Origin of the sequence: Ralstonia sp. R-29, assembly GCF_049913345.1 — a bacterium.
Lineage (GTDB): Bacteria > Pseudomonadota > Gammaproteobacteria > Burkholderiales > Burkholderiaceae > Ralstonia.
On sequence record NZ_CP184378.1, the window covers coordinates 338480 to 396150 of the forward strand.

Sequence of the window (57671 nt, forward strand, 5' to 3'; positions counted from 1 at the left end):
CTTCTCGAAGCCACGCGCCAGGGCCTGCTGCTGGTGCTGCTGGTCTCGTTGCCGGTGGTGGCGGTGGCGACGGTGTCGGCGTTGCTGATTGCGATCGCGCAGGCGGTGACGCAGATTCAGGATCAGAGCATCGGGCTTTCCGTGCGGCTGATTGCAGTGATGGTGACCATCGTGGTGCTGGCGGGGTGGGGCGGACGCGAAGTGCTGCGTTTTGCCCGCATGGCACTCGATCAGGTGTTTTACGGCGGTGTGGCGCCTTTCTGAGCCAATGAAACACGGCGCCAGCAAACAACAACATAACCGAGCGAGAACACGCGTGAACAAACGCTATCGATTCCTGCGGTGGAGTGCATCGGCGGCCTGCCTGTGGCTGCTGACGACGGCGGCCCTGGTGCAGGCGGCCGAGCTGCGCTGGCGCAACCGGTCGTACACGCTGGTGGCCGAGGGCAAAAAGGTGGGCGATTTCATTCGGGAACTGGCGGCATCTCAGGGAGTAACGGCCGTGGTGGACCCGAAGGTGGAAGGCACCATCAACGGCAAGTTCTCTGGCCCGCCGGCCAGCACGCTCAACACCGTGTGCGCCACCTACGGGCTCACGTGGTACTACGACGGCTCGCTCATCTACGTGGACCGCGCGGACGATTCGCAAACGCAGGTCTTCCCGATTCCGAAGGGCAGCGGCCCGGAGCTGGCGCAGATCCTGCGCGCCATGCAGATCACCGATCAACGCTTTCCGCTGGTGGTGAGCGACAAGGAAAACACCGTCTACGCCTCCGGCCCCAAGCGCTATGTGGAACTCGTGCGCCAAGCCATTGCATCGATTGCCGATCCGGCACGCGGCAATGATCGGGCGGAGATCCGCGCCTTTCCGCTCAAATACGCCTGGGCGGGCGATGTGGAGATCAACCGTTCCGGCAAGCCGGTGACGATTCCCGGCATTGCCACCATGATGCGTCGCCTGCTGGGTGCGCCCAACCCTGGGGCCAGCAGCCCCGGCATGTCGCCCACGCGCGCGATGCGGCTCACGGGCCCGACGCGGCAGATGAAGCTCAGCTCGGGTGACAGCATCAACGTGCCGCGCATTGAGATTCCGCTGGCAGGCGGCGGGCAAGGCGATTCGGGTTACGGCGCGCAGGCGCCCGCAGCATCGGCAGGTGGTGCGCCGTCCGACCTGCCGCGCATCGAAGCGGATGCGGGCATCAACGCCGTGCTGATCCGCGATGTGCCCGAACACATGGCGCAGTACGAACGGCTGATCGCGTCGCTCGACACCAAGCCGCGGCTGGTGGAGATCAACCTCACCATCATCGACATCAGCACCGATTCGCTCGACAGCCTGGGTGTGGATTGGCGCCTGCACACCACGCACGGCGACTTCCAATCCGGCAATGGCAACAACCCGCCGCTCACCTTCAACTTGGGCACCACCGAAGACGGCCAGACCGGCGCCACCACGCCGATCGGCATGGCGCTCACGGCGTCGATTGGCGGCAGCCTGCGCAACTACCTGCTGGCGCGCATCAATGCGCTCACGCAGAGCGGCAACGCGCAATTGCAGGCCAAGCCCAAGGTGCTGGCGCTGGACAACACCGAAGCCATTCTCGAGAACCTGATCCACTTCTACGTGCCGGTGTCGGGCTTTCAAGATGCGTCGCTGTACGGCATCACAACGGGTACGAGCGTGAAGGTCACGCCGCTCATCGTCAACGAGGCGGGGCAGATGAGCGTGATGATGTCGATCGACATTGACGACGGCAACCTCACCAACGACCGCGTCTCGCAACTGCCGGTGGTGCAGGAGCGCTCCATCGTCACCAAGGCGATGATCGAAGAGGGCAAGAGTCTGCTGATTGCCGGCTTCAACTCCGACAGCCTGAACAACACCAAGTCGGGCATTCCGTTTCTGTCGGATGTGCCCTTCATCGGCAACCTGTTCAAGTACACCAACAAGACCGGTCAGCACATGGAGCGCTTCTATCTGCTGACCCCACGCGTCCTGACCGCCGCCAGCACCAACCCGAACGACGTGCCCGCCGTGTCGATTCCGGGTGTCGGCATGCCGGTGCCGGGTGCGACCGATTGGAAACCGGGTCCGTCGCCTATCGCTCCTGCGCCTGCCGCGCCCGGCACGTTGCCCACGCCGCCTGTATCTCGATTGCATGAACCAGCCAGCCGTTCAACCCTCGCCGCACGCTGACAAGTCGCCCTGGAAGCTGTGCTTCCTGAGCGGGCCGCTGTACGGCAGATCGATGCCGCTGCGGATGGGTGCCAACGTGGTGGGCGCTGCGCCCACCTGCGAAATCATCGTGCCTGACAGCAGCGTGGCTCCGCATGAGCTGATGTTCGAGGTGGGCAGCATTGCAGTCACGGCGCGGCGCCTGGAGGAGGGCGCCCCGACGCTCAACGGCCAGCCGTTCGGCCAGACACGCCGTAGCGTGGTGCCCGGTGATGTGATTGCTATGGGCGACATCCGCGTCGGCATTGAAAAGGTCGGGACGATCCGCATGCCGGCCGCTGCCGTGGAAGGCGCGGGCGCCGCTGTGCTGGCGGAGCGCGTGCCGTCGTGGTTGCCGCTGGCGGCAGCGGTGTGGCTCTCGCGGTTTTCCACCAAGGCGGGCCGTGGGCGGACATGGTTGATTGCCGGTATTGGTCTGTGGCTGGCGGTGCTGCTGGCCGGCGGCGTGGTCGCGTTCGCGGGGCACGATGGTTGGTCGCTCTGGGGCCGTGACCCCGCTGCACGTGCGTTGCAGGTGCGCCATGCACTGGGCGATCCACCCGAGATTGTGGTGACGCCCGCGTCAGACGGCACCTCGCGGGTGTCCGGCTATGTGCCGACGGAGGCGGATCACCAGGCGCTGCTGAGCCGCGCGCGTGGGTTGTCCGACGTGTCGATCGGCGAGGTGTACGTGGTAAGCGATCTGCTCGCCGCCGCGCAGCAGTACTTCAGCGCGGGCGGCACCAGCGGCACGGCGGGCCTGAACGTTGCGTACGACGGACACGGCCGCATCGTGGTGAGCGGCACGGCTGACCGGGCGCAGGCATGGCAGCGCATTCGCAATTACGCGCGCGATGCCAAGCCCGCTGTCGAGGTGATCGACCGGGTGGCGTGGGATGGCCCGCCGCCGCCCAACATCGTCGCGGAAACCCCGCGCGCCGACGGTCTGCCGGCCATTGTCAGCACATACGAAGACGAAGACGGCACGCGCTTTGTGCAGACGCGCGACGGCCAGTTGTATTTCGAGGGCGCCCAGCTCAAGGGCGGCCTCCAGGTGAAGAGCATCGCTTCAGATGGTGTGGTGCTCGACCGCGGCGGGCAATCGGTCAACTGGCCGATCCAGCCGCAAACGCCGTAGTGCGCGGGCTCGCTTTTGTGTGTCTCTGCGTGCGCCGGCGTGAGCAGTGCGTTGGTATGCAGTTCCCTTTGATCTTTTGACCCTTTTGACTCTTTGATCCTTCGATTCAGAACAGGAGAACACCATGACCGCTCCAGCAAACGGCGTCGATGGCGCCATCAATAGCATCAACCAATCTGGCGATGACCAACTCAAGATCGCCACGGCAGTGCAGGCTGCCGCAGCCAAGGGCGCTGCCGCCAGCGGCATCATCGGCGCGGCCCAATCGCTGAGCAACACGGCGGCCTCGGCAGCCGGTGCCGTTCGAGACGGCGCGCGCGCGAGCTGACGCGCATCCCTGCGGCGGCGGGCGAGGCCTGCCGCCGCTTCACCCCATTCAGGAGGGCACGATGTCGATCGAAACGAATGCGATTGCGGCCGTTGCTGCAACCCAGGCAGCGCAGGCACAAGCTGGCAGTGCCGCTGGTGTAACGGGTGCAGCCGGCGCCAGCCAAGCCGCGCAGGTCAACCCTGCGGCTTACGCTGCTCAGGGCCCGGGACGGGTCGAGCAAGGCATTGGTGCCCCCACAACGCAAGCCGCAACCCCGGCCGACGCGCAGCAATTCGGCAGCATGATGCGCCCCGTCGCCACCGCCACCGTGCAGCCGACCACGCTGCCGGCGCAGCCGATACCGGTGGTGCCCCACGCTGTCAGCACAACGCCATCGCCGGTGCCGGACGTCTCGTTCACCTTCACGCGCGGGCCCGGTGCGGATGGCGCGATGGGCCAGTGGCGCGACTACGGGCACGACCTCAACGAGCGCTACACCAGCATCAACGCCAAACGGCAGGAGATGCTCGATTCGCTCGACAGCATGGACGTGACCATGACGATGGTGAAGCTGGCCGACTTCAGCTACTTCGCCTCCATGACGCTGGCCGAATACCAGATGGACATGAGCTTCGCGCAGGCCGCCAACGGCGTGAGCCACTCGCTGCTGAAGAACCAGGAAGGCTGACATGAACCGATTGCTGGGGGTGCTGCTGGCGCTGGCGTGCCTCTTCGGCCTGGCCGGCTGCGAGCAGGAGCTGTACACCGGCCTGTCAGAGGTCGAAGCCAACGAGATGGTGGCGGCGCTGTCATCGGCGGGCATCGGTGCACAGAAGACGGCGCAGGATGGCCAGGGCCAGGAGGGCCGCACCTGGACGCTCACCGTCGACGAGGCCGACATGGGCCCGTCGCTTACCGTGCTGCGCGCGCAGGGGTTGCCGCGTCCGCGCCTGGCCTCGCTCGGGCAGGTGTTCCAGAAGCAGGGGCTGGTGGCCACGCCTGCAGAGGAACGCGTGCGCTACATCTACGGCGTATCGCAGGAGCTGTCGCGCACGCTGCTGGATGTGGATGGCGTGATGCTCGCGCACGTGCACGTTGTCATTCCCGAGAACGATCCGCTGGCTGACAAGGCCAAGCCGGCGTCGGCTGCGGTGTACATCCGTTATCGGCCCGGCGTGAACCTGACCGCCATGGCGCCAATGGTGAAAGACCTCGTCGCACACAGTATTGAAGGGCTGAGCTACGACAACGTGTCGCTGTTTCTGCAGGGCGCGCAGCCGGTGCCGGTGGATGTGCGCAAGGGGGCAGCATTGCTCGGCACGTTCAGCACGCGCAACCCGCTGGTGTGGCTGCTTGGCTTGTTGATCGTCGCGGCGCTGGCTGTGACGGGCCTCGTGGCATGGCGGCGTGGTGTGTTCGACAACCTCGGCCGGCCAGGCGGACGCGGGGCGGAGCGCGCGTCATGACCACGGACGCGCGCCTGGCCGGGCTGGTTGCGACGTTCAACCTGCGGCCGGATCGCTACATCGATGCGTCGTGGTTGCCGGCGGATTGGCCGCTCACACTGCGCGATCCTGCCCGCTACGGCGAAGCGGGCCGTGCCGTGCTGGCGCGCGCGCTGCTGCAAACGCATCAATTGCAAGACGCATGGGATTACGACTTCGCACCGGTGGAAAAGCGCATTGCCTTGTTGCCAGCCGACGCGCTCGATCACATAGCGGTGTGCTGCGGGCTGGGCCTGCATCGGCAATGGCTGCGCGAAGGTGAAGTCCCGCGCAAGACGCGGCAGGCCATCGATGCGGCCTTTGGTGCGCCGCTGGTGAGCTTTGTGCTTGAGCGCATGCCGGCCTTCGATGCCGTGGCTGAAACCCTGCACGCGCAACGTCAGCACCCACGCCTTGCGGTGGAAACCGTACGCGCGCGCGGGCGCCGGCTGTTGACCGATTTTCTCGTGCCCTTTGGCCCGGCCGTCATCCGGCGGCTGGCGTTGAAGTTTCCGCGCAATGCCGCAGGTGCCGATCGGCCGCCTTATCTGCTGGGCCGCACGCAGCGTGCCGAGCTGGGCGAACTGCTGCGGCTGAGCTTGATTCCTGAACAGGTGCCGGCATGGGACTGGCTTTTCTGATCACCACCGACAAGCTGCACATCCTGAGTGAGCGCAAGGTGCTCAAGCAGCACGAATACGCTGCGTTGCTGGACGCCAACAGCGTTCTCGGCACCGCCAAGGAGGAACGTGCACGCCTGCTGGAAGACGCGCAGGCCCAGCGCGAACAGCAACTCAAGGCTGGCTACGACGCCGGGTACGAACAAGGCGAACGCGAAGCTGCCACGCGCTTGTATGCCGATGCCTTGGCCAACGCCCGCGCCCTGGCCGCCATGAAGCAACTGATGGCCGAGCTGGTCACCCGTACGGTGCGCGAGCTGGTGGCCGATCTGCCGCGCGATGCCATCTACGCCAAGGCCTTCGCGCGTATCGAAACGCTGGTCGAACACGAGCCCGTGCTGACGGTGCGTATTGCCCCGCAGCAGGTGGCCGACCTGGAGCGCGTGCTGGAGACCATGACCGACGGCACCCGCCGCGTGCGCGTGGTGCCCGATGCCAGCCTGTCGGAAGAGGCACTGGTGGTGGAAACCGCGTCCGGCGTGGTTGAGGCCGGCATCGATACGCAGCTTGCCGCGTTGCATGCAGCACTGGCCGGAGACAAAACATGACCGAGCCCGCCGTCAGCCACATCATCGATGCAGGCGACCTGGAGCGCAGCCTGCGCGACGTGCTGGAGCGCGCCGACGGCCTGCCCACCGGTGTGCAGATGCGCGGACGCATCCACCGTGCGGTGGGGCTCATGCTCAACGCGTCGGGCATTCAGGCGCGGCTGGGCGAAGTGTGCGAACTGCGCACGCCGGGTGAACGCAGCGTCTATGCGGAAGTCGTCGGCTTTGAGCGGCAGTCCACCTTGCTGACGCCGCTGGGCAGTGTGCACGGCTTGTCGGCGGCCACGGAGGTGATTCCGTCGGGCAGCGCGCACCGCTTTGGCGTGGGCGATGCGCTGCTTGGCCGGGTGTTGGACGGCCTGGGCGCCCCCATGGATGGCGGTGGGCCGCTGTTCACCAACGAACGCGTTTCCACGCATGCCGAGCCGCCGAGCCCGTTGTCACGCCGCCGTATTGACGCGCCGCTCTCAACCGGCGTGCGCGCTATCGACGCCATGTTGACGGTGGGCATCGGCCAGCGGCTCGGCATCTTTGCGCCATCGGGCGTGGGCAAGAGCACGCTGCTGGGCATGATTGCGCGCGGCGCGCAGAGCGATGTCAACGTCATCGCGCTGATTGGCGAACGCGGGCGCGAGGTGCGTGAGTTCCTGGAGCTGTGCCTGCCCGAGGCCACGCGGCGCAAGACGGTGCTGGTGGTGTCCACGTCCGACCGGCCGGCCATGGAGCGCGTGAAATGCGCGCTGGTGGCCACCGCCGTGGCTGAGTATTTTCGGGACCGGGGCAAAAACGTGCTGTTGCTGGTCGATTCCCTCACGCGGTTTGCGCGGGCCCAGCGCGAGGTGGGCCTGGCGAGTGGTGAGCCGCCCACGCGGCGCAGCTTTCCGCCGTCCACTTTCTCGGTGTTGCCGCAGCTGCTGGAACGTGCGGGGGCAGGGGCGCATGGTGTCATCACCGCGTTCTATACGGTGCTGGTGGAGGGCGACGAGGAGAGCGACCCGATTGCCGAAGAGGTGCGCTCAATCGTGGACGGGCACATCGTGCTCTCGCGCAAGCAGGCGCTGGCTGGGCGCTATCCGGCCATCGATTTGCTGGCCAGTATCAGCCGCGTGATGCCGCAGGTGACCACGCCCGCGCATCGCGCAGCCGCGCAACGCGTGCGCGAGTTGCTGGCCAAGTACCAGGAGATCGAATTGCTCGTGCAGATTGGCGAATACCGCGAAGGCAGCGATGCCCTGGGCGATACCGCACTACGTGCCCATGCTGCGCTCACGCGTTTCTTCGAGCAAGACGCTGACGTACGCGTGAAGCTGGAGCGCACCGTGGCCGACCTCGAAGCTGTGGTGGGGGCGCTATGAGCGACGTGCTGCGTCAACTGGCCCGTGTGCGCGAGGCACGCAAGCTGGGCGCCATGGCGCGCGCCCAGAAACAGGCCGCTCTGGTGGCGCAGGCGGTTGCACAGAACGCCGCAGCCCAGCAGGGGTTGCAGCAGACGGTGACAGCGCGTTCTGCGCACGACGCCGCCATCGAACAGGCTGTGCGTGACGACGCGCGCAGTGCCGTCGCGCTGCTGTGCAGTGCCAATGTGGCACGGTTGGCGCTGGACCGCGCCATCGTCAATGCGCATGTCGAATCGACCCAAACCAGCGCAATGCTGGCTGCCCAGCAGTTGGCGCAGACGCGTGCGCAGCGGCATGTGGCCCGCGCCAATGCGAAGTGCGAAGCCGTTGACCGCGCCGAGCAGCGCGTGGCGGCCGCGCAGCGCCGTGCCGCAGAGTGGCAGGAAGAAGACGCTGCGCTGGAAGCCCAGATCGCCCGTCAGCTTGCCCACCAGAAGACCACTGCCTGAGCCGATGCAAGGGTTCGACCCCCAATCCATGGAAGGCCTGTTCCGGCAGGCGTTGCTGGTGCTGCCGCGTCTGCTGCCCATCATGTTCATCGTCCCGGTGTTCAGCGGGCGCGTGGTGACGGGCATGGTGCGCAGCGGGTTCATCGCCATCCTGGCGGTGTTTGTGGCGCCTTCCATGGCGGGTGCGGCCATGAACGTGCAGGGCGGTGGGCTGTGGATGGCCCTGGCGCTCAAGGAGGCGCTGATCGGCGTGCTGCTGGGCATGGCGTTTGGTGCGCTGCTGTGGGCCATCGAGAACATCGGCCACCTGATCGACTTCCAGACCGGCTCGGGCAACGCGTCATTCTTCGACCCAGTGGCGGGGCACGAGAGCGGCCCGACCGCCAGCTTTCTCGGCTTCATGGCCATCACGCTGTTCGTTACGGGTGGTGGCCTGCATGTGATGCTCGGCGCGTTCTTCGAGTCGTACAAGCTCTGGCCGATCGAGCGCATGCTGCCCAGTGCATCGGTGGCGCTGGAACAGTTTGCCGTGCACGAGGCCGACAGCGTGCTCGGCTGGACGCTCAAGCTGGCTGCGCCCGTGATCATCGTGCTGGTGGTGGCGGAGCTGGGCATCGGGCTGATCAACCGCTCGGTGCCGCAGTTGAATGTGTTCCTCTTCGCGCAGCCGGTGAAGAGCCTGCTGGCGGTGCTGATGATGGTGCTGTTCCTCGGCTTTGTCTTTGAATCGCTGCGCACCTTCCTGGCCGGCAACGGCGAGATGGTCTGGCTGCTGCGTGCGCTGCTGCACAGCGCGGCGCCATGAGCGAGAAACAGCACAAGCCCACGCAGCGCCGGCTGGAAGATGCCCGGCGCGAAGGCGAGGTGGTCCGCAGCACGGACGTGACGAGCGCGCTGGTGTTCATCGGGATGCTGGTGCTGCTGTGGCAGGGCGGGCCATGGTTGCTGGAGCACTTGCGCGGGCTGCTGGTGCAGAACGTGACGGCAGTCACGCAGGCGCGCGATCCCTCTGCGGCGGTACGGCAGGCGCTCGCTTCGGCGGGCGCGGAATGGGCGCTGATGAGCGTGGCTGTTCTGGGCTTGGTGGCCGTGCTGGCGGTGCTCGGGGCCTTTGCGCAGGTGGGTGGCATGTTTGCCCCCACACGGCTGACGCCAAAGATGTCCCGCCTCAATCCGGGTGAGGGCATCCAGCGGATGTTTTCCGTGCGCAACCTCATCGGCCTGGCCATCATGCTGTTCAAGGTGGGGTGCCTGGCACTCACGCTGTTTGTGGTGATTCGCGGGTCGTTGGACTTGCCGCTGCAGGCGGGCTATGGGCGGCCGGGGGCCATTCTGGCTGTGGTGGCGCATCTGCTGCTGGTGCTGTTCGGCTGGGCGGCCGTGGTGTATGTGCTGATGGCCGCGCTGGACTACTGGCACGTGCGCTTCGAGTTCTTCAAGAAGAACCGCATGTCGACCGACGAGCTGCGCCGCGAGCACCGCGAGCTGCAGGGCGACCCGCATATCGTCGGCCGGCGCCGGCAACTGGCGCTGGAAGTGCAATACAGCGCGCTGGAAGATCGGATGCGCATTGCCACGGCTGTCGTGTTCAGCGCGCGGCATGCGGTGGCGCTGTATTACCCCGGTGACGGCACGCTGCCGATGGTGATCGCCAAGGGCAGCGGAGAAGCCGTCCAGCGCATCCGGCAGATGGCCGAATACCACCTGGTGCCGATTGCCGCCAACGCCGGCCTGGCCGAGCGCCTGCACGACACCGTGCCGATGGACACCACCATTGATCGCACACTCTTCCGCGATGTCGCGGCGCTGCTGCGCTGGGCCGAAGGGGCTGACGCGGTGGGCAACCCGTACGTGTCATCCACGTCTTGAAAGAAAAAGGACGGGCGCCTGATTGCTGCGCCCGCTGTTCTTCGCTAAGCGCTCAAGAATCCACGCCCGAGGCTGAAGAAGCGTTGTCCAAGGCCAAGCGCGCCGAGCATCCCGTGGCTGGGTTCATCGAGCGCATCGGTACGCTGTTCGCCGTCGAGGCCCAGACCAACGATATGACAGCACCGCAGCGGCAGCAGGTCCGCGCTTGGGCCCGTGTGCAGGTTGTCGATCACACACACAGCACTCTGGCGATCCTACTTCCCAATCTTCACGGGCACCAATGCCCCCTCCGGCAACGTAACGATCAGGGGCACGGCAGATGCCCCCCCAGCCGCGGAATCCACATCACGGAACACCTGTCCGCCACCGGCTTTACGCAAATCCCCCAGCGTCATCGAAACCAGGACGTGGTTCTTGCTACCCTCGCCATAAGCGGCTGTCTCATGGGCGCGCGCGCCGTGCATGACGTTCAGAGTTGGAACTGGCAGCTCGTTGGCGCGCATTTTGGTGGGCGCGTATTTCATGGCCGGATCGTCGCGCATTTCGGGCGGCATCATGCGCAGCGTGATGGGGTCGATGGTGTTTGGCCTGAGCACGTGGTAGTTGTTGATCGTGGCCACGGACTCGGGATTGCCGCCCAGCATCGGCTTGCCGTCTATGTTCTGCAGCCACGACTTGTGGGTGGAGCGGTAGAGCACCGTGGCATCCGTGAGGCCGAGCGTGCGAACAGGATCGAGATTATCCAGCAGCGCATCCTGTATCTCTGGCGAAAGCGCGTGCAGTGCGATGTGACGCTTGTCTGTCGGCCCAGATGTGAATGCCGGCGTAGAAGCAGAAGACGACGCACCAGCCGCCGCCCGGGCCGGTGGCGTGCGCAGCGGAGCGGCTTCTTGCTGTACGGGCGGGCGGGTCGGTGGCCTGACCACAGGCCGCCGTTGTGGGGGTGGCCTGCGGCGCGTGGGTTCGGCCGCGGGGGGCGCCGCATCTTGGCTGCGTGCCGCTTGTGGGCCGAGCGCGTTCTGCCGGGTCAGGAGGGGGCGCTCTGGCGAGGAAATCTGCGGCGTGCGGCTGCTCGATGCACCGGGCGATTCTGATGTTACCGACGCTTTACGGCGGAACAGACGCGGCAAATTGCCCAGAACGCCAAGCCCGCGACTTTTCGGAGCAGAGGTCGATTCATGCGACGGGGTGCGTGCAGGGCTGGCCCCGTGTGTATCAGATGCCGAGCTAGACGATGAGGTAGACGACGGCCTGAAGATGGACGGGATTCTCGGCGAGCCCATGGGATGGTTTCTCGGAAAATAGGTGTGGCAGGACTGCGGCTTGGTACGGATTCTCTGCCCTCACACCCGACCTGATCCGAGACGTCAGCGAAACTGGACGTTCAGAGACGAAGTCTTCCGGCTGGCCTTCCCGCTCGGGACGCTCGAAAGCCAACGGCATGAAGGTCCTCGGATACAAACTCAGGCGGCCGGCATGACAGCGCTCTGACGCTGGCGTGACGGCTGCCTCGGCGCTGGCCCGGGCGCAGGCGTTACGGGACGGACGTTGTATTCAAATCCGCCCGTTTTCTGTTGCACTGACAAAAACAGCTGGGTGGCGTCCCCTTTCCGTTTTATAAGCAGCCTCAAGACGGCCGTTTTCGAGCGCTTACGTTCTTCGCTAACCGATGCGCACGATGTCGCCCGGGACGACGAGGTCCGGGTCCTGCCCCGTTGCGCCTGGCGTGTACGGATTGCCATCCAGCGCAGCCCAATCGAACTGATTGTTCATGGCGGGCAGCTTGTCGAGCGCTGCAGCCGTGCGTGCATCGGATGCGGGGCCAGGGGCGCCCAGTAGCTTGGCCGCATCGGCGGCGCTCAGTTGCCACAGCGTGTCGCCGGGGCCGACGATCGCGTATTGCGGTGATTTCGCCGCGCTGACCGATGGCAGCGCAGGCGGCGCACTTGCGCGCAGCACGTCACCGCTCACGCCTTGCATGTCCGGCAGAGGGATCGTCGCGAGGGGCGGGTTGTCCGGGTCCTGCCCGTTCGGATTGACGTTGCCGTTGGCCTGCAATTGCGCGACGGCCGGCTTGGCGGCCTGGTTGGGCGCAAAGAGCTCGATACCGAAACGTGTCACGGCCGCCACCCCGAGGATCACGCCACCAGGCAGCGCGGCATTGCTAGGCAAGCGCTGGCCCACCTTGGGCATCAGGTCGCCCGCCAGGCGCAGTGCCCCGGCCCCGAATGCCAGGTCCAGCGCCGCCTTGGTGGCGCCCATGGCAGGGCTGTTGGTGTGCATGAGGGCATCGTTCATCGCCAGCGGCACCGAGCCCACCGTGTACAGCGACATCGTGAACGCCTGTGCACGGTTCAGCCACGGGCTCGTGTTGGTCGCCTTATCGTTGAACGTGGCGCCAAGGCGGCCGGCAAAGTTGCGGCTCGACAGCGCGAGGTTGGCGCTCAGGAACAGCGCATTGCTCCAGAACGATGGCGTGTTCAGGTGCGCTCCATGGGTCGCAAACCAGTACGCGGTGTTGCCGTTGTTGAGCGCGAGCGTGAGCAGTTGCAGCGTGTCGTTGGCACGCCCCACGGGGCTCTTGGGGGAGAGCAGCTTGCCCGGTGCGCCCTTGAGCGCCTGCAACGCCTGCACATCAGGGTCGTCCTTGGCTTTGGGGTCGTCTGCCTTGGCCAAGGCGGCGGTGAGCGCATCCGGATTGTCCTGGAAGCGTTGAACGGCATCGGCGATGGTCTGCCGGTCGCCCTTGGTCACGCCCCAGCGGCGCCCATGGTCGGACAGGTTGGTCTTGAGCCATGTCAGCGCTGAACCCGAATCTTTCGTGCCCAGCTTGCCGACCTGCGCGTTGATGGCGCGCGTCTTGTTGGCGCGCAGCGCCGCGATACTGCCGCGATACATGAACGACAGCGGGCTGGTGACCGATGGGTCGAAGACCGCCGACGTGGCGTGCGTGCCGGTGAGCGTGGCGGAGCTGGCCGCCGTCGAGAACGCCCCCGTGAGCGAGCCCGCAAAAATCCAGCGGATCCACGGCTTGCGCTTGGGTTCGCCGGCGCTGTCGGGCGCGGTGGGCGGGGTACCGTCGCCGCCGTCGGCGTTGCCCTTGGCGTGGACGGGCGGTGCGGCCGTGTCGGGCTCGGTGCCCCTCGGGCCGTCGGGGGCGGGGCCTTTCGGTCCACTTGGTCCATTGGGGGCGCTTGCACTGGAGGCGGGTGGTGGCGTGCCGGGCTTCTTGCCTGCCGCCAGGTTGATCATCTGCACGACGGTCTGATAGGCGTTGCTGTCCTGCCCGCCCACCGTGGCGGTGGCCTGCCCCGTGGCGCCATCCACGGCACCGGCGTTGGCGGTGGCTTGCAGCGCATCCATGTGCTGTTGGTGGGTGGTCAGCAGATCCGTGCGGCCAGCGGCTTCCAGCACCGAAGCCGCCAGGCCGTGCGCGCCCCAGTTGGCGTTCGACGCGCTCACGTAGTGGTCCGCGGGCACCACGGAACGCGGGTCCACCACCGAGCCGTCGGGCAGCGTCACCAGCGGCGCGGTACGGCGCGTATTGCCCATGCCGGCTTCGTGCCCGCGCGAGCCCACGCCGATGGTGGTCACGCCATCGCGCTTCCAACCGGCAACGGCCACCTCATCCAGCGGCACCGTCTGGTCGGTGACGTCGTTACCGTTCTGGTCGACGTAGCGGTTTTCTGCGTTGCGGCCGTGCACGTTGATCGACACGACGGTATCCGGTGGCACTCCATTTGTGCCGTCGAGCAGGTCCTGCGCCAGCGCACGTGCCTGTTCACCGTGCTGGGCATCGAAGGGGACGATGCTGTAGTCATTGACGGCGGCACCGCGCGCCTGCAGGGCGGCGTCGAGCGCCGGCACGGCGTCATGCGGGACCACGTAGACGATGCTCTTGCCCGCGGCCTGCATGTCGTGCCCGAACACGGCGGCGCCGGCAATGCCATCGGTATCCACCGCGCCGTGTGCGTTGCGTGCGCCGGCCAGCACCAGGATGCGGTTGCTGTCTTGCAGCGCGGCAGCGGCCTGGTCGATGCCCAACGGGTTTTCAATGCGGGCCGCGTTGCCGGTGAACAGTGCCTGAACCGCATTGGTGATGGGGCTCGGCTCAAGGCGGGGGTTCGATGGGATCACGCTGTCCAGCGTCTTGCCGGGGCCAAACCGGCGCACGCGTTGCACCGGCACATCGGGCAGTTCCATCAGGTTCTGGGCGGATTCGCTGACCGGCCCAGTCTTGCCGGAGGTGACGACATACGGGTCGCTCGAATACGCCGCGCTGGGCACATGCCATTCCTGCTGGCCGATGGCGTCGAGCACCGCCTTGGCCTGGTACTGCATCGGGTCGACCACCGGAATATCCATGCCGCGCTTCTGTAGCGAGGTCACCAGGAAATCCTTCATGGCCGGGTAGTGCGTGCAGCACAGCCACAGCGACGTGGTGTCCGGGTCCAGCTCCGACACGTACAGGTCGGACGCCGCCTGCAGTTCCTTCTTCACCTCTGGATCGTCGCTCTTGTGCTTGAGCTCGTTGACGAAATCCGCAAACTTGTGGGCCGCTACGGCTTGCGGGTTGATCTGACCATCGGTTAGTTCAGCCACCTTGCTCTGGTAGGCGCCGCTCTTGACGGTGCCCGCCGTGGCGATGACGGCCGGACGGTCGCCGCCGTGCTGGACGATGGCGCGCGAGGTGACGTCAATCAAATCGATGACGGGCACATCCACGTTGTCCAGCGCCTTGGGGAAGGCCGTGCACGCGGTGTTGCATGCCATGGCCACCATGGCGGCCTTCAGGCGCTGTGCGGTCTGCAGGCCGTTGCCGACCAGGCGGATAAGTGTGTCGGGGCTCTTGGGGCCGTAGGGCGCATTGGCGTGGTCCACCACGATGGCCACGGGCAGGTCTTCACCGGTTTGCGCCTTGATGGTCGCCAGCATGTTCTTGGCGGCGATCAGCCCGCCGTTGCTGGAATCGAAGGCGGCAAACGTGAAAGGCTCGGTGGGCGTGGCTTCGTCGAAGGTCTTGTCGGTGGGCATGTGGTTCATGGCCTCGCGCAGCAGCACGAGCATGCCCTGGTGCACCTGCGAGGGGAAACCGTCGACGCTGGCTTCGCTCTTGCGGCTCACACCGTCTACCGCCCCGGCATCCACCGATGCTTTGATGGCGGCGTGCAGCTCTTCCGGCGTGGTCATGAGGTCCATGCGGCCCATCCGGTGCAGCATGTTGGCCAGGATGGCCTGTGCGCCAAAGTTGGAGTTCCACGCGGTCACGGGGTGGTCTACCGGCACGGTCGACGCAAAATCGATCGTGGTGTCATCTGCCAGTTTGACCGGCGGGATGTTGCTGCGCAGGCTGCCCATGCCGGCCTCGTTGCCGCCGTCGCCCACTCCCACCGTGATGACCCCTTTGCGCTTGTTGGCCTCCAGGATGATCTGGTCCTTCGGGGCGTTTACTTCCGCCACTGAAATGCCGCGCATGTTGAGGTAATCGCCGTCGGCATTGCGTGCAGGCAGTTCAATGGCAACCACTGCATCCGGCTGCAGCCGGTCGAGCAGCGCGTTGGCGGCGTCGCGTGCGGGCTGGCCGCGCTTGGCGTCGAACGGCTCGAGCTTGACGAGATGCCCGCCATTGAAGCTCGCCAGCACCGATTGCACCACCGGCATGTTGGCCGAGTCGGTGGCGATGGTCATGTCGCGGCCGGTCAGCGCGAGCTTGGCCGCCAGTTCGGCCGTGCCGACCGGGCCGTCAGTCTCGGGCAGGGCGCGGCCCGAGACCGGATCCCGCCCCACGGTGAAGCCCGTCACCAGCAGAATGCGATTGGCGGGTTGCAGTGCGGCGGCAGCATCTTCCGTGCCGCCCTTGACGAAGAATTTGCGGATGCCCCGATCAACGAACAGTGCTTGGATGCGGTCCACCGGCGACATGATGCGATCGGCCGTGCGCCCGAACACCGACGACTTGCCGCGATAGAGCTGCATGCGCTGGCGCCAGCTCATGCGTACCGGGTCTTTGACGTTGGCGGTGTCATGCGCGAACTCGGCCTTGCTCAGGATGAGCTGCCGCTGCTCATCGCTCATCTTCGCCAGCGCTTTAGCCAGGCTCCGCACGCCCACGCCGTGCGGGTGGTGGCCATTGGTGCTGCCGCTGGTGCGGTAGTTTTCTGCGTCGAGCAGCAGGTCAGCATGTTGCGACAGCGCGGTCTGCGTGTCGGCGTCGAGCGCCTTTTGCGTGTCGGTGAAGTTGGTCAGCGTGACTTCGGGGTTGGCGAGATCGTCCAGTGCGCCCGGCAGTGGGCGTGAGGGACGGGTAGGCCCCGTGTTGGTCGGGGTGCCTTCGTCACCGGTCTTGCCGGATGAGGTGCTTGGGTCTGCCTCGGGCTTGGTGGTGCCCGTGTCGTTGGTGGGCTCGTTGGTTGGCTTGGTTGTGGGGTCGATGGGGTCGGTGGTGTCCGTGCCGGTTTTTCCCGTTTTTCCGGTGCTGCCGGGTTCGGTGGTCTTGCCACCGGTTTCCAGGATCACCGGGTCGGTGGTCGGATCGGTGGTGGGGCGTCCGGCACTGGCTGGGTCGTTGGCCGCCACGGTGGTGGGCTCGGAGACCATCTCCGTGGGCTTGTAGCGGTCGGCGTTGTTTTTGAGCGCGCTCAGCAGGCCGTTGCGTGCGGTGCCGTTGGATAGGCCAACGCGCTCCAGCATGTGCGTCGCCCCGATCTGCCCCAGCCCCAGGCCGAGGAACATGATGGATTCGGCCTTCTGTTCGCCCGACATGCGGTCGCCATACATCAGCAGGTCCTTGACCTGCGCGCCGGTCATGACCACGCCGCCAGTCCCTGCCACCAGATCCGAAGCCGATCGCGTGAGCGTGAACATCTTTGAGGCAGCAGCGGCTTCCGACACGGCCGACAGGCCCTTGCCCGCCAGGCTGTATTCGCCTGCGGCAGAGGTCACGATGGCGAGCCAGTCGTTGAAGGCTTCCGGGTTGGTGGGCGACCACGAGCGGCCGTGGTCGGCCAGCGTGTTGAGGTGGTCGATCGACTCGCCCACGATCCAGCCCGTGCCTGCTGCAACCATGAAGCCACCCACCACCGCCAGCGTGCCACCCGAGCCGACGGACAGCAGCACGCCGCCCACCGCTGTGGCCACGCCGGCCACCACGTCCACCACGTGGCGCACTTCCTGCCCAAATGTGGTGACGTGCGCGCTAAAGTGGTCGACATCCGGAATGCCCTTGCCGTCCACCGACACCGATCCGGCAAGGTTCTTCGGCACGTAGATCGTGCCGCCATCGGACAGCGCATTGTTGTGGCGGTAGTCGTCCAGGTCTTTGTAGTCCCAGCCGCGGTCGTCAATGTAGTGCGTCTTGCCATCCTTGCCGGTCACCTCGAACAGGGCGGTGGGCATGACGCCCGCGCTCTTGTCGACGTACGCAATGGGAATGGCCTTGACAGTCGGGTTGTCCCCGGCGACGTCGTGGATCTCCTTGCTCACCTCGTCGATGACCTTGGTGCTGTTGCCGTTGGTAAACCATGCCGCGCTGGTGTTGCCGCTGTTTTGCGCGCCGGCATTGTCGGCCTGGATCATCAGCGCGCCACCGATGTAGTTCTTGAGCTGCGTGTCGGCATTCGGGCCGTTGAAGGAGACAGCCTTGTCGCTATAGAGCGGCGTGTCCTTGCCGAAGGTGGCCTTGGACATCTGCCCGAAGATGTTTTTCAGCCCCGTGTTCTGGTCGGACTGGAAGGTGTTGTAGTCCGTCTCTGCCTGCTTCTGCTGGACCTTTTCGTTGCCGCGGTCGAAGGCGCGTTGCAGCATGTCGACGTTGGGCAGGTCCTTGCCGTGCTGCTGGATCAGCGCGTTGGTGACGGTGGCGCCGTTGCCATCGCCCACGGCGTTCTGCACCGGCACCCACGACGGCATGCTGCCCCCCGAGCCAGAGGTCTGCATGCTGTAGAGGAACGACTTGGCATTGGAATTGGTGGTCAGCCAGTTGGCCACCTGCTGGGCGTGGTCGGTGCTCGGCTGATCGCTGGCAAAGCGCGGCGAATCCGCCACGGCGGCGGTCAGGCTCAGGCCGCCGTAAAAGTCCGAGCCGTTGGGCATGAGCCCCGACGTGTCGGCGCCGGCATTGCTCTGGAACCAGTGCTTGTTGTCGTTGAAGCGGCCTTCCACGGTGGCGAGCAGGTTGCTGGCCACCTCGGGCGGCGCCACCTTGGCGATCTCCTTCATCCATTTGCCCACCGCGTCGTACTTGACCGTGTTGTCGGCCATCTTGCGGTTGGCGTCGGGGTCGTCCGGGTTGTACTTGTAGACCTGCGTGAGGTCGGTGATCTGCTTGTTGAAGTAGTCGCTGTGTGCGCCAAAGTACGGCTCACCCGCCACCTGGAACAGGTTGTCGCGCGCTTCCGTATCAACGCCGGACACCGACACGTCGTTCATGTTGGTCGACAGGATCTTCAGCGCGCCCTGCGCATCGCCTGCCTTCATCTTGGCCGCGACCTGGTCCTTGGTGTAGTTCACGCGCACGTCGTAGCTGGCCGCGCCGATCTGCTCGTAGATCTGCTCGGCGTTCTTTTCGTTGGCATACGGCCGTGCAAGCTGCACGCACGCAAACTGCACCGGGTCATTCGTGGCAAGCGCCTTGTCCTGTGCCGAGAGCGTGGGGTCGTTCGGGTTGATGTGGTTGATCTGGTACTGGATGGCATCGCTCGTGGCGATGTTCTTGGCAAACGCGAGGCTGCCGTCATCCCAGTCGGGGTGGGCGCTGGCGAGCGCATTGACGGCGTCGTTGGCGGCTTTCAGGTTGTCGCCCGTTCCAAACTGTTCATAGCCGGCCAGCTCGTTGCCGATGGCGGTCTTGAAGGTTTGGATGGCCTTGTCCAGATCCGCTTGGGCGGCGCTGACGGATGCCCCCTTGTCTTCCGCAGCGATGCGACTAGTGACTTTGACGCTCTGCGCTTGCTGCAGCTTGTCCTGCGCGTCGAGCACGCCGTCGCGGGCTTCGGAAGCGGCACGCTGGCTCGGGTCTTGCTTCTCCACCGCGTCTTTGGCGTCGTCGACGATCTTGTCGAGCCACTGTGCGTTCGGGTCGCGCTTCTTGATGGCGTTGGCGGCGTTTTCAACGGCTTGCTTTTCGTCGCCGGGAGCGGCCTGGTCGGCCTGCAGGCGCAGTTCGTTCTGCACCGTGTTGATCACGTTGGACAGCGGCTGGTCGAGCTTGGCCTTGGCCGCGTCGGAGTCGTCGCCGTTATTGATGTAGTTGTTGACCGCGCCGTTGGCCGTCTGGATGGCTGCGTCGGTCTTGGTCTGGGCGTTGGCCGCAGCCTGCTGCTGGGCGGGCGTCGGCTGGGGCTTGGGGGGCGGCGGACGGTAGTAGACGATGCGGCCGTTGATCTCGTCGATGGCGGGCATAGCGTTCTCCAGCGGCGCCCCATGCGGGGTGAGCCTGATTGAAAGCGATCCGCTGATACAGGCATTCTGGACGCCGGACACAGGCGCAGCTATTGGCGAAACACGTAGTGCGGCACGGCAATGTTGGTGCGGGCGTTGTAGAAACTACGAGGCGCCGTGGCAGGTTGGTTCGTCATCGGTAAAAACCGGTGCGGTATGACGCAACTGCGGAGTCAACCGCTGGGGCGATTGCGTTGCGTTGCAGTACGAACGCCCGCAACCGGGTGGCAGCGCCGTCGAAAACAAAACGAGGGGCAGGGCATGAACTTACGTTTTCTGGAAACCTTTGTATGGGTCGCGCGTTTGCGCAGCTTCCGCCTGACGGCGGACAAGCTGTTCACCACGCAGGCGTCCATCTCGGCGCGCATTGCCGCGTTGGAAGAAGAGCTGGGCGTACGGCTGTTCGACCGCGATACGCGCGGTGTGCAGCTCACGCCCGATGGCCACAAGGTACTGGAATACGCCGACCGCATGGTGAGCACACTGCACCAGTTGCAGGCCGCCGTGGCACAACGACCGGGCTTTGAGGGGCGCGTGCGGGTGGGGGCGATGGACAGCGTCATCCACACGTGGCTGTCTCCGCTGATTGCGCGCACGGCCGAGATGTTTCCCGCGCTGGAAATTGAACTGGTGGCCGACAGCGCCATGCACCTGGTTGAGCAACTGCAGAAGGGCGCACTCGACATCGCCTTCCAGACGGACGTGCTGCGCGCGGAAAGCGTGCGCAATGTGCAGCTTGCGCAATACCCCATCCACTGGGTGGTGGCCGCCAATTCGCGGTTGGCGCATCCCTATGCCAGCCTGCAGGAGCTGGCGCGCGAACGGCTCATCACCTTCGTGCGCAACTCGCGGCCGCATCAGGACATGCTGAATCTGCTGCACCTGCACGGCATCGAATCGCCACGTGTGAACTGCGTCAACTCGGTTGCAGCGATGACGCGTCTGGTGGGGGACGGCTTTGGCGTGGGGGCATTGCCCACCGTGCTGGTGCGCGACCGCATTGAAAGCGGCGCGTTGACCGTGCTGGAGATCGAGCCTGCGTTGCCGACGTTGCCCATCATTGCTTCCTGGCGTGCGGGGGCCGGATTGGAAGTGCACGAGGCCATCGTCGGCCTGGCGCGGACGATGGCGCGCGAGTTCTGCCTGTCGGTGGGGCCACGCTATGCGGTTGCAGAAGAGGTGGAGCGCAGCAGCGTGGCGGCCTAGACTAGTCTCAGCAACTGTCGTGGCAATCACCTTTTCCTATCGCCGGTCATCCGAAACTTTCGTTGGACCGTGTTTCATCACGCTTTCACAATGGCCCGCACGATCAACCTTGTGGACGAGCTTGCATGAAATCGGCAGTGGAGACGGCCCGCGCAGAACACACGCTGGAGCAACCGGCACCCCCCCAGGCCTACACACGCGGCGCCAGCGTAGCCTACGCAAATCCGTATTCGGCTCGGCTGGCAGCGCGTTCGGGCGTATTGCGCGGCCACACCAGCGGCCTATGCGACGGCTATGTGCAAGCCAACATTGTGATGCTGCGCGACACCTGGGCCAATGAGTTCTTGCGCTTCTGCCAGCTCAACCCGAAACCGTGTCCGCTGCTGGACGTGACCGAACCCGGCGTGCCGGTGTTTCGCCACCTCGGTCAGGAAGTGGACGTGCGGCGCGACGTGCCGCGCTACCGCGTCTACCGCAACGGCGAGCTGGCCAATGAACCCACCGATGTGGAAGCACTCTGGACCGACGACATGGTTGCTTTCGCTATCGGCTGTTCGTTTTCGTTCGAGCATGCATTGATGGAAGCCGGCGTGCCGCTGCGCCATATCGCCCTGTCGCGCAACGTGGCGATGTACCGCACGTCGATCGAGACGGTGGGCACATCACGCCTGGCGGGCAAGCTGGTGGTGTCGATGCGGCCGATGTCGGTGCCTGACGCCATTCGCGCCATTGAGATCACCTCGCGCATGCCGCGGGCGCACGGCGCGCCGGTGCACTTTGGGGACCCGGCGGCCATCGGCATTGCCGACCTCGCGCAGCCCGACTGGGGCGATGCCGTGCCTGTGCAGGCGGGCGAAGTGCCGGTGTTCTGGGCGTGCGGGGTGACGCCGCAATCCGTTGTGCAGCAGGCGCGGCCCGAGTTGTGTATCACGCATGCGCCGGGGCACATGCTGATCACCGATCTGCGTACCGCAGCGCTGAGTTGAGACGTCAGCCAACGAGACGACGGACGGGTAGGGGTTCTTACCGGCGCACGCAGAGGCGCCGGCCTATACAAGCATCGAGACAGCATCAATCAAAGGAGGAAGCACCATGACAACCGAAGCAACGGTTGCGCGAGCGCCCACCGAGGCGGACAGCGCAGCTTCACCTGCCGCTGGGTCAGGCGGCCTGTTCCGCTGGTATCGCGAAATCTCGTCGCAGGAGCGCCGCACGTTCTGGAGCTGCAAAGTCGGCTACGCGCTCGACGCGATGGACACGCAGATCCTGAGCTTCGTCATCCCCACGCTGATCGGCATCTGGGGCTTGTCCAAGGCGGACGCGGGCCTCATTGGTACGTGCACGCTGCTGGCATCTGCTGCGGGTGGCTGGGTGGCCGGCATTCTGTCGGACCGTATTGGCCGCGTGCGCGCGCTGCAGATCACCATCCTGTGGTTTGCGGTCTTCACCTTTCTATGCGGCCTCGCGCAGAACTACGAGCAGCTGCTGATTGCCCGCACGCTGATGGGCTTCGGCTTTGGCGGCGAATGGACGGCTGGCGCCGTGCTGATCGGCGAGGCCATCCGCGCGCAGGATCGCGGCAAGGCCGTGGGCATGGTGCAGGCCGGCTGGGCGATCGGCTGGGGCGCATCGGCGTTGCTCTATGCCTGGTTCTTTACCGTGCTGCCGCCTGAGACGGCCTGGCGCGCGCTGTTCCTGGTGGGCATCGTGCCGGCGGTGTTTGTGTTCTTTCTGCGCCGGCTGGTGAAAGAGCCGGAAGTCTTTCAAGAGGCCAAGACACGGCAATCGGCCAACGGCAGTACAAGCTTCTTCGCCATCTTCTCGCCCAAGCTGCTGAGCACCACGCTGCGTGCGGCGCTGTTGACGACGGGCGCACAGGGCGGCTACTACGCCATCACCACGTGGCTGCCGACTTTTCTCAAAACCGAACGCCACCTCACGGTGCTGGGCACCGGCGGTTATCTGGCGGTGGTGATCATCGGCTCGTACATCGGCTACCTCACCAGCGCCGTGTTGACCGACCGCCTGGGCCGCAAGCGCAACTTCATTCTGTTTGCGGTGGGGTCGATGGTGGTGGCGCTGGCCTACACGCACCTGGAGGTGACCGATAGCCTGATGCTGCTGCTGGGTCTGCCGCTGGGGTTCTTTGCCTCGGGCATCTTCGCGGGCATGGGCGCGTTTCTGACGGAGCTGTTCCCCACAGAGGTGCGTGGTTCGGGCCAGGGCTTTTGCTACAACGTCGGCCGGGCGGTCGGTGCGTGCTTTCCGTTCCTGATCGGGCAGGTGAGCGCGCATTCTTCCCTGGGCCATGCCATCGGCCTCTTTGCGGCGGGCGCTTACGGCATCTTGATCTTGGCGGCACTGACGCTGCCGGAAACACGCGGCCGGCAGCTCGCATCGATTTAACGTCTGTGCTCCCCCCATGAGCGCACGGTGCGCGGCGTTTGGAAGACGCCGCGCTTTTTTCTTTCTGTTGCGCGTGGGCGGATAGAAAAACGATCGATCGCGCCGCCTAGAAGATGGAGCGGCCCGTTAGCGTGGTCAGCCACTCCAGCGCCTGCAAGCCCGCCAGCGAGTTGCCGCTGATATCCAGCCCCGGCGACCACACGCACACACCAAACTCCCCCGGCAACACGGCAACGATGCCTCCGCCCACGCCGCTCTTGGCCGGCAGGCCGACGCGGTAGACGAAATCGCCTGCGGCATCATAGGTGCCGCAGGTCAGCATTAGCGCAGACAGGCGCTTGGCGGGGCTGGTATCGACGATGCGCTCGCTGCTCCAGGGCACCACACCGCCGTTGGCGAGAAAGAGCACGGCGCGCGCCAGGTCGGTGGAGTCCATCTCGATGGCGCACTGGCGGCAGTACGCGTCGATCACTGTTTCCACGGGCATTTGCAGATTGCCGAAGCTCTTCATGAAGTGCGCCATGGCGCGGTTGCGGTCGGCATGGGCCAGTTCCGACTCCGCCACGCGCCGCTCATAGTCGATGCGTGGGTTATTGACCAGCCGCCGCATGAACTGCACCAGAGCCGTTTCCGCCTGCACGAAGCGCCGGCACAGCACGTCGGTCACCACCAGCGCCCCTGCGTTGATGAACGGGTTGCGCGGGATGCCGTTTTCGTATTCCAGCTGCACCAGCGAGTTGAACGCATTGCCGGAGGGTTCACGGCCGACGCGTTTCCAGAGCGCCTCGCCCTCCAGTTGGAAGGCCAGCGTGCAGGCAAACAGCTTGGAGATGCTCTGGATGGAGAACGGCACATCGGCCTTGCCCACGCGATACACCTCGCCGCTGAGCGTGACGATGGCCATGCCGAAATCGGAAGCGCTCGCGCCGGCCAGTTCGGGGATGTAGTCGGCAACGCGCCCCTGGCCGAGCCACGGCTGAATGTCGCGGTGGATGGTGTCCAGAATGGCTTGGTAGTCCATGCGGGGAGATCGAGCAGCAAGGTTGGGGCGAGGATTCTACACGCGCGTCTCGCGTGTCGGCAGGCTTGGCGAGTGCGGTGCGCAATCACGCGCTATCACGTTTGTTTTTTATCGATCGTTAATCTTTGCGTGGCCATGCAGCGCATGACGTGCATGTATGCGCACGCATTGCAGCGTGATTAGCTCGCGTTAAATCAGAATTCAATAACTTTCAGACGCTGCGTAACGGAACGCTTACCTGTTGAACACGCGCTTCCACTAGGATGCGCTCCATCATCCATCGGCAATGTATCGATGGGGAGGTGCCGGGGGGATTCCGGCCGAAGACAATGGGTGTTCCAGTTGATCACGAAGTTGTCGGCCCGGCCGGTGTATGAGCCGCTAACAAAACTGCCCTGGCTAGGCGTGCCGACGCAGACAGTACTGGAGTACGGCAAGGAGGCGTAACGACGCCAGGGCGGTTTTGTTAGCGGCTCTAAATCGCATAGCACGATGGGAGCGGGCCCATGAGTTTCACTTCTACCGGAAACGGCAAAGCGCCGTCCGGAACTTCATTTTTGTCGACCCTATCCGGCGGACTGCCAGCGGGTGCCAGCACGCTTGTGGATGCCGCGAGCATGCTGGGCAATGTGCCCGGTGCCGGGTTGATTGGTGGTGCAGCACGCGCGGCGCAACTGGCGCAGACGGGCATGTCGCTGCTCGGGCGCTCGCCTGCGTCCATTGCCGACGCCATCAACGGCATGCCGGGCGCCAAGTCGCGCCTGACGCAAGACAGCCGCTTCGTGCGCATGGAGTCGCCACTCGGGCCCGACGCGCTGCTCGTCAACGCGCTGGTGGTGGACGAGTACGTCAGCCGCCTGCCGGAAATCCATCTCGACCTGTTGTCACACCAGAGTGATATCGAGATCGACAAGATCGTCGGGCAGCAGGTGTCGGTGTCGCTGGAACCCAAGTCGACGGGGGGCGTATTCAGCCAGCTGGCGGCGGGGCCGGAGATTGGCCAGCGCTACTTTCAGGGCTACGTTGCATCGTTCGGGCGCGTCGGGCACCCCGGCTCGGTCACGCGCTACGAGATGACGGTGGTGCCATGGTTCTGGTTTCTCACGCGCTCGACAGACTGCCGCATCTTTCAGAACAAAACGGCGGAAGACATCCTCTCCGAGATCTTTGTCGAACTGGGCTTCCATGACTTCGAGTTCAACCTGAAGTCGGAGCAGGCGCCGCTTGAATACGTCGTCATGTACCGGGAGTCCTACTACAACTTCTGCGCCCGGCTGATGGAGCAGGAGGGCATGTTCTGGACGCACCGCTATGAGAAAGACCGGCACGTGCTCGTCATCGGGGACACCAACGACCTGTTCAAGGCGCTGACGCCTGTCGATACGATTCCGTACTACGGCGCCAGCGCCGCCAGCGAGCGCAACGGCATTGACCGGTGGGACGAGGCGTTCAACTTTCGCGTGGGCAAGATCACCTATCGGGACTTCAACTACGACACGCCATCGTCGCCGCTGATGCACGTGGAAGTGCCGACCACGCTGAAGAACCCGAACATTGGCGGCACCGAGCGCTACGAATACCACTCGCTGTATGACCACAGCGACGATGGCCGCCGCTACGCGCGCTACGCCATGGAGGCCGAAGAGGCGCAAGCGCACCGCTTCAAGGGCGCTGGCTTTGTGCAGGCCATGACGACGGCCGGGCGCTTCCGGCTGACCAATCATCCCGTCTCCGCATACGACGACAAGGCTTTTGTGCTGCTGCACGTGCGCCACCACGCCGTGAACGACTACACGAGCCAGGGCGCCGAGCAGCCGTACCGCAACAGTTTTACGTGCCTGCCCGTGGATGTGCCGTTCCGCCCCGAGCGCCGCACGCCCAAGCCCTACATGTATGGCACGCAGGCGGCGGTGGTGGTCGGCCCCAAGGGCGAGGAAATCCATACTGACGGCAGCCGCGTCAAGGTGCATTTCTTCTGGGACCGTCGCGGCAAGATGGACGGCTCGGATTCCATCTGGGTGCGCGTGTCGCAGCCGTGGGCCGGCGCGGGCTGGGGTGGCGCGGCCATCCCCCGGATCGGGCAAGAGGTGATCGTCGCCTTCAACGAGGGCGACCCCGACAACCCGGTGATTGTCGGCCGCGTGTTCAACGGCGAGGCGGCCAACCCGTACCACGGCGACAGCGGCCAGACCATGGGCATCCGCAGCCAGACGCACAAGGGCGGTGGCTCCAACGAGCTGCGCTTCTCTGATGTGAACGGCGCGCAAGAAGTGTTCATGCATGCGCAGAAAGACATGAACACCGTGGTGGAGGATGCGCAGAGCACGCATGTGGTCAAGGGTGATCGGACGATTCTGGTGTCGACGGGGAACCATGCGACGGAGGTGTCCACCGGCAACCTGAGCGAGGCCGTCAAGGGCGACCACACTACGCTGGTTACCCAGGGCCATCACAAGACGCAGATCGACACCGGCAACATGGAAACGACCGTGAGCACCGGCGACAAGACGCTCACCGTGTCGAAGGGCAACTACGACACGACGGTGTCGGTGGGCGACTTGACGGACACGGTCACGCAGGGCAACACCACGCAGAAGTCGCCAGCCGGTGTGCACACGATCGAGGCCAAGGAACTGTGGATCAAGGTGGGCGGTGCAGGCGGTACGTCGATCCACATGACGGCCGATGCCATCGAGCTGCACAAGGGCTCGTCCACGATCCGGCTGGATGCGGCCGAGATCAAGATCCAGGCACCCAACACCCATATCAACCCGGATAACGGCTGACACCATGTATCAGATGCAGGAAGGTTCCTTGTCGCTCCCAGCGGACTGGATCGACAAGACAATGAATGTGTTCGTCTCGGCCTCCACCGGCACGGAAGGCGTGAGCTTTGTCGTCACGCGCGAGCGTTTGCCGTGGGGCATGCAGTTTGGCGAGTACGCCGCCAGCGAGCTGCAGAAGCTCGCCAAGCAGGTGCCCGACTACGAAGCGGTGAGCAGCAACGAGACCACGGTGTCTGGCCGCGCAGCGTATGCGCACGAATACAAATGGTCGAACAACGGGCGGCCGCTGCAGCAACTGCTGACGATGGTGGAGCACGGCAAGCAGGTGCTGATGCTCACCTTTACCGCGCCCGGTGTGCTGAGTGCCAGCCAGAAGGCATTGGTGGAAGGCGTGGTGCAGAGCCTGCGCCTGAACGAGCCGGCCTGAGCGCAGCACTGCCATGGCGGACCAAGATCCAAGCACACCGAGTTCTCCCACCGGGCCGAGCGGCACCGCCGAGGAGCGCATGGCCGCGCTTCAAAACCTGGAAGACGGCGAGGCGAAGAAACAGTCGCAGATGAAGTGGGTGGACGGCGCCAACTACGGCATGTTGGGCGCCGACGTTGGCTATGGTGCGTACGCCGCCGGCACCGCCGCAACGGCAGCAGGCGCGACCGGTGCGGCCGCGGCCGGTGCCGCGGCGCTGGCAGCAGTGCCTGCTGTGGTGGCACTGGGCGGTGCGTGGCTGCTCGGCAAGATTGGTGTTACGGGCGCCGTCGAGAAAGGCGCCGAATGGCTGGGCGACAAGCTGGGCCTGAGCATCGGAAAGGGCGATCCGCACCCGGCGTGCATAGGCGATGACATCGCACATTCATCGGGCTTCTGGGGCATGGTGGCCGGTCTCGCAATCGGGGTCGCCATTGGAGCCGCAGTTGCCGCGACGGTTGCGACCGGCGGGTTGGCCGGTGCGGTGATCGTGGGTGCGTGTATGGCAGGCGGGCTGAGCCTCGGCAGCGGCCTAGCCGCAGCCAGCCAGAGCTTGGGCAGCAACTGCGGAAAGATCGCGTCAGGCTCGGGCAATGTCACCTTCGAAGGCAAAGCCGCCGCGCGCGTGACCGACATCATCGCCTGCGATAAGCACCCAGGGCCTGAGCCGCTGGTTGAAGGCAGTCTCACCATCACCGTCAATCAGTTGCCGCTTGTGCGTGTGGGTCATTCGAGCCATTGCAGTGGCAAGGTGAACTCGGGGCGCAAGAGCGTCTTGATTGACAAGACGACTGGGCAGTTTGGGCCGAAGAACCCGGAACTGACGGCGGGTGAGGAGTTTTTTGCTGGGCTGGTGGGCGGGTTGCTGGGGGCGAAGCTGGGCGGCATGGTCAAGGGCCGGGCGCCGGGTGAGCCGACCAAGTCGGCGGAGCGGGAAGGGGTTAAGGACGAGACCGCCACGCCTTGCAAAGATCCCATCGATGTCGCCACTGGCGAGATGATGGAGATCCGCACGGACGTGTCGATCCCCGGTGTATTGCCGGTGGTGCTGACGCGCCGCTACCGTACACGTTCGGATGACGACGGCATGCTTGGCCCGAAGTGGTCGGTCAACTGGTCGCAGCGTTTGCGGTGGGATGACGGCCACCTCGTTCGCTTCTTCGATGGCGGCGGACTCTCCATTACGTTTGAAGCGCCGGATGCCGAACTGAACGGCATCAACCTGCGCGAGCCACGCTATCGCTTGGAGGGGACGCGGGCCGCACCGCGCATCCTCGACGATGAAACGCGGCACATCCTCCGGTTCTCACCTCTGCTCGACGGTGCCACTTCCCGCATAGAGCGCATCGAAGACTGGAACGGCAACGCCATCAACTTTGAGTACGACGCGTACGGCCGTCTAGCAACGCTGCGGCACACAGTCGGCTATTGGCTGGTGCTGGGGTATTTGGGTGGCGCGCGTACCCTATCTAGCATCACGTTGCATGAGGTATCAGGCGACACGCATCGCTTGGTCGACTACGCGTACGAGAACGGCATGCTTACGCAGGTGTCGAGCTTGCAGTACGGCCAGTTCCATTACACCTACGATGTGCACGGCTGGATGACCAGCTGGCGTGATACCGACAAGACCGAGGTGCGCTACGCCTACGACAGCGCTGGCCGCGTGGTCGAAACCGGCACGCGCGAGGGCTACCACACCGGCCGCTTCATCTACGAAGATGGCGTCACGCGTGTGATCGACGTCGATGGGGAATGGCGCTACGAACACAACGCCGAAGGGCTTGTTACGCGCGAGGTGAATCCGCTGGGTCATGCTACCCAGCGGGCGTGGCAGCTCGGACGGCTGGCCTCCCAAACCGATGCACTTGGGCGGCGCACCGATTTTGGCTACGACGACCAAGGGCGGCTGGCCAGCATGGGTGATCCAGCGGGCGGAGCCACACTGTTCAAGTACGACGCACAGCGCCGCCTTGCTGCGGTGGTGCAACCCACAGGCGACCGCTTGACGCTCGAGTATGACGGCAAGCATCGCCTGACTACGCGCACGGAGCCCGACGGCAGCGTCAAGCGCTATCGATATGGCGAGCATGGCGAACTCCTGCGCGTGGTGGACGGCGAGCATGAAACCCGCCACGACTACGACGCACAACTGCGGCTCATCAGCACACGCCTGCCGACGGGCGCGAAACTCGGCACACGCTTTGATACGCTGGGCCGCTTACTCGAAGAAACCGATGCAGCGGGAAGCATAACGCGCCACGACTACACAGCAGGCCCGGACAACCCGCGCGGCCATCGGGCGCGGACCGCGCTGCCGGACGGCAGCCTCCACCGCATTGCGTACAACACCGAGGGATTGGCAGTTGCGAGCACTGATCCGCTGGGGCGAATCACGCGCCATACCTATGGCCCGTTCGATCTGCTGACCAGCACGACCGACACTGCCGGCTATGCAACCCGCTTTGAGTACGACCACGCGACACGGCCAACGCGGATCATCAACCCGCGCGGGGAAGTATGGGAGTTCCGATACGACGCCGCAGGCCGAGTCGTGACTGAAATCGATTGGGGCGGCCGCGTCTCGCACTACGAGCGCGATGTTGCTGGCCGCGTGGTCAAGAAGACGTGGTCAGACGGCGGCGTGTGGTTGTACCGCTATGACGGCGGGGATCGCCCCGTGGCCATCGATGCTGGCGACGTCAAACTCGTCTATCGATACGACACGGCAGGCCGCATGATCGCGGCTGCGGTGCAGAGCGACACGACATACGTCAACCGCTTCCGCTACGACAATAAAGGCCGCCTGATCGAAGAAGAGCAGCACGGTCAGCGCGTGCAGCACGCCTACGATGCGCAGGGTCGGCGCAACGTGCGCAAGACTCCGCATCAAGAGACGCGCTACGAATATGACGCGCTCGGTGCGCTGACGCAGGTTGGCGGCTTGACCATTCAACGTGACGCGCTGGGCCGCGAAACCGGCAGGCAAGCAGGCGAGTTTGTCTTGGCGCGCCAGTACGACGCCGTGGGCCGTCTGCAGCGGCAGGCGGCCGGACCGCGCACCGCCTTTGACGCACTGCAGGCGGCACCGGCGGACGCGCTGCAACAGCTGACCCGCCAGCGCTATCGCTATGACGCCGCGGGCCAACTGACGCAAGTCGATACCGATGCCGACAGCTTCACGTACATGCACGATGCGCGTGGGCAAGTCACCACAGTTGGCAGCATCCAGCAACCGGCCGAACACTATGCCTACGATGCCGCCCGCAATATTGCCGCGCATGGTAAGCAAGGTCCGGTTGATCGGCATGACTATGTTGCGGGAGGTCTGCCTACGCAGGTCGGGCACATCCACTACCGCTACGACGCGCGCGGACGGGTCATCGAAAAGACGGTTGATCAGCCGGGCATTGAGGCTCGCACGTGGCGGTACACCTGGGATGGGCTCAATCGCCTGATTGGGGTGCGCACCCCCACAAACGAAACCTGGGCCTACCGCTATGACGCGTTCGGGCGACGTGTTGAAAAACGGCACGTCGAGACTGGCCGCGCAGTACGGTTCCTGTGGGACGACTATACGCTCGCCGAGCGTTGGGACCAGCGCCCTGACGGCACGGCTGGCGCGGCAACGACATGGCACTTCGAGCCCGAGAGCTTCATGCCGCTGGCGCAGGAGTGTGGCGAGCTGCAGTACGCTGTCTTCAGCGCCCCGACAGGCCTGCCGTTGGAGATGTATCGAACCTCGGGCGAAAAAGTCTGGTCTGCACGCTACAGCCTGTGGGGTAAGCAACTCAACGAAGATACCCACGCCGATACCGCAGGGATTGAGCTGGATACGAGTCTGCGTTTTGCCGGGCAGTGGGCCGATGAAGAGTCGGGCCTGCACTACAACGTCAACCGGTACTACGACCCGGACAGCGGCTGTTATCTGAGCATTGACCCGATCGCGATTCAGGGCGGGCATCGCACGCAGGGGTATGTGCAGAATCCGTTGCGGGAGATGGATCCGCTGGGGTTGCAGCCTTGCTTGGAGCGGTACGAGCGTTATAAGCAACTGCGCGCGGAGGGGTACTCCGCGGCAGATGCTGCTCGCTTGTCGAAGACGGGCGCAGATGGAACGTTGCCGGAACTGCCAAACAAGACAGGGAATTCCGGTGGCAAGGTCGACTACGGTGACATTCCACCGGAACACCACTGGCGCTACGATCGCTACCTTAGTGAATCCAACAAGAAGCTGGGCCCTGACGCTTGGTACGCTAAAGCAAAGCAAGCGTGGGCCAACAATAAAGGCGGAAACGCCTTCGAGCAGGCGGCCCGGCGAGACCTTGGGGCCCCTTTGGGACGCGGCTCGAAGCCTGTATCCATTGATGGGTACATTCCCGATTTGCCTGTCGGCAAGGAATTCGGGGTGACCGATGTCAAGAACTGGGTGGAGGTCACAAACAACGATCAGCTACGCGCATTTCATCAGTATGCTGCGGATCATGATCTACCATTCAACATTGTCGTTGGGCCAAGAACGCAGACGATCTCGGAGCCGCTTCTTGATAACATTCGCCAAACAGGCGGTAGCGTAATTGAATACAATCCGACGACGCGCGAATTCAATCCTATTGATATTGGAAAAACAGGACCCTGGAAAAGGAATTAAGGCATGACGTTTTCTCTACTTGCCCTGCTAACCGAGCAATCGCCTGCAATGTCCAACGAATCGTTGGCAAATGAGTTGCGGGAGTACTTCGCAAACCAAGAGAATTTTTCCCTGAAATTTGAGCGGCTGCCGTTCGCCAAGACTGATACGCTCGCCTTGCGCTGGGGAATTTGGTTGATGCGCGTTGCCTATGAAGAGGGCAGCCGTATTCAGGACGAATCCGCCCAGATTCAGGAGATTCTCGGTGACCGATCTCCGTGTGAACTGTCTACCATTGACCGCCGGGTGCGCGTGGTTTTTGGGGACGACGATGATCGCGAGCATACGAATCAGATCATCGACATGATGCAGTTTCTGCAGGATATTCCAGGCAGCATCGTTTTCGATCCGCAGCAGAACGATTTGATGCAGTGAGGGCAGTGCTTTCGACGTCGCCCCCTCCACGCCGTGCGCATGTCCGAGCTTCCAGACCTCATCCACCAGCAAATCACTGCACTCTGCAGCAAGGGCGACGAGCTTGCAGAACAAGGCGACCTTGACGCCGCCAAACAGCACTACATCGCTGCACTGCGCCTGCTGCCCGACAACCCGCTCGACTGGGAAGCGGCCACGTGGATCTATGTCGCCATTGGCGATGTGCACTTCCGCACGGGCAATTTCGACAAGGCGTTCAAGTGCTTCTACAAGGCGGTGCAATGCCCCAAGGGGTTGGGTAATCCATACATTCACCTTCGCCTCGGTCAGCTCTATTACGAGCAGAGCAACTTCGACAAGGCGGCCGATGAATTGACCCGTGCCTACATGGGTGGCAGCTTGGACATCTTTCTCGAAGACGACCCCAAGTACCTGGAATTCCTGGAAACCAAGATCAAGCTCTGAGTCGTTTCGACAAAGAAAGATGACACTGATCAAAATTCATGGTTGGGACAAGAGGCCTCAAACCGCATTGCGCGGGATCAAGGTAGGAGACATCTTCCTGCTGTCGATTGACGGCGAGTCATATGCGGCAGGCAGGGTTCTGTCCAAAGTCGATATTGGGCATGGGGTGGAATTCTTCGACCTCTTGCTGAGGAGACCAGAGATCACCGCGTCGGAGATCGAGTCCGCTCAGCGGGCGGGCACGCCAGTGTTTGTCGACTCGTATGGGTTGTTTGACCGGAAGATCGAGGGGGATTGGCGCATCGTTGGCCATGACGACGGCTTTGTTCCCCGCGAGGAAAGTGCGTACTTTTCCTACGGAGCCGGACAATATTGGAAGGTCGATATCTTTGGAGCCGAGGTGGAAGTTTCCCAAAAAGAAGCGGAAAAATATCCCTCGTATAGCCCGCAAGGTGATGCGAAGGTGAAGCAGTGGCTTGTTCCGATATTGAATCGGGGCCGATAGTCATTGAGGGGCGCCACCTGTTTGCGGTGATATTCGGGCGAACGGGGGGATGTGCGAGGCAGCGGTGGAAAAGTGGTTTGCCCTCCATGCGCTGTCCAGTGCAATGCGCGGGGCAAAAAAAACGCGGCCGAAGCCGCGCAGAGTCTCGCTTTCCGAGAGAGAGAAGAGATAACGCTTTTTACTGCTGCGCCACAGTCGCCTGAGCGGGCGGCAGATCACCCCACCCGCCGCCCAGCGCCTTGACCAACCCCACCGTCGCATTCACACGGGCGCCCGCCAGCTGCACGCCGATGCGCTCGGCCGACAGCATGTTGCGCTCCGCATCGATCACATCCAGGTAGTTGACCGACCCGGCGTTGTAGCGCGTGCGCGAGAGCTGTGCGGCACGCGACGACGCACGAACCGCATCGTCCTGAGCCTTGGACTGATCGGCCAGCAGGCGCAGGTCCGACAGGTTGTCTTCCACCTCGCGGAAGGCGACGAGCACGCTTTCGCGGTAGTTGGCGACGTTCTCTTCGTACGCGGCGCGCGCTTGCTTCACGCCTGCACTGCGTGCGCCACCGTCGAAGATTGGCAGCGACAGTGCGGTGCCGACCAGCGGCCCGAGAATCCACGTGCGGCTGCCCCACTTGAGCAGGTCGCCAATGTCGTGCGACTCGTAGCCGAAGCCGCCCGTGAGTTGCAGCTGCGGGAAGAACGCTGCGCGTGCGACGCCGATGCGTGCGTTGGCCGCAGCCATGGAGCGTTCTGCAGCGGCCACGTCTGGGCGGCGTTCCAGCAGGGCGGAGGGCAGGCCAGCCGGCACGCGCACATCCAGCGTGGTGAGCGGTTGCGCGTCCATGTTGAAGTCAGCGGGGGCTTTGCCCAGCAACGTAGCCAACGCATGCTCCAGCACGGCGCGACGACGTTGCACGCCGATGCGATCGGAGCGCGCGGTGGCCAGCTCGGTATCGGCACGGGCGACATCCAGCTCGCCAATGTCGCCAGTGTTGAAGCGGCGCTGCACGAGCTTGAGGGCTTCTTCGCGGCCGACCAGCGTGCGGGCGAGCAACGCCTCTTCTGCATCGAGCGTGCGCAGGCTGAAGTACGTCTGCGCCACGTCGGCTTGCAAGGAGAGGCGCGCGGCGCGGTAGAGCGCTTCCACGCGTTCGGCGTCGGCATCAGCGGCGCTCACGCTGTTGCGTACGCGGCCGAAGAGGTCGGCTTCATACGCCACGGTGGCTTGCGCGCGCCAGTACGTCTGCGGCTGCACGGGCGCACCCACCGGCAAGCCGGCGGACGCCGCCGAAGCCCGCTGGCGCGTCGGGCCGAAGCCCGCGTCCAGTTCCGGGAACAGCGATGCACGGTTGGCCTGCACGAAGGCGCGCGCCTGGTTCACGCGCGCGGCTGCGGCGGCCAGCGTGGGACTGGCTTCTGCGGCCTGTGCTTCGAGCTTGTCGAGCGTCGGGTCGTTGAAGATCTTCCACCACGCGCCATCGGCGGGCAGCGAGGGCTCGGCCGTCTTCCACTTGCCTTGTTCGCCTGCGGCCAGCTGTGTACCTGCCGCGAGTTTGGAAGATTCGGCAGCTTCCTTGAAGGCGTTGGGCGTGCCGACGTCCGGCTTCTCGTAGGTCGGGGCCAGCGAGCAGGCCGCGAGGAACAGCGCGGCGGCCAGCGCCAGCGGAGTCCAGCGGCCGGGTCGCACGGCTTGACTTGGTTGTTGTTTGAACGCGTTCATAGCGATGTCTTGATTAGTGTTGACCTTAGTGCTGACCCGAGGGCACCGGCAGCGCGCCATCCAGGTCCAGATCACGATCCGGTGCATCTTCCGAGCGCTGGCCACGACGGGCAGCCAGCGTGCGCAGCAGCACGTAGAACACCGGCGTGAGGAATAGGCCGAACAGCGTCACACCCAGCATCCCCGCGAACACGGCCACGCCCATGGCATGACGCATTTCCGCACCGGCGCCGGTCGACACCACCAGGGGCACCACGCCCATGATGAAAGCGATCGACGTCATCAGGATCGGGCGCAGACGCAGGCGGCAAGCCTCGATGGCGGCTTCCACGATGGAGCGTCCTTGCAGTTCAAGCTCGCGCGCAAACTCCACGATCAGGATCGCGTTCTTACACGCCAGCCCCACCAGCACCACCAAGCCGATCTGCGTGAAGATGTTGTTGTCTCCATGCGAGACCCACACGCCCAGCATGGCGGCAAACAAGCTCATCGGCACGATCAGGATCACGGCCAGCGGCAGCGTCAGGCTTTCGTATTGCGCAGCCAGCACCAGGAACACCAGCAGCACGCAGATCGGGAAGATCCACACGGCGGAGTTGCCGGCCAGGATTTGCTGATACGTCAGGTCCGTCCACTCGAAGCGCACGCCCTTGGGCAGCGTTTCATGCGCGATGCGTTCCACAGCCGCTTGTGCCTGGCCCGACGAGAAGCCCGGAGCAGGGCCACCGTTGATGTCGGCAGCGGTGTAGCCGTTGTAGCGCACCACCATGTCCGGCCCGAAGCCTTGCGACACGCGCAGCAGAGACGACAGCGGCACCATGTCACCCGCGGTGTTGCGCGTCTTCAATTGCAGGATGTCTTCAGCATGGGCGCGGAACGGCGCGTCTGCCTGCACCTTCACTTGGTACGTGCGGCCGAAGCGGTTGAAGTCGTTCACGTACAGCGAGCCCAGGTAGACCTGCATGGTGTCGAACACGTCCGTGACCGGCACGCCCAACTGCTTGGCCTTCACACGGTCCAGATCGGCATTCAACTGCGGCACGTTGATCTGGTAGCTCGAGAACGACGGGCCCAGCTCAGGCGTCTGGCGTGCCTTGGCCATGAAGGCCTGCGTGGCGGCAAAGAGCTGTTCGTAACCGACCGAGCCACGGTCTTCGATCTGCATCTTGAAGCCACCCACCGTGCCGAGGCCTTGCACCGGCGGCGGGGGGAACACGGCGATGAATGCATCCTTGATGGCGCCGTACTGCTTGTTCAACTGGCCCGCAATGGCACCGCCCGACAGGTCGGCACTCTTGCGCTGGTCAAACGGCTTGAGCGTGACGAACACAATGCCGGCGCTCGGGCTGTTGGTGAAGCCGTTGATCGACAGGCCCGGGAAGGCCACGGCGCTTTCCACGCCGGGGTGCTTCAGGGCGATGTCGGACATGCGGCGGATCACGTCTTCCGTGCGGTCGAGCGAGGCACCGTCCGGCAGTTGCGCGAAGCTCACCAGGTATTGCTTGTCCTGCATCGGCACGAAGCCGCCCGGCACCTTGTTGAACAGCAGCGCGGTCGCACCGATCAACGCGAGGTAGATGCCAAGCATCACGGCCTTGCGACCGATCACGCGCGAGGTGCTGCGGCCATACGATTCCGACGCCGCGCCAAACACGCGGTTGAACGGGCGGAAGATCCAGCCCAGGCCCTTGTCCATTGCACGCGCCAGCCAATCCTTCGGCGCGTCATGGCTCTTGAGCAGCAGGGCAGCGAGCGCTGGCGACAGCGTGAGCGAGTTGAACGCCGAAATCACGGTCGAGATCGAGATCGTCAGCGCGAACTGCTTGTAGAACTGACCGGTCAGGCCCGTCATGAAGGCCAGCGGCACGAACACGGCAATCAGCGTCAGGGCAATGGCGATGATCGGGCCGCTCACCTCACGCATGGCCTTGTACGTGGCCTCGCGTGGCGATAACCCTTCGGCGATGTTCCGCTCGACGTTTTCCACCACCACGATGGCATCGTCCACCACAATCCCGATCGCCAGCACCAGCCCGAAGAGCGACAGCGCGTTGATCGAGAAGCCGAACATCAGCATCAGGCCAAACGTACCGATGATCGACACCGGCACCGCCAGCAGCGGAATGATCGACGCACGCCACGTCTGCAGGAACAGGATCACCACGAGCACCACAAGCGCCACCGCTTCCAGCAGCGTGTGCGTGACGGCTTCGATACTCGATCGGACGAACTGCGTCGGGTCATAGACGATGCGGTAGTCGACGCCTTCGGGAAAGTCTTCCTTCAGCTCGGCCATCGTCTTGCGCACGTCATCCGAAATCTGCAGTGCGTTGGAACCCGGCGCCTGGAAGATCGGAATGGCCACGGCCTGCTTGTTGTCCAGCAGCGAGCGCAGGCCGTATTCCGACGCGGCCAGCTCAATGCGGGCCACGTCACGCAGGTACGTGACGGCGCCGTTGGGCGAGCTCTTGAGGATGATGTCGCCGAATTCCTGCTCGGTTTTCAGGCGACCTTGCGCGTTGACGGACAGCTGCAGGTCCGTGCCCGGCACCGATGGCGAACCGCCGATCACGCCAGCCGCCACCTGCACGTTCTGGTCACGGATGGCCTTGACCACTTCGTTGGCGGTCAGGCCGCGCTCCGCGACCTTGTTCGGGTCGAGCCACACGCGCATCGAGTAGTCGCCCGAGCCGAACAATTGCACCTGGCCCACGCCGCTGATCCGCGCCAAGCGATCCTTGACGTTGAGCACTGCGTAGTTGCGCAGGTACGTCATGTCGTAGCGGTCGTTGGGCGACAGCAAGTGCACCACCATCGTCAGATCGGGGCTGCTCTTGATGGTCGTCACGCCCAGGCGTTGCACCACGTCGGGCAGGCGCGGCAGCGCTTGCGACACACGGTTCTGCACGAGCTGCTGCGCCTTGTCCGGGTCGGTGCCCAGCTTGAAGGTGACCGTCGTGGTCATGTTGCCGTCGCTGTTGGCTTGCGACTGCATGTACAGCATGTTTTCGACGCCGTTGATCTGCTCTTCGAGCGGCGAAGCCACGGTTTCGGCAATCACCTTGGGGTTGGCGCCCGGAAACTGCGCGCGCACCACCACCGAAGGCGGCACGACCTCGGGGTACTCCGAGATCGGCAATCGCCAGATCGAGATGATCCCGATCAGCAGGATCAGCGTGGAGAGCACGCCCGCAAAGATCGGGCGGTCCACGAAAAATTTAGAGAAGTTCATGGCTGTGAGCGATGAGGTTCAGTCGCGTTTTTTCGCAATCAGGCGCGATCGGCCGGAAGGCGTTGTGCGTTAGCGGCGGTCTTGGCGTTGGCAGGCTTGGTTTCAGCCTTGGCAGCAGGCGCAGTGGATGTGTCGGCTTTGGCTTCGGCCGGTGCGGCGGGCGCTTCGGGTTGTGCACCCGGCAGCACCACGCGCTTGGTGACCAAGCTATCCATGGTCACCGCATTGGGTGCCACGGCGTCGCCCGGGCGCACGCGCTGAATGCCGTTGACGACGATGCGGTCGCCCGCCTTCAGGCCAGACTTCACAACACGCAGCCCATCGATGGAGGCGCCCAGCACAACCGGGCGATAGCTCGTCTTGTTGGCCGCATCCACCACCAGCACGAACTTCTTGTCCTGGTCCGTACCGATGGCCTTGTCGCTGATGAGGATGGCGTCATGCGGCGCGCCGGTGCTCATGCGTACGCGGGCGTACAGGCCCGGCGTGAGGCGGCCATCGGCGTTGTCCAGCGTGGCGCGCACGCGGATCGTGCCAGAGCGCACATCCAGCCGGTTGTCGACGGACTGGATGGCGCCTTCGCGCGTGTAGCCATCTTCATTGGCCAGGCCGATGTAGACCGGCGTCTTGGTGCCCTGGGCCGCCTTGGCGGAGTAGCGCAGGTAGCTCTGCTCGTCCGCATCAAACGCTACGTACATCGGTGACACCGACACCAGCGTCGTCAGCACCGGCGAGGCGCCGCCGGCAGAGACCACGTTGCCGACGGTGATCTCCGCACGCGATACGCGGCCGGACACCGGCGCCACGATGCGTGTGTACTCCAGGTTCAGCTTGGCGGCATCCAGCGCAGCAGCGGCGCCTTGCAGGTTGGCTTGCGCCTCGCGCGCGGCGTTTTCCTTCTCTTCAAACTCGCGGCGGGCGATGGCGTTGTCGGCCACCAGCTTCTGTGCGCGATCCAGTTCCGACGTGGTGTAGGCCACGCGCGACTTGGCGGCCGTCAGCGCGGCTTGCGTGCGGGCCACCTCGGCGGCATACGGGCGTGGGTCGATGGTGAACAGCGGGTCGCCCTTCTTGACGATACTGCCGTCTTTGAAGTGGACCGCCGTGACGGTGCCGCTCACCAGCGGGCGGACTTCCACGCGTTCAACGGCTTCGATGCGGCCGGAGAATTCATCCCACTCCGCCACGTTCTTGGCAAGGACGGGGGCCACATCAACCGGCGTGGCGGCGGGGGCGCCTGCTGGCTGCTGCGAGGCGCCGGCAGTGGAAACCAGGCCGTAGGTGCCGATGGCGGCGACGCCAAGCACGGCTGCAGCCGAAATGGCGATGGTGCGTTTGGACAGGCTCATGATGTCTCTCTCGATTCGTTGGGATAGGCAAAGAGAAAAAGGACTCGGTAAAACCGCTCGGAACACGTAGGGGCCGCAGCGTAGAAACACGCGCGCGGCCTCGCACTCCGTTTCTTGTTATGTGGGTTCAGCCAGGCGTCTCCCCGGTTGGGTCAATGGGGGTGCGGTCCTTTCGATCCGCACGTGCGCGCCGTTTGCGGGGCGTCGCCGCCTGGCGTGTCATACCCAGATGCCAGCGCAGGAAGCACGTCATCTCGTCTTGCGCGACGGCGCTCATGGCAATCGAGTCATGGCAGGCCTCGTGCACGCGCACGACTTGCGTGGCCACGCCGGCCTCGATGAGGGCGGTGGCGTAACGCTCGGCCTCGGTGCGCAGCAGGTCTTGGGGCGCGGTCAGCAGCAGGGCAGGGGGCAGACCCTGCAGGCGGCGCGATTCCACCGGCGCGGCATACGGATGCACGCGCTCGGTCGGGCGGGGCAGGTACTGGCGATAGCAATCGGCGCAGACTTCGGCCGAGTTGGTGGCATTGGCCAGATGATCGGGGCGCACGCGTGCCATGGTCGGGTCGAGCATTGGGGCAATCAGTACCTGCGCACGCAGGTTCGGGCCGCCACGGTCGCGGGCGATCATCGTCAGCGCGGCGGAGAGGTTGCCGCCCGCGTCGTGCCCGGCCACCGCCATGCGGCGCTTGTCGATGCCCCAGGCGGTGGCGTGCTCGGCCATGCAGCACAGTGCGGCGTACACATCTTCCGGCGCGGCCGGAAAGGGCGCGGCGGGCGCAAGCGAATAGCCCACCGTCACCACCGCCGCCGGCAGCGTGGCGGCTAGATGGCGAGCCGGTGCTTCCGCATCGTCGATGGAGCCGTTGACGAAGCCGCCACCATGCAGATACAGCACGGCAGGGTGACGCAGCGGCGCGGCAGCGTCGTCGGCGTGCATTTCCGGGCGGAAAACTCGCAGGCGGATGCGGTTGGCGTAGCCCTGCGTCCAATAGTCCTCGGCGTGCACCTCGCGTGGCAGCGCGGGCGTGGAAGCTTGCTCCGGCAGCGGGCATGTTGCGCTGCGCAAATGGGGATTGGCCGCGACATTTGTTACGTCGGCGGTGCTGTGCGATTGCGCTGGCCGAACACTGGCCGCGGCCGCATTTTCCGTATGCGTGCGTTCCGAAACAACCAAGCGCGGTGGAGAAGAACCCATGATGTCAGGCGGGGCTTACCTTTGCGGATAACCCGAATCTCAATGGGCTGAATGATGGTGATTAGACGAACGCGGATAAATGCCTATAATCAGACATCACTATTAGTTGCAGCCGAACAATCAAAATTTACGGTTGTGCTACAAAGTGTTCCTTGCTCGAGGCCGATCTTGTTGCACTGCGAAAACCCGTAGTCGCTGCCCTCCTGATCGCGCCAACCGGGTGCACCCCTTCAGATTTCACGGGTATTGCGCATTACCGTTTGGATTCCGGTAGTGCGTACGGTCCGTGGAGTCCGACCCTCAGGAGCCGCAGATGGATCGCTTGCAGGCCATGCAGGTTTTCACGCGCGTTGTGGAAGCCAGTAGCTTTACCAAGGCTGCCGACAGCCTTCAATTACCTCGCGCCACGGTCACGAACCTGGTGCAAAGCCTTGAGGCGCATCTCGGCGTGCGCCTGCTGCACCGGACCACCCGCCGCGTCAACGTAACAGCCGACGGCGCAGCGTACTACGAGCGCTGCGTGCGGCTGCTCGGCGACCTGGAAGAAACCGAGGCCGCGTTCTCGCAGAGCGCAACGGGCGCACGCGGCACGCTGCGCATCGACGTGCCTGCCTCCATTGGCAAACGGTTGCTGGTGCCGCGCATCCGCAGTTTTCATGAGGCGTACCCCGATCTTCAGCTCGAGATCGGCATGAGCGATCGCCCGGTCGATCTGGTGCAAGAGGGCGTGGATTGCGCCGTGCGCGGCGGCGAGTTGCAGGATTCCACCCTCGTCGCGCGGCGGATTGGGCAGTTGCCGATGGTCAATTGCGCCTCGCCGGAATACCTCGCGCAGTACGGCACGCCCAACACGCTTGAGGATCTGCAGGACCACGTGGCGGTGAACTACTTCTCTGCCCGCAATGGCCGCCGCATGGATTGGGATTTCGTGATCGACGGGCAGAAGCAGATCCACAAGGTACGCAGCATGGTGTCCGTCAACGATGCGGAATCGGCGGTGGCGTGTGGGTTGCACGGCCTCGGGCTGCTGCAGACGTCGCGCTTTCTGGTGTACGAGCACCTGATGTCGGGCGCCCTGGTGGAAGTGCTGCCGGATTACATCTCCGAGCCGATCCCGGTGTCGGTGGTGTACCCGCATAACCGGCATCTGTCGCCCAAGGTGCGGGTGTTTGTGGACTGGGTGGCGACGCTGTTTGCCGATCACCCATGCCTGCAGTTGAAGGAAAACCCGCGGCTGCAGATTGTTAGTGCGGCCTGAACAGTTATTTCTGCAAAGTCGCATTTATCAGACAGGAGCAACGATCTATTCTGCCTTCCAAGCGCAACAACGAGCGCAAACGAATCAGGAATCGATCATGAGCTCCCGTCTCTCCTCTCTCTTCTCGCGCCGCGCCGGCCTGGCCCTTGTGGCTTTGATTTCGGCGTCTGCCGCGCTGCTGTCGCAACCGGCAACGGCAGTGGTTCAACCCAATTTCGATGCGCCCGCCGCCACGCAGTCGGGCCGTTTTGACCCGTACACCCAAGGCGCCGATCGCCAGGTCGACACCTACGGCTACCTCTCCTGGAATGGCGACGCCAGCTACCCGAACGGTGGTTCTGCCTCCCGCGCGTAAGCCTTCGGCCATCGGCCCACACTGATTTCTCCTCCCTCCGTTGTCTTTGCGGCGTGACTGAGCAGGTCACGCCGCTTTTTATTTGCGCAAAGCGTCATCCGCTGCGCCATAGCGCACGGCAATCAAGGCGATCAATGTTCCGTTGAACATTCTCGTTGCGCGTCAAGAGACGTCACAAAATCCGGTCCCATAGTCAATCCAACACGGGAACCGCCATGAACGTCGACCTCTCGAGCGCCATGCTCGATTCGATTCGCCAGTCCCTCAGCAGCATCAGCGTCAACGACGATCCGCAACCCTCTGCAGATGGCGCGGCAGCCGGTTTCTCCGATCTGCTCAAGCACGCCGTGCATGGCACGGACGCCCAGCAACATCACGCCAACGACCTGGTGACCGCCGTGGAAACCGGCGCCAGTGACGACCTCGTCGGCGCGATGCTCGCGAGCCAGCAGGCCAGCCTGTCGTTCTCGGCGATGGTTCAGGTGCGCAACAAGCTCATGAGCGCGTTTGACGACATCATCAAGATGCAGGTTTGACGAGGACTGCCAACGTGCTCGATCAAATCAAAACGCTCACCGCGCGATTGACGCCTGAAGGCGGGTTCCGCCTGCCGTCGTCCGCTGCGCTGGCCAAGCTGGCACCGATCGTCATCCTGGCGATCTGCCTGACCGCGCTGGCGATGATGCTGATGCATCACCAGAACGCGCGCTACAAGCCGCTGTTCGGCGCGCACGAAACCGTGCCGGCCGCCGACATGATGGCCGCGCTGGACGCCGACGGCATTCCGTATCGCATTCACCCCGACAGCGGCCAAGTGCTGGTGCCCGAGCAGAAGCTGGGTGCCGCGCGCATGCTGCTGGCCGCCAAGGGCGTTGTCGCCAAGCTGCCCGAAGGGCTGGAGCAGGTGGACAAGAGCGACCCGCTGGGCGTGAGCCAGTTCGTGCAGGACGTGCGCTTTCGCCGTGGTCTGGAAGGCGAGTTGACGCAGAGCATCGTGGCGCTCGACCCGGTGTCGACGGCGCGCGTGCATCTGTCGATCGCCAAATCGACGTCGTTCATTCTTTCCGATGGTGACAAGAGCTCGGCCTCCGTCGTGCTCACGCTCAAGCCGAATCGCAAGCTGAGCAAGGAACAGATCGCCGCGATCGTCGCCCTGGTGGCCGGCAGCGTGGCCAACCTGGACCCGGCCCGCGTGACGGTGGTGGACCAGGCGGGCAATCACCTGTCTGCGCAGATCGACCCGGTACTGGGTGGTGCATCTGCACTCGACAGCGAACTGGGCGCGCAAACGCGCGAGCAGACCCTGCGCAATATCCGTGAACTGCTCACGCCCACGCTGGGCGAAGGAAACTTCCGCGCCAGCGTGGCGGTGGAGCTGGACCACGACCGCGTGGAAGAAACCCACGAGCAATACGGCGAAGCGCCCAAGGTCACGCAAGAAGCCATTCGCGACGAGAAGGACATCGGCCAGGCTGCACTGGGTGTGCCGGGTTCGCTGTCGAACCGTCCGGCGCCCGCATCTGCCTCTGCCCCGGCCGCCTCCGAGCCGCCGCACTCCGCCAAGAACGCACAAACGCGCCAATACGCCTACGACCGCAACGTTGTGCAGATCAAGCGCAGCCCCGTGCGTGTGAAGCGGTTGAACGTGGCCGTGGTGCTGAACAACGGTGCCGCGCCGGGCCAGGAAAAGGCGTGGACCACCGAACAACTCGCTCAGGTCGACAAGATCCTGCGCAACGGTCTGGGCATCGATGCCGAGCGTGAAGACGCGCTGGTGGTGTCGTCGCTGGACTTCCGCACTGCGCCGGTGGCCGCGTCGCTGCCATGGTGGCAGCAGCCCGACAACATCGTGACGATGGGCACGTGGGGCGCATGGGCACTGGGCGCGCTGCTGGGCTTCTTCTTCATCTTCCGCCCGCTGCTCAAGGTGCTGCGTACGTGGGCCAACGGTGGGCGTGATCCGCAAGTCGTGGATGCCGTCGTCGCCGGCACGGAAGCCCCGGCCATCGAGGCCCCTGGCGCCGACGCTGATACGCAGCCGCTGCTGCTGGCCGACGCCAACCTGCCGCCGATCGGCTCCGATGTCGACGTGCTGATCGAACACCTGAAGCATCTGGCCGGCCAAGACCCCGAGCGCGTGGCCGAAGTCATCAAACCTTGGATTCGAGACGATGAACACACCAGCTAACGTACCCGCAACTGTGGATGCAACCGCACCGGCCTTGCCGGCAACTGCTCCGGCGTTGAACCTCAGCACGGTGGAACGCGCCGCCATCATCCTGCTCAGCATGGGTGAAGAAGCCGCGGCGGGTGTGCTGCGCTGCTTGTCACGTGAAGAACTGCTGGGCGTGACGATGGTCATGTCGCGCATGCAGGGCGTGAAGGTGGATGCCGTGCAGAACACCATCGAGCGCTTCTTCGCAAACTTCCGCGCGCAAAGCAGCGTGCGTGGCGCCTCGCGTTCGTTCCTGCAGCGCTCGCTGGACATGGCGCTGGGTGGCGTGGTGGCCAACAGCGTGCTCAACAAGATCTACGGCGACGTGATCGGCCCCAAGATGGCCCGTCTGCAGTGGGCGCAGCCCCAATGGCTGGCCGATCGCCTGCGCGACGAACACGTGCGCATGCAGGCCATGTTCCTGGCCTTCCTGCCGCCCGAGCAGGCGAGCCTGGTCATTCAAGCTCTGCCGGAAGCGCAGCGCGAGCAGGTGCTGCTCGACATCGCCCGTCTGACGGAAATCGACTACGACCTGCTGCGTGATCTGGAAGCGGTGGTCGACGGCTGCATCGCCAACCTCGGCACACAAAGCACCGCCGTGGAAGGCGTGCGCCAAGCGGCCGACATCATCAACCGCCTGCCGGGCGACCGTGCACGCGTGGTGGAACTGCTGCGCGCACGAGACCCGGACCTCGTGGCCGCCGTGGAAGAGCGCATCTACGACTTTGCCGTCATTGGCAAGCAGAGCGACGAGGTGATCTCCGTCATCCTCGAACAGGTCGACATGGAACTGTGGGGCGTGGCACTCAAGGGTGCCGACCCGGCCGTGCGCGACACGCTGCTGCGCTCCATGCCGCGCCGCTCGGTGCAGGCGTTTGAAGAGATGCTGCGTCGTACGGGCCCGGCACCGGCCAGCAAGGTCGAAGCGGCCCGCCGCGAAATCATGGACACCATCCGCGAGCTGGCCGACGAAGGCGAGATCGAGTTGCAGCTCGTGGCGGAGGACGTCCTCAAATGAAGGCTTACCGCCGTTACGCCTTTCCGCCACTGGCACGCGTGCGTGCCGCCCATGAGCAGCGCGATGGGTTGTCGCTGCCGGACGAGGCTGGACTGCTCGCCACGCAATTGCATGCGCCGCCCGCTGAAGAGTTGCTCGACGAGGCGCGGCAGGCCGGCTACGACGCCGGGCATGCCGATGGCTTTGCCGCAGGTGAGCGCACGGGTGCTGACCAAGCACGCCACGATGTGCGTGCCGGGCTCGATGCATTGGTCGCGCCGGTCGATGCACTGGTCGCCGGTTTCAACGGCGCACAGCAAGCGTATCGGGCCAAGGTGCGCGCCGAAGTGGCCACGCTGGTGGGCGACGTCGCCCGCCAAGTTGTGCGGGCAGAACTCGAAGCCCGCCCCGAACAGATTCTTGCGTTTGTCGATGAAGCCATCGGCACGCTGGCCAAGGCCCCCGACGACATCAGCGTGCGGTTGAACCCGGCCGACTATGCCCGCATTGCCGAAGCCGCGCCCGAGCGCGCAAGCCACTGGCACCTGGCCCCCGACGACCGCCTCGACCCCGGTGAGTGCCGCGTGCAGGCCGGCGACGTAGAAATGGACGCCGGCTGCGGTCAACGCTTGGCAGCCTGCATCGAGCGCATTGCCGTGCAGCTCTCGCACGTCGATGCCGAGGCTGCGGAAGGAGCCGCCGTATGAGCGATTCCGTACTCGGTGCGCTCCACCTAGGCGATGTGCCAGTTGCGCGGCCGGTCGGGCGCTTGTCCGCCGTGTCGGGCCTGCTGCTGGAAGTGACCGGCTATCCGTTTGAAACCGGCCAGCTTGCGCGTATCGAAACCGCATCGGGCGGCTGGCTTGAAGCGCGCGTCGTGGGTTTTCGCGAAGGCGTGTCGTACCTGATGCCGTTCCGCCCCGCTGAAGGGCTGAGCGCCGGTGCCCGCGTGTTTCCTGACGACGGCACCCGCACGCTGTCCATCGGCCCCGCATGGCGCGGCCGTGTGATCGATGGCCTGGGCGAGCCGATTGACGGGCGCGGCCCATTGACTGGCGATGCCGTGCTCGATCTGGAGCCGCCGCGCGTCAACCCGCTGCGCAAGCAGCCGGTGGAAGGCGTGCTGGACGTGGGTGTGCGCGCCATCGACGGCATGCTCACGCTGGGCCGTGGCCAACGTGTCGGCCTGTTTGCAGGCAGCGGTGTCGGCAAGAGCGTGCTGCTCGGCATGATCACACGCCAGACCGCGGCCGATGTGGTGGTCGTCGGCCTGATCGGTGAGCGTGGTCGTGAAGTGCGCGAATTCATCGAGCATTCGCTTGGTCCCGAGGGCATGTCCAAGGCCATCATCGTGGTCGCTCCAGCGGATGAATCCCCGCTGATGCGCCTGATGGCCACCGAGCTGTGCCATGCCATCGCCACGCATTTCCGCGACACGGGCAGCAATGTGCTGCTGCTGGTCGATTCCCTCACGCGCTATGCGATGGCGCAGCGCGAACTGGCGCTGGCATTGGGCGAGCCGCCCGCCACGCGCGGATATCCGCCCTCAGTGTTCGGCATGTTGCCGCGCCTGGTGGAGCGTGCCGGCAACGGTGAAGGCGCGGGCAGCATGAGCGCCATCTACACCGTGCTGGCCGAAGGCGATGACGAACAGGACCCCGTGGTGGATACCGCGCGGGCCATTCTGGACGGCCACATCATGCTCTCGCGCGATCTCGCATCGCAGGGGCATTACCCCGCCATTGACGTGCTGCGCTCGGTGAGTCGATGCATGTCGCTGGTAGCGCCGCGAGAGCAGATCGACGCCGTGCGCAAAGTCAAAGACATGATGTCGCGCCACGCCAATGTGCGCGACCTGATCCCGCTCGGCGGTTACGTTGCCGGGGCGGACCCTGCCACTGATCACGCCGTGCAGATGCACGACCACATTGAAGCCTTCCTATGCCAGCGACAGGACGAAGCGGCATCGCGTGACGCCACGCTCATGACCCTCAAGGAGATTGCCGCATGAACACCGAACGTGTTGTTGCCGGGCTGTCGAAACTCGTTGCCATGCGCGCGCAGGAAGTCGATCGGTTGAGTGCCGATGTGGCTGCGCGCGATGCCGAAGGCGCCCGTTACCGCCGCCATATCTCGCAGATGACCGCGTTGATGCAAACCGTCGAGACCGGTGCCCACGTGCATCCGGCCCACGCCATGAACGGCGCGCGCTATCGCAGCGCCATGGCGGATCTGATTCACCAGCACGAACGCAAGTTGGCCAACCACGAAGCCTCGGTAGCTTCGCTGCGCGCGGACTTGCGCCATGCGCGCTTGCGGCACGAACAGATCGACGTGGTCCGCCGCAAGAAACTCACCGCGCTCGACATCGAACAACGCGCGCGCGATCGCAAGCGCGAAGACCAACAAGCTTCCCAGGCATGGCTGCGACGCCGCCTGTCGCACGGGGGCGCACTCTCTCACCCAACCTGACCAGCGAGGACAGCCATGTTCGGCAACGTATCCCCCGCGGAAAGCGCCAAGGCGTTTACCGATTTGTACATGATGAACGCGACGACGCGTCTGAAGGCCCTGCAAGAGAACAATGCCACTGCCAAAGCGGCGCTCTCCAAGCTGCAAGGTGCGTTGAGTTCGTTCCAGACCGCGTTGGCGGGCCTGTCGGGTGCCAGCAGCATCGTCAAGCAGAAAGCCACGCTGTCGAACCCCGCGCTGGGCAACGCCACGGTGGGAAACAGTGCGCAACCGGGTAGCTATTCGTTCTTCGTCCAGCAGCTTGCTTCGGTGCACCAGGTGGCGTATTCGGGCATTCCGTCGTTTCAAGGCAAGGATGCCGGCACGCTGAAGATCGATCTGAAGAACGGCGAGTCGTTTGATGTGGACTTGTCTTCGGCCAACGTCGATGCCAGCGGCAATGTGTCGCCAGCAGAACTGGCGCGGGCCATCAATCAGGCCGAGGGCAATGAAGGCAAGGTCGCCGCGTCGATCGTCACGATCAACGGCGAGCAGCGTCTGGTGCTGACCTCCGGAGAAACCGGCGAGGAGAGTGAGATCTCGCTCGACACCAGCGGTATCAACGACACCGCACTGGCTGCCGTGCTCTCGGGCACGCCCGACGAGTTGTCGGCTGCACGTGACGCCATCTTCAAGCTGGGTGGTGAAAGCGGCGTCGAGATCAAGCAGTCCAGCAACACCTTCACCGGTATTCAAGGCGTTGCCGTCACCTTCACACAGGCCATGAAACCGGGCGACTCGCCGTTGCTGTTGGATGTGGAACTCGACAAGAGCGCGACAACAGAGTCCGTACAGGCGTTTGTCGATGCCTACAACGAAGTGATGAGCGTGCTGGCCGAGCTGACCAAGGTCAACCCGGACGATCCCGCCAACGCCGGCCCATTCGTGGGCGACGCCGGCGTGCGCGGCCTGCAGGCGCGCATGAGCGAACTGCTGCGCGGTGCGGTGGGCGATGCGAGCCTGCTGGACTACGGCATCAGTGCCGACCGTAGCGGCAAGCTCTCGCTCGACGCCTCCAAGCTCGAAGCCGGGCTGGCCAAGGACCCGAACGGGCTCGACGCGCTGTTCTCCAATGCCGACAAGGGCATCGCCAAGCGCATGGACGACTACCTGAAGACATGGACCTCGTCTGTGGACGGCCATATCAAGCGCCGCCAGGAGAACACGGAGTCCGTTGAGAAATCGTTGAACAAGAAAGAGCTTTCGCTCGATGCTCAATACACTCGGATGTATGACAGGTATCTGGCGCAGTTCACGCGCGTTGAGCAACTGCAGTACCAGATGGAATTCACGATGAACCTGATCGACAACATTCCCGACTTTGGGGGATCGAAAAAATGATGACCACACAACACGGCTACGGTGACTACCAGACAGCGAATCTCGAAGGCCAGACGGCAAGCGCGTCGCCGGTGCGTCTGGTGGTCGTGTTGATGGACGGCCTGCTCGACGAAATGGCGCGTGCGCGCGCCCATATCGAGGCCAAGCGTTACGAAGAGAAGGGCCACAGCCTCAACAAGTGCATCGGCATGTTGCACGGCCTGACCAGCGCGCTCGACTTTGATGCGGGCGGCGAGGTGGTCGTCAACATGGCCCGCTTGTATGAGTACTGCACGTGGCGCTTGAACGAGGCGGGGCTCACGCTGGACCCGGCCATCATCGACGAAGTCTCTGAGCTGATCCGCACGCTGCGGGCCGCTTGGGAAGGCGTCGACCAACGATTTGGATGACACGACCATGGACCAGTCCGACTATCTCCTGCGACTCGCGTCGCGCGTACGGCAAGCTATTCTCAAGCGCGATTTTGATGCGCTTGAGCGCTTGAACCACGAGGTGCACGACGTCGTCAGCGGTATGGCGACCAAGCGGGCGCTGAATGTGGCCGAGCGCGAATCGCTGGTGTTGCTGCGGGTTGCGCATCGTGCGGCCATTGCGCTGCTCGCATCGGAGTCCGAGCGGTTGGTGGACGCCATGAGCGGCCTGCGCGTACGCCGCGCAGGTTGGGACGCCTACGCCGCGCAAGGTGGCCTCCGATGAGGATGGGCATGCTGGCCATGGGCGATCTCGCACCTGCCACCGCGCTTGCCGGCCTTCCTGGGCTACCGGCATTGACCGGTGATGCCAGCGCGCTGCAGAACGTTTCGCTTGCGGAGTTTGAAGACCTGCTGGCAGGCGACTTCGCCGCACAAGTCGAGGGTTCTGACGTGGATGCAGATCCGTTCGCGCAGATGGATGCCTGGGTTGCGCAGGCGTTGGCACAGGCGATCGAAGCGGAGATGCCGCTGGGTCTCATGCCGTCTTTGCAAGACGGCGCGATGGCTGCGCCCTGGTTGATGCAAGCGTTGGAGGTCCATCAAGCGCAGCCTGCTTTCAGTGACGACGCGATTGCGCCACAGGCCTCGGCTTTGCCGGCCCAGGTGCCTGCGCAACTCCGTGGCGCAGGGCTGGCAGCCGTGCAGACCGGGGGCGCGATTGAATTCGCAGCTTTGCAGGCCGGCGCACCTGGTGCGGCGGATGCCGTACAGGCGGAGCGCGTCGTCCACCAACGGTTGGCGGCGCCAGTTGCACCGCAGGCACAGGAAGGCACGGCCGCCGGAACGGCGCAGTTGCTGAATCCGCGCGCCTCCCAGGACACCGCATTGCCGGCAGGCATGCCTGCCATTGCGCCAGAAGGCCTGGCGCGATTGAGTGGCAGCCAGAACGATTTGCCTGGGGCACCTGCGGCATCCGCGCCGCGCGCGCCCACTGAGCCACAGCAGAAGTTGATTGACGCGCTGGGCGATCGCCTGAGCGTGCAGACAGCGCAAGGCATGCGGCAGGCCGTGATCCGGCTGGATCCGCACTTGAACGGCTCGGTCCGCATCGAGCTGCGGCAGGACGCCAACGGCATTGCCGTTCACCTGTCGGCAACCAACGCCGATGTCGTTCGCCAGCTGCAAGCCATTGGCGAGAGCCTGCGCCAGGACCTCAGCGCTCGCAACGGTGGCGATGTCACCGTGCAGGTTTCCGCCAGCCGGCAAGGCCAGGCAGATGCGGATACGTCGGGTGGGCGTGAGCGCCATGCCCGTGACGACGCAGAGGAGGGCCCCGGCCGTGGGCTGGCCGCCGCCGGTGGGGATGGCGCATTCGAATTTGTGTCGCGAGATGCGGCGCGCACGGAGAAGGAAACGGTATGAAACAGAATCTGATGATGATCGCCATTGCGGCGGCAGTCGCCGTGGGCGCAGCCGGTGTGACGGCATTTGTGGTGACCCGCGGGGGCAATCCGGCAGGGGCCGTTGCTGCCAAGCCGCCCCGCCTGCCCATCGACGCGCAAGCGCGCTATGTGTCCCTCGACAAGCTGATCGTCATGTTGCGCAGCACCGAGGGCAGCGCCCGGCCGCGCTACGTGGTGATGGACCTCGTCTTCTCCGCCACTGACGCCAAGCGCGAAAAGCAGGTGAAAGAACACCTGCCGGTGCTGCGCGCCACGGCATACAGCGTCCTGTCCGAGCGTACGGCGGCAGATATCCAGCGCATGGGGCCGATCGAGCTTGCCGCCATGCTCAACAAGGAATACGAGCACGGCTACGGCGGCGCTGACCGCACGCCCTTTGACAAGGTGCTGGTGACGAAGGTCATGATGGACTGAACGCCATGAGCGCAACGACTTACACCGAATACGAAAGCGTGCAGCGTGCCGGGCAGACCCTGTCTGCCGCGGACGAAGCACGCTGGATGGCGCAGTACGCGCCGCTGGTCAAGCGCACCGTGCGCAAGCTCGGTTCACAAGCGGGGGGTGCGATGGATGCCTCCGACCTGGAGCAACTTGGCCTAATGGGGTTGCTGGAAGCCCTGCGCCGTTACGGCGAGCCCGATGCCGAATTCGAGCACTTTGCGCTCGTGCGTGTGCGCGGCGCCATCCTGGATGAACTGCGCCGCCAAGACTGGCGCCCGCGTTCTGCACGCCAGGGGGCGCATCGCCTGCGCAGCACGGAGCGCACGCTGCGCCGCGAGCTGGGCCGCGAGCCGACCAAGGAAGAACTGTGCGACGCGCTGGAGATCGACAGCGACGAATACGAGCAACTGCAGCTCGACGATTGCGCCCAGGAGTTCGTCAGCTTCGACGCCTTGCTGGAAGACTGCGGCGATGCATATGGCAGCGACGATGGGATCGAGCGACAGATTCTGCTGCGCCGCTCGCTCGAAAAGGCGCTGGGGGCGCTGGATGCACGCGAGCAGCAGGTGATCCAGATGTCGTACGAATTCGACCTGAACCAAGCCGAAATCGGTGCGGTACTTGGCCTGACGCGGGCCCGGGTCTGCCAGATCAACAAGAGTGCGCTGGCGAAGATGCGCAAGTATCTCGCCGTGCGCGGACAGTGAAGAATCGCCCGCCGGCCAGACCGCGCGGCACCTAGACGGGAAGGAATCATGCAACAGATATTCGGCATTTTCATCGTGCTTTCCTGCGTATTCGGCGGGTTCATGTTCATGGGCGGCGATTTCAGCAAGCTCTGGCAGCCGGTCGAATTGCTGATCATCTTGGGGGCCGCCGTGGGCGCACTGGTGCTCGGCAACCCCCGCCACGTGCTCATCGAAATGAGTAAGCAGGTGCGCAAGGTGATGACTTTCCGCAAGCGCACCGTCAACAAGGAATTCCAGCGCCAGCAGCTGCTGGTGATGTACGAACTGCTGAACATCGGCCGTGACCTCAAGGCGCTCGACAGCCACGTCGAGGCTCCGCACGAAAGCCCGTTGTTCCAGCGCTATCCGATGGTGCTGGCCGATCCTGAGCTGCTGGCCTTCATCGTCGACAACTTCCGCCTGATGGCCATGGGCAAGATCAGCGCGCACGAGCTGGAAAGCGTGCTCGAGCAGGAGTTGGTCGCCATCCATGAAGACCTGGAGCAGCCTTCGCGCTCGCTCAAGAAAATTTCGGAAGCCATGCCGGGCTTTGGCATCGTGGCCGCTGTGCTGGGCGTGGTGATGGCCATGAACAGCCTGGGCGACGGCGCCAGTGCCATCGAACTGGCCGAGAAGGTGGCAGCCGCCATGATCGGTACCTTTATCGGCATCTTCTTCTGTTATGGCGTGCTGGACCCGCTGGCAAACCTGATCAAGCAGGTGGTGAAGGCTGAGATGTCGGATTTGGAATGCGTCAAGGTGGTCCTGATCGCCTTTGCGGCAGGCAAACCGCCCCTGCTGGCCATTGATACCGGGCGCCGCCTGATGCAATTGACCAACAAGCCCAGCTTTGCAGAGCTCGAAGGTTGGATCGGCCGGCTGGATGGGGCCAGCGCATGAGTGCCGACACCATCACCGCTCCGGTCGTGACTGAAGTGGCAGCACCGGCTGCACCGGCTGCACCGGCCGCACCTGCCGCATCTACCAAGCGAGGCGGGCGTCGCGGGGAACATGTCGACCTGATCGTCAAGCGTGCCGTTCGGCGCGCCCATGACGACGACCACGGCGGCAGCTGGAAAGTCGCCTTCGCCGATTTCTGTCTCGCGCTGATGTGTCTGTTCCTGCTGTTGTGGGTGCTGGGTGCACGCGACGAAGAAGAGGCGCGCCTCAAGCTCGGCGAGATGGCCGATAGCGTGGTCTATGACGGCGGCTCCAGCGTCCTCAACGGCGCACCCGTCATCCTGGACACCGCTGTGATGCCCGACGGCCTGACGCCGCGCACCGCCGGCAAGGAGGGCGACGATGCGAAGCGCACGCAACCCATAGCAGATACGCGGGATGCGCTGCAGGCACTGGCCGAGCGTGTGCGTACGCTGGGTGAAGAAGCCGGGTTGCTCGATAACCTGCAAACCATCGTCACGCCAATGGGCCTGCGCGTCATGCTGCATGACACTGATGAGCGTGGCGTGTTCGTCAGCGGCGGGGGTACGCCTTCCGAGCCATTCCGCCCCATGCTGACCAAGCTCGGCGCGCTGATGGGCGCGGTAGGCAACCCGATGCTGGTGATCGGTCATACCGACTCCGTGCCCTATCGCAGTCTGGGCTTTGGCTCGCGCTCGAACTGGCACCTGTCGGGCGACCGCGCCATGTCGGCCCGGCGCTGGCTGCTCGAAGGCGGCATGCGCTCCGGCCAAGTCCTGCAAGTGGTGGGCATGGCGGACCGGGCGCCGCTGGCGGACGACCCGCGTGCGGCCATCAACCGCCGCATTGAATTCCTGGTGCTGACGCCCGAGCGCGCCCGCACGATCCAGACCATGTTCGGACGCCCCGAACGCGTGGTGCCCCTCGTCAACGGGGTCAACGCCGCATCGGCAGGCGAGCCGGATGCCGGGCGGGTCGGCCAGCAGGTCGGCGTTGTCCTGCCCGACGATGAAAAAAAGATTTAACACCCGTGCCCACCCGGTCGTCTTGATGGGTTGAGTGACTGATTAACGATCTATCAAGGCCAACCAGGTCATAGGGTGACAGTATGCGAATCGCAAACGTGGGCGGCCACACCGCCATCAACGAGACGGACAGCGCACAGCGCGGCGAAGGCACGCAGCACAAGGCGGCCATTGCACCGATCAGCGCGGTGGGCGAGAAGACCCGCGATCGCCAGGCGCTCGACGCCGCACGTGCCGCGATGGGCGAGTCGCAGGAAATCGACACGGCGCGTGTGGCGGAAATCCGCGCCGCGCTGGCAGCAGGCGACATCCGTTTCGATGCCGCCAAACTCGCTGGCATGATCCAGCGCTACCACGGAGGCCATGAATGACCGTCAAGGGCAGCTACCCCGGTAACCCGCGCCAACTGCTGGCAGATGTGGTGACTGACAGCATCAGCTACCGCAAGCTCGCACAGTTGCTGGAAGACCAGTTTGCCGCGGCAATGCGGCTGGACACCCAGGCGCTGGCCGCCTTGGCCAAGTCGATTGCGGTGGAAAGCGATGCGATTAATCTGCGCCGCCGCTACCGCGTCGAGCGGATTGGTCACGCGCCCGGAGCGGTGCTGGCGTTCGGTCAGCGTTTGCTGTCGGGCGACAAGCATGCCGCGCAACGCGCATCGTTTGTCGAGCGCTGCACGGACCTGAAGGCCCAGGCTGCCCGCTGCCAGGCACTGACCGCGCGCAACGGCGGCTTGCTTGCCGCACAGTACGAAGCCATGCAACGCCTGATGCACGGAGAGCGCCATATCTATGCTCCGGCCTAACGTCACCTTCAGTGCTGCAACGCCGGGCACGGTTGCCCGCCCGCCTGCTCCCGCCGCGCCCGCAAGCGCGTCGGCAGCGGGCTTCGGGTCGTTGTACAAGTCGCTCAGCCGCGATATTTCCGGCACGGTTCGCAACGGCTTTGAACGCACGTTTGAGCCGCAGCTCTCGTCGCAGGCCACGCAATGGGTCAACGCCATGCAGGCTCGCGCGGAAGCGGCGGAGCGTCGCGTGTCGACCGGCGCAGGGGTGACGGTCTTTGGTTCTGTGGATCCGGACCGCCAAGCATTTTTGGCCGAGATCATGCCGCATGCGCGCCGCGCCGGCGCGATGATCGGTGCGGCGCCTGAGCTGATCGCTGCGCACGCCGCGCTCGAATCTGGCTGGGGCCGCAAGCCATTGACGAACGCGCGTGGCGAGACCACGCACAACCTCTTCGGTATCAAGGCCACAGGCAACTGGAAGGGCGCGTCATCGGCGTCGGCCACCACCGAATACGTGGATGGCGAAGCCGTGAAGATGGTCGATCGCTTTCGCGCGTATCCGAGCTATGCCAGCGCGTTTCGCGACTACGGCGCGCTGTTGCGCGATTCACCGCGCTACGCAGGCGTGCACAACGTGGGCGACGATGCTCGCGCCTTTGCGCGTGCGCTCAAGCGCGGTGGTTACGCAACCGACCCCGCCTATGAGAGCAAGCTCGTACAGATGGCAGGGCAGGTGAAGGGGATGGTGCGGTAACGCTGTCTGCGTTGCCGTGCGCTACTTCTTTGCGCCAACGGTCTCGACCGTGCCGGCACTCGTCACCCGGGCGGTGATGATCTTGCCGGTGCTCGTGTTCTTCACGCGGATCACGTCGTCAATCGCGCCGTTCTGCATGGCGGTGCCAGGCACCGTCACTTCCACCGGCCCTGTATTCGCCACGATCTGCACGGCCTGACCACGGCGGATGGCCTCCACGCCTTTGAGCAAGCGCGCCTGAATGACCTGACCGGCCTTTATCGCACGGCGCGGCGTTCGGCCAATGGCTGCGGCGGCCTCCGTCAGCGCATCGGGCGTTTGCGCAAAGTCACGCACGTCATGCGTGAAGTCTGTCTCGCTTAGCGATTGGTTGGGTGTTAGCGCCGTTGCTGCCACGAGCACCGGCAAGTCGATGCGTGCACGGACCACGTAGACCGTCGCACGCGATTCCCCCGGGCAGCGTACGGAAAACCGCATGCGCGTCAGCACCTTCGTATCGGTCACGGCAACGTCATAGGGCTCGCCACAGGCCGGCGCAAGCCGGCGCGGCGTTGATACGGTGGCCGACGTTTGCGCATCATTCAAGGCGTGGTCGGCAACGTAGCGTGTCAGCCAGGTTTGGGCGGCTTCCTCGACCTGCACGGCGGCCGGATCGCCGGTAGCGGCGGAGCCCTGCGCCATCGCCATCAACGGCGTCATCAACAGGCCACCGGCCATCGCTGCCGATACCAGGGGCTTCACAAGCCGTTTCGGGAAACCGGATGCAGACATGGCGCGCTTGGATGTGGAGGAAAGGTCGCCCGATTATAGGGGCGGCATCCACGCCACGGGGCCCGATAGCGCCCACTTATGCGCCCCATAGGCATCCGTTCAAGGTCTGTACAACATCTTCGCCGCATTGTTCGCCGGCCCGTAACCTCCGCACTGTCAATGAATCAATCGCTGCCCGGCACCCGCCGCGCGGCCCTTTGCGGAGGCAACAGCACGATGGGACTGAATCTCGAACAAGCGCTCGGCGTGCATCCGGCGGCACTGAAAGTGCGCGCCGAACGCACCAAGCTCCTTGCGTCGAACCTGGCGAACGAATCGACGCCGGGTTACCAGGCGCGCGATCTCGATTTTCGAGCCAGCCTGGACCAGGCGCTCTCCAACAACGCGTTTGAAGCTGCGCTGCAGTTCAGCAGCGACGAGGCCAAGTACCGTGTGCCGAGCCGTCCGTCGCAAGACGGCAACACGGTCGAGCTGGGCGCCGAGCAGGCCGCGTTCTCGCAGAACGCCGCTGATTTTCAGGCCAGCCTCACCTTCGTGAACATGAAGATCAAGGGCCTGAAGGCCGCTATCACGGGGAACGTCTGATGAGCTTCAAGGACATCTCTCAAATCGCCGGTTCGGCAATGAGTGCACAGACCGTGCGCCTGAACACCATCGCCAGCAACCTCGCCAATGCCGGTACTTCCGGCACGGAAGAGACGGCCTACCGCGCACGCAAGCCGGTGTTCGCATCGGTGTTTCAAAACG

Annotated in this window: 50 protein-coding genes and 1 pseudogene (2 of these 51 running past the window's edge); 43 read left to right on the forward strand and 8 right to left on the reverse strand. The window is 64.6% G+C overall.

The window, feature by feature from the left end; all coding sequences use genetic code 11:
- The 13 genes and pseudogenes from sctS to ACN9M1_RS18815 all read left to right on the forward strand — a co-directional run.
- Positions 1–264, forward strand: partial view of a type III secretion system export apparatus subunit SctS gene (gene sctS / locus ACN9M1_RS18755; protein WP_426400064.1) — the 3' portion only. It extends 12 nt beyond the left edge of the window; 264 of the gene's 276 nt are visible here — the last part of the coding sequence; its start codon lies beyond the left edge, outside the window; it ends in the stop codon at positions 262–264.
- A 4-nt stretch (positions 265–268) separates the two neighbouring features.
- The gene (gene sctC / locus ACN9M1_RS18760; RefSeq protein ID WP_426400065.1) at positions 269–2197 is read left to right on the forward strand and encodes a type III secretion system outer membrane ring subunit SctC; all 1929 of its coding nucleotides are present in this window, start codon (positions 269–271) and stop codon (positions 2195–2197) included.
- Positions 2160–3353: an FHA domain-containing protein gene (locus tag ACN9M1_RS18765; RefSeq protein WP_426400066.1), complete on the forward strand. Its 1194-nt coding sequence runs from the start codon at positions 2160–2162 to the stop codon at positions 3351–3353. Before sctC ends, ACN9M1_RS18765 begins: the two co-directional genes overlap by 38 nt.
- Before the next feature lie 124 nt (positions 3354–3477).
- Entirely contained in the window at positions 3478–3681 is a 204-nt protein-coding gene (locus ACN9M1_RS18770; RefSeq protein ID WP_426400067.1) for a hypothetical protein, read from the forward strand.
- A gap of 61 nt (positions 3682–3742) precedes the next feature.
- Entirely contained in the window at positions 3743–4351 is a 609-nt protein-coding gene (locus tag ACN9M1_RS18775) for a hypothetical protein (RefSeq protein WP_426400068.1), read from the forward strand.
- Between the two features lies 1 nt (position 4352).
- Positions 4353–5129 carry a type III secretion system inner membrane ring lipoprotein SctJ gene (gene sctJ / locus ACN9M1_RS18780; RefSeq protein ID WP_426400069.1) on the forward strand — a complete coding sequence of 259 codons (777 nt, stop codon included), beginning with the start codon at positions 4353–4355 and terminating at the stop codon, positions 5127–5129.
- On the forward strand, positions 5126–5788 hold the full coding sequence (locus ACN9M1_RS18785) for a SctK family type III secretion system sorting platform protein (RefSeq protein WP_426400070.1): 663 nt from the start codon (positions 5126–5128) through the stop codon (positions 5786–5788). The genes sctJ and ACN9M1_RS18785 overlap by 4 nt, the downstream gene beginning before the upstream one ends.
- Entirely contained in the window at positions 5770–6375 is a 606-nt protein-coding gene (sctL, locus tag ACN9M1_RS18790; protein ID WP_426400071.1) for a type III secretion system stator protein SctL, read from the forward strand. The genes ACN9M1_RS18785 and sctL overlap by 19 nt, the downstream gene beginning before the upstream one ends.
- Entirely contained in the window at positions 6372–7730 is a 1359-nt protein-coding gene (locus ACN9M1_RS18795; RefSeq protein ID WP_426400072.1) for a FliI/YscN family ATPase, read from the forward strand. The genes sctL and ACN9M1_RS18795 overlap by 4 nt, the downstream gene beginning before the upstream one ends.
- Positions 7727–8221 carry a hypothetical protein gene (locus tag ACN9M1_RS18800; RefSeq protein WP_426400073.1) on the forward strand — a complete coding sequence of 165 codons (495 nt, stop codon included), beginning with the start codon at positions 7727–7729 and terminating at the stop codon, positions 8219–8221. Before ACN9M1_RS18795 ends, ACN9M1_RS18800 begins: the two co-directional genes overlap by 4 nt.
- Before the next feature lie 28 nt (positions 8222–8249).
- On the forward strand, positions 8250–9026 hold the full coding sequence (gene sctT / locus ACN9M1_RS18805; RefSeq protein ID WP_426400074.1) for a type III secretion system export apparatus subunit SctT: 777 nt from the start codon (positions 8250–8252) through the stop codon (positions 9024–9026).
- Positions 9023–10090: an EscU/YscU/HrcU family type III secretion system export apparatus switch protein gene (locus ACN9M1_RS18810; RefSeq protein ID WP_426400075.1), complete on the forward strand. Its 1068-nt coding sequence runs from the start codon at positions 9023–9025 to the stop codon at positions 10088–10090. Before sctT ends, ACN9M1_RS18810 begins: the two co-directional genes overlap by 4 nt.
- Positions 10091–10158: 68 nt before the next feature.
- Positions 10159–10362 (forward strand): annotated as a pseudogene (locus ACN9M1_RS18815) (IS66 family transposase); the annotation flags it as partial.
- Here ACN9M1_RS18815 and ACN9M1_RS18820 read toward each other — a convergent pair.
- Both ACN9M1_RS18820 and ACN9M1_RS18825 read right to left on the reverse strand, forming a co-directional pair.
- Complete coding sequence (locus ACN9M1_RS18820; protein ID WP_426400076.1) at positions 10345–11373, reverse strand: AvrPphF family type III effector; 1029 nt, start codon at positions 11371–11373, stop codon at positions 10345–10347. The pseudogene ACN9M1_RS18815 and the gene ACN9M1_RS18820 overlap by 18 nt on opposite strands.
- A gap of 379 nt (positions 11374–11752) precedes the next feature.
- Complete coding sequence (locus ACN9M1_RS18825; RefSeq protein ID WP_426400077.1) at positions 11753–19489, reverse strand: glutamate cyclase domain-containing protein; 7737 nt, start codon at positions 19487–19489, stop codon at positions 11753–11755.
- A 300-nt stretch (positions 19490–19789) separates the two neighbouring features.
- Here ACN9M1_RS18825 and ACN9M1_RS18830 point away from each other — a divergent pair, with 300 nt between their 5' ends.
- From ACN9M1_RS18830 to ACN9M1_RS18840, 3 genes are all read left to right on the forward strand, one after another.
- The gene (locus ACN9M1_RS18830; protein ID WP_426400078.1) at positions 19790–20734 is read left to right on the forward strand and encodes a LysR family transcriptional regulator; all 945 of its coding nucleotides are present in this window, start codon (positions 19790–19792) and stop codon (positions 20732–20734) included.
- Positions 20735–20859: 125 nt separating this feature from the next.
- Positions 20860–21720 (forward strand): putative hydro-lyase, encoded by an 861-nt coding sequence (locus tag ACN9M1_RS18835; protein ID WP_426400079.1) that lies wholly within the window; start codon positions 20860–20862, stop codon positions 21718–21720.
- 106 nt (positions 21721–21826) lie between these two features.
- Positions 21827–23140, forward strand: coding sequence for an MFS transporter (locus ACN9M1_RS18840; protein WP_426400080.1), 1314 nt, complete (start codon positions 21827–21829; stop codon positions 23138–23140).
- A gap of 106 nt (positions 23141–23246) precedes the next feature.
- Here the strand turns inward: ACN9M1_RS18840 and ACN9M1_RS18845 are convergent, their stop codons facing one another.
- Complete coding sequence (locus tag ACN9M1_RS18845) at positions 23247–24161, reverse strand: glutaminase (protein ID WP_426400081.1); 915 nt, start codon at positions 24159–24161, stop codon at positions 23247–23249.
- Between the two features lie 506 nt (positions 24162–24667).
- On the opposite strand from ACN9M1_RS18845, the gene ACN9M1_RS18850 reads away from it, so the two are divergent.
- Genes ACN9M1_RS18850 through ACN9M1_RS18875 form a run of 6 tightly spaced genes read left to right on the forward strand, consistent with a single transcriptional unit; the run spans position 24668 to position 33448 of the window.
- Positions 24668–26947, forward strand: a complete 2280-nt coding sequence (locus ACN9M1_RS18850; RefSeq protein WP_426400082.1) for a type VI secretion system Vgr family protein — start codon at positions 24668–24670, stop codon at positions 26945–26947.
- A gap of 4 nt (positions 26948–26951) precedes the next feature.
- Complete coding sequence (locus ACN9M1_RS18855; RefSeq protein ID WP_426400083.1) at positions 26952–27374, forward strand: DcrB-related protein; 423 nt, start codon at positions 26952–26954, stop codon at positions 27372–27374.
- A 13-nt stretch (positions 27375–27387) separates the two neighbouring features.
- Positions 27388–32064 carry a DUF6531 domain-containing protein gene (locus tag ACN9M1_RS18860; RefSeq protein WP_426400084.1) on the forward strand — a complete coding sequence of 1559 codons (4677 nt, stop codon included), beginning with the start codon at positions 27388–27390 and terminating at the stop codon, positions 32062–32064.
- 3 nt (positions 32065–32067) lie between these two features.
- The gene (locus ACN9M1_RS18865; RefSeq protein ID WP_426400085.1) at positions 32068–32478 is read left to right on the forward strand and encodes a hypothetical protein; all 411 of its coding nucleotides are present in this window, start codon (positions 32068–32070) and stop codon (positions 32476–32478) included.
- 39 nt (positions 32479–32517) lie between these two features.
- Positions 32518–32943 (forward strand): tetratricopeptide repeat protein, encoded by a 426-nt coding sequence (locus ACN9M1_RS18870; RefSeq protein ID WP_426400086.1) that lies wholly within the window; start codon positions 32518–32520, stop codon positions 32941–32943.
- Positions 32944–32962: 19 nt separating this feature from the next.
- Entirely contained in the window at positions 32963–33448 is a 486-nt protein-coding gene (locus ACN9M1_RS18875; RefSeq protein WP_426400087.1) for an Imm26 family immunity protein, read from the forward strand.
- Positions 33449–33626: 178 nt separating this feature from the next.
- Here the strand turns inward: ACN9M1_RS18875 and ACN9M1_RS18880 are convergent, their stop codons facing one another.
- The 4 genes from ACN9M1_RS18880 to ACN9M1_RS18895 all read right to left on the reverse strand — a co-directional run bounded on the left by ACN9M1_RS18880 (position 33627) and on the right by ACN9M1_RS18895 (position 40944).
- A complete protein-coding gene (locus ACN9M1_RS18880) occupies positions 33627–35165 on the reverse strand; it encodes an efflux transporter outer membrane subunit (protein WP_426400088.1) in 1539 nt (512 codons plus the stop codon).
- Positions 35166–35190: 25 nt separating this feature from the next.
- Complete coding sequence (locus ACN9M1_RS18885; protein ID WP_426400089.1) at positions 35191–38397, reverse strand: efflux RND transporter permease subunit; 3207 nt, start codon at positions 38395–38397, stop codon at positions 35191–35193.
- Positions 38398–38435: 38 nt separating this feature from the next.
- The gene (locus ACN9M1_RS18890; RefSeq protein ID WP_426400090.1) at positions 38436–39746 is read right to left on the reverse strand and encodes an efflux RND transporter periplasmic adaptor subunit; all 1311 of its coding nucleotides are present in this window, start codon (positions 39744–39746) and stop codon (positions 38436–38438) included.
- Between the two features lie 127 nt (positions 39747–39873).
- A complete protein-coding gene (locus tag ACN9M1_RS18895; protein WP_426400091.1) occupies positions 39874–40944 on the reverse strand; it encodes an alpha/beta hydrolase in 1071 nt (356 codons plus the stop codon).
- Between the two features lie 313 nt (positions 40945–41257).
- Between ACN9M1_RS18895 and ACN9M1_RS18900 the strand changes: the two genes are divergently transcribed.
- The 19 genes from ACN9M1_RS18900 to flgJ all read left to right on the forward strand — a co-directional run bounded on the left by ACN9M1_RS18900 (position 41258) and on the right by flgJ (position 56153).
- Entirely contained in the window at positions 41258–42202 is a 945-nt protein-coding gene (locus ACN9M1_RS18900) for a LysR substrate-binding domain-containing protein (protein WP_426400092.1), read from the forward strand.
- A 97-nt stretch (positions 42203–42299) separates the two neighbouring features.
- Positions 42300–42557 carry a hypothetical protein gene (locus ACN9M1_RS18905; RefSeq protein ID WP_426400093.1) on the forward strand — a complete coding sequence of 86 codons (258 nt, stop codon included), beginning with the start codon at positions 42300–42302 and terminating at the stop codon, positions 42555–42557.
- 215 nt (positions 42558–42772) lie between these two features.
- The gene (fliE, locus tag ACN9M1_RS18910; RefSeq protein ID WP_426400094.1) at positions 42773–43093 is read left to right on the forward strand and encodes a flagellar hook-basal body complex protein FliE; all 321 of its coding nucleotides are present in this window, start codon (positions 42773–42775) and stop codon (positions 43091–43093) included.
- A gap of 14 nt (positions 43094–43107) precedes the next feature.
- A complete protein-coding gene (gene fliF, locus ACN9M1_RS18915) occupies positions 43108–44745 on the forward strand; it encodes a flagellar basal-body MS-ring/collar protein FliF (protein ID WP_426400095.1) in 1638 nt (545 codons plus the stop codon).
- The gene (locus tag ACN9M1_RS18920; RefSeq protein ID WP_426400096.1) at positions 44729–45790 is read left to right on the forward strand and encodes a FliG C-terminal domain-containing protein; all 1062 of its coding nucleotides are present in this window, start codon (positions 44729–44731) and stop codon (positions 45788–45790) included. The genes fliF and ACN9M1_RS18920 overlap by 17 nt, the downstream gene beginning before the upstream one ends.
- Entirely contained in the window at positions 45787–46476 is a 690-nt protein-coding gene (locus ACN9M1_RS18925; RefSeq protein WP_426400097.1) for a FliH/SctL family protein, read from the forward strand. Before ACN9M1_RS18920 ends, ACN9M1_RS18925 begins: the two co-directional genes overlap by 4 nt.
- Complete coding sequence (locus tag ACN9M1_RS18930) at positions 46473–47780, forward strand: FliI/YscN family ATPase (protein ID WP_426400098.1); 1308 nt, start codon at positions 46473–46475, stop codon at positions 47778–47780. The genes ACN9M1_RS18925 and ACN9M1_RS18930 overlap by 4 nt, the downstream gene beginning before the upstream one ends.
- Positions 47777–48241, forward strand: coding sequence for a hypothetical protein (locus tag ACN9M1_RS18935; RefSeq protein WP_426400099.1), 465 nt, complete (start codon positions 47777–47779; stop codon positions 48239–48241). The genes ACN9M1_RS18930 and ACN9M1_RS18935 overlap by 4 nt, the downstream gene beginning before the upstream one ends.
- Before the next feature lie 15 nt (positions 48242–48256).
- The gene (fliD, locus tag ACN9M1_RS18940) at positions 48257–49621 is read left to right on the forward strand and encodes a flagellar filament capping protein FliD (RefSeq protein ID WP_426400100.1); all 1365 of its coding nucleotides are present in this window, start codon (positions 48257–48259) and stop codon (positions 49619–49621) included.
- Positions 49621–50010 (forward strand): flagellar export chaperone FliS, encoded by a 390-nt coding sequence (gene fliS / locus ACN9M1_RS18945; RefSeq protein ID WP_426400685.1) that lies wholly within the window; start codon positions 49621–49623, stop codon positions 50008–50010. Before fliD ends, fliS begins: the two co-directional genes overlap by 1 nt.
- 7 nt (positions 50011–50017) lie before the next feature.
- Positions 50018–50317 carry a hypothetical protein gene (locus ACN9M1_RS18950; RefSeq protein ID WP_426400101.1) on the forward strand — a complete coding sequence of 100 codons (300 nt, stop codon included), beginning with the start codon at positions 50018–50020 and terminating at the stop codon, positions 50315–50317.
- Positions 50314–51456, forward strand: coding sequence for a flagellar hook-length control protein FliK (locus ACN9M1_RS18955; protein ID WP_426400102.1), 1143 nt, complete (start codon positions 50314–50316; stop codon positions 51454–51456). Before ACN9M1_RS18950 ends, ACN9M1_RS18955 begins: the two co-directional genes overlap by 4 nt.
- Positions 51453–51911: a flagellar basal body-associated FliL family protein gene (locus tag ACN9M1_RS18960; RefSeq protein ID WP_426400103.1), complete on the forward strand. Its 459-nt coding sequence runs from the start codon at positions 51453–51455 to the stop codon at positions 51909–51911. The genes ACN9M1_RS18955 and ACN9M1_RS18960 overlap by 4 nt, the downstream gene beginning before the upstream one ends.
- Before the next feature lie 5 nt (positions 51912–51916).
- Positions 51917–52645: a FliA/WhiG family RNA polymerase sigma factor gene (locus tag ACN9M1_RS18965; RefSeq protein ID WP_426400104.1), complete on the forward strand. Its 729-nt coding sequence runs from the start codon at positions 51917–51919 to the stop codon at positions 52643–52645.
- Positions 52646–52693: 48 nt separating this feature from the next.
- Positions 52694–53566, forward strand: coding sequence for a flagellar motor stator protein MotA (gene motA, locus ACN9M1_RS18970; protein ID WP_426400105.1), 873 nt, complete (start codon positions 52694–52696; stop codon positions 53564–53566).
- Complete coding sequence (locus ACN9M1_RS18975; protein WP_426400106.1) at positions 53563–54612, forward strand: flagellar motor protein MotB; 1050 nt, start codon at positions 53563–53565, stop codon at positions 54610–54612. Before motA ends, ACN9M1_RS18975 begins: the two co-directional genes overlap by 4 nt.
- A gap of 83 nt (positions 54613–54695) precedes the next feature.
- Positions 54696–54983 carry a flagellar biosynthesis anti-sigma factor FlgM gene (flgM, locus tag ACN9M1_RS18980; RefSeq protein WP_426400107.1) on the forward strand — a complete coding sequence of 96 codons (288 nt, stop codon included), beginning with the start codon at positions 54696–54698 and terminating at the stop codon, positions 54981–54983.
- Positions 54980–55417, forward strand: a complete 438-nt coding sequence (locus tag ACN9M1_RS18985; protein ID WP_426400108.1) for a hypothetical protein — start codon at positions 54980–54982, stop codon at positions 55415–55417. The genes flgM and ACN9M1_RS18985 overlap by 4 nt, the downstream gene beginning before the upstream one ends.
- Positions 55404–56153 carry a flagellar assembly peptidoglycan hydrolase FlgJ gene (gene flgJ, locus ACN9M1_RS18990; protein WP_426400109.1) on the forward strand — a complete coding sequence of 250 codons (750 nt, stop codon included), beginning with the start codon at positions 55404–55406 and terminating at the stop codon, positions 56151–56153. The genes ACN9M1_RS18985 and flgJ overlap by 14 nt, the downstream gene beginning before the upstream one ends.
- Before the next feature lie 21 nt (positions 56154–56174).
- Here flgJ and flgA read toward each other — a convergent pair whose 3' ends face one another.
- A complete protein-coding gene (gene flgA, locus ACN9M1_RS18995; protein ID WP_426400110.1) occupies positions 56175–56924 on the reverse strand; it encodes a flagellar basal body P-ring formation chaperone FlgA in 750 nt (249 codons plus the stop codon).
- Positions 56925–57140: 216 nt separating this feature from the next.
- On the opposite strand from flgA, the gene flgB reads away from it, so the two are divergent.
- Both flgB and flgC read left to right on the forward strand, forming a co-directional pair.
- Positions 57141–57509, forward strand: coding sequence for a flagellar basal body rod protein FlgB (flgB, locus tag ACN9M1_RS19000; RefSeq protein ID WP_169338878.1), 369 nt, complete (start codon positions 57141–57143; stop codon positions 57507–57509).
- A protein-coding gene (gene flgC, locus ACN9M1_RS19005) for a flagellar basal body rod protein FlgC (RefSeq protein WP_426400111.1) crosses the window boundary here: on the forward strand, positions 57509–57671 show its start. Its footprint extends 236 nt past the window's final position; the window shows 163 of its 399 coding nt (coding positions 1–163); its start codon is at positions 57509–57511; the stop codon falls past the right edge of the window. Before flgB ends, flgC begins: the two co-directional genes overlap by 1 nt.

Coding starts and splice junctions, on each gene's coding strand:
- ACN9M1_RS18820 (WP_426400076.1), bottom strand. CDS start 11,373: ATGGGCTCGCCGAGAATCCCGTCCATCTTCAGGCCGTCGTCTACCTCA.
- ACN9M1_RS18960 (WP_426400103.1), top strand. CDS start 51,453: ATGAAACAGAATCTGATGATGATCGCCATTGCGGCGGCAGTCGCCGTG.
- ACN9M1_RS18840 (WP_426400080.1), top strand. CDS start 21,827: ATGACAACCGAAGCAACGGTTGCGCGAGCGCCCACCGAGGCGGACAGC.
- flgB (WP_169338878.1), top strand. CDS start 57,141: ATGGGACTGAATCTCGAACAAGCGCTCGGCGTGCATCCGGCGGCACTG.
- fliE (WP_426400094.1), top strand. CDS start 42,773: ATGAACGTCGACCTCTCGAGCGCCATGCTCGATTCGATTCGCCAGTCC.
- ACN9M1_RS18930 (WP_426400098.1), top strand. CDS start 46,473: ATGAGCGATTCCGTACTCGGTGCGCTCCACCTAGGCGATGTGCCAGTT.
- flgJ (WP_426400109.1), top strand. CDS start 55,404: ATGCTCCGGCCTAACGTCACCTTCAGTGCTGCAACGCCGGGCACGGTT.
- ACN9M1_RS18835 (WP_426400079.1), top strand. CDS start 20,860: ATGAAATCGGCAGTGGAGACGGCCCGCGCAGAACACACGCTGGAGCAA.
- ACN9M1_RS18785 (WP_426400070.1), top strand. CDS start 5,126: ATGACCACGGACGCGCGCCTGGCCGGGCTGGTTGCGACGTTCAACCTG.
- ACN9M1_RS18875 (WP_426400087.1), top strand. CDS start 32,963: ATGACACTGATCAAAATTCATGGTTGGGACAAGAGGCCTCAAACCGCA.
- ACN9M1_RS18920 (WP_426400096.1), top strand. CDS start 44,729: ATGAACACACCAGCTAACGTACCCGCAACTGTGGATGCAACCGCACCG.
- ACN9M1_RS18885 (WP_426400089.1), bottom strand. CDS start 38,397: ATGAACTTCTCTAAATTTTTCGTGGACCGCCCGATCTTTGCGGGCGTG.
- ACN9M1_RS18810 (WP_426400075.1), top strand. CDS start 9,023: ATGAGCGAGAAACAGCACAAGCCCACGCAGCGCCGGCTGGAAGATGCC.
- ACN9M1_RS18890 (WP_426400090.1), bottom strand. CDS start 39,746: ATGAGCCTGTCCAAACGCACCATCGCCATTTCGGCTGCAGCCGTGCTT.
- ACN9M1_RS18900 (WP_426400092.1), top strand. CDS start 41,258: ATGGATCGCTTGCAGGCCATGCAGGTTTTCACGCGCGTTGTGGAAGCC.
- ACN9M1_RS18985 (WP_426400108.1), top strand. CDS start 54,980: ATGACCGTCAAGGGCAGCTACCCCGGTAACCCGCGCCAACTGCTGGCA.
- ACN9M1_RS18795 (WP_426400072.1), top strand. CDS start 6,372: ATGACCGAGCCCGCCGTCAGCCACATCATCGATGCAGGCGACCTGGAG.
- fliD (WP_426400100.1), top strand. CDS start 48,257: ATGTTCGGCAACGTATCCCCCGCGGAAAGCGCCAAGGCGTTTACCGAT.
- ACN9M1_RS18825 (WP_426400077.1), bottom strand. CDS start 19,489: ATGCCCGCCATCGACGAGATCAACGGCCGCATCGTCTACTACCGTCCG.
- ACN9M1_RS18905 (WP_426400093.1), top strand. CDS start 42,300: ATGAGCTCCCGTCTCTCCTCTCTCTTCTCGCGCCGCGCCGGCCTGGCC.
- ACN9M1_RS18855 (WP_426400083.1), top strand. CDS start 26,952: ATGTATCAGATGCAGGAAGGTTCCTTGTCGCTCCCAGCGGACTGGATC.
- flgA (WP_426400110.1), bottom strand. CDS start 56,924: ATGTCTGCATCCGGTTTCCCGAAACGGCTTGTGAAGCCCCTGGTATCG.
- ACN9M1_RS18870 (WP_426400086.1), top strand. CDS start 32,518: ATGTCCGAGCTTCCAGACCTCATCCACCAGCAAATCACTGCACTCTGC.
- ACN9M1_RS18955 (WP_426400102.1), top strand. CDS start 50,314: ATGAGGATGGGCATGCTGGCCATGGGCGATCTCGCACCTGCCACCGCG.
- ACN9M1_RS18765 (WP_426400066.1), top strand. CDS start 2,160: ATGAACCAGCCAGCCGTTCAACCCTCGCCGCACGCTGACAAGTCGCCC.
- ACN9M1_RS18775 (WP_426400068.1), top strand. CDS start 3,743: ATGTCGATCGAAACGAATGCGATTGCGGCCGTTGCTGCAACCCAGGCA.
- sctJ (WP_426400069.1), top strand. CDS start 4,353: ATGAACCGATTGCTGGGGGTGCTGCTGGCGCTGGCGTGCCTCTTCGGC.
- ACN9M1_RS18895 (WP_426400091.1), bottom strand. CDS start 40,944: ATGGGTTCTTCTCCACCGCGCTTGGTTGTTTCGGAACGCACGCATACG.
- ACN9M1_RS18800 (WP_426400073.1), top strand. CDS start 7,727: ATGAGCGACGTGCTGCGTCAACTGGCCCGTGTGCGCGAGGCACGCAAG.
- ACN9M1_RS18860 (WP_426400084.1), top strand. CDS start 27,388: ATGGCGGACCAAGATCCAAGCACACCGAGTTCTCCCACCGGGCCGAGC.
- ACN9M1_RS18925 (WP_426400097.1), top strand. CDS start 45,787: ATGAAGGCTTACCGCCGTTACGCCTTTCCGCCACTGGCACGCGTGCGT.
- sctT (WP_426400074.1), top strand. CDS start 8,250: ATGGAAGGCCTGTTCCGGCAGGCGTTGCTGGTGCTGCCGCGTCTGCTG.
- ACN9M1_RS18850 (WP_426400082.1), top strand. CDS start 24,668: ATGAGTTTCACTTCTACCGGAAACGGCAAAGCGCCGTCCGGAACTTCA.
- ACN9M1_RS18950 (WP_426400101.1), top strand. CDS start 50,018: ATGGACCAGTCCGACTATCTCCTGCGACTCGCGTCGCGCGTACGGCAA.
- motA (WP_426400105.1), top strand. CDS start 52,694: ATGCAACAGATATTCGGCATTTTCATCGTGCTTTCCTGCGTATTCGGC.
- ACN9M1_RS18770 (WP_426400067.1), top strand. CDS start 3,478: ATGACCGCTCCAGCAAACGGCGTCGATGGCGCCATCAATAGCATCAAC.
- ACN9M1_RS18975 (WP_426400106.1), top strand. CDS start 53,563: ATGAGTGCCGACACCATCACCGCTCCGGTCGTGACTGAAGTGGCAGCA.
- ACN9M1_RS18965 (WP_426400104.1), top strand. CDS start 51,917: ATGAGCGCAACGACTTACACCGAATACGAAAGCGTGCAGCGTGCCGGG.
- ACN9M1_RS18865 (WP_426400085.1), top strand. CDS start 32,068: ATGACGTTTTCTCTACTTGCCCTGCTAACCGAGCAATCGCCTGCAATG.
- flgM (WP_426400107.1), top strand. CDS start 54,696: ATGCGAATCGCAAACGTGGGCGGCCACACCGCCATCAACGAGACGGAC.
- ACN9M1_RS18830 (WP_426400078.1), top strand. CDS start 19,790: ATGAACTTACGTTTTCTGGAAACCTTTGTATGGGTCGCGCGTTTGCGC.
- ACN9M1_RS18935 (WP_426400099.1), top strand. CDS start 47,777: ATGAACACCGAACGTGTTGTTGCCGGGCTGTCGAAACTCGTTGCCATG.
- sctL (WP_426400071.1), top strand. CDS start 5,770: ATGGGACTGGCTTTTCTGATCACCACCGACAAGCTGCACATCCTGAGT.
- ACN9M1_RS18880 (WP_426400088.1), bottom strand. CDS start 35,165: ATGAACGCGTTCAAACAACAACCAAGTCAAGCCGTGCGACCCGGCCGC.
- fliS (WP_426400685.1), top strand. CDS start 49,621: ATGACCACACAACACGGCTACGGTGACTACCAGACAGCGAATCTCGAA.
- ACN9M1_RS18845 (WP_426400081.1), bottom strand. CDS start 24,161: ATGGACTACCAAGCCATTCTGGACACCATCCACCGCGACATTCAGCCG.
- sctC (WP_426400065.1), top strand. CDS start 269: ATGAAACACGGCGCCAGCAAACAACAACATAACCGAGCGAGAACACGC.